The organism is Idiomarina sp. X4 (genome assembly GCF_002808045.1).
Lineage (GTDB): Bacteria > Pseudomonadota > Gammaproteobacteria > Enterobacterales > Alteromonadaceae > Idiomarina.
Window position 1 is genome coordinate 171,894 of sequence record NZ_CP025000.1, and the last position, 57,671, is coordinate 229,564.

Sequence of the window (57,671 nt, forward strand, 5' to 3'; positions counted from 1 at the left end):
CCATTTGCTACGAAATTGCGTTTCCGCAGCAAGTTCGGGACAACACCTTTGAAGATACTGACTTTCTGGTGACCATAAGCAACGATACTTGGTTTGGCGACTCTCACGGGCCTTGGCAGCACATGCAAATTTCCCGAATGCGGGCTCTCGAATTACAGCGTCCTCTTTTACGGGCAACGAATAACGGCGTCACAGCGATAGTGGATGAGTTCGGACAATTTATTGATAAGGCTCCGCAGTTTAAGGCGACCACCGTCTCCGCAGAGCTGTATCCGGTAAACGGCAATACCTGGTTTAAACAGTTCGGTCTTTGGGGCGCGTTGATACTTGCACTTCTCGGTGTAGTGCCTGCCAGCTTAACGAAAGCCCGCAATAAGCGAACTCAGGCGTAGTCATAACGCGTTAAAATCAGTACACTATTAAGCTATATATTCAGTGTGTCAGCAGAGCTTTTATCTGCCGTTATTATTTATACTTTCTACAGGAATATCATTATGGAAAATATCTTCGATGCTATTTTGTTTGCCGTTCTGGTTGCCGCTGGCGGTTTAGGTCTAAGCAGCTGGTTGATGCTATTAGGTATCGATAAATCAGCCCCTGCAGAAGTGAAGCAGCGTTCTGTGTTTGAGTATGGCTTTTTTGGCTTAGCTGGCATCGTTGTCATGCTGGTCATGTGGTACGCCATTAGTTAATTCACTTTATTGCACCAACGGAAGTAAGCAGGACTATGCAAGAACAATATAACCCCAGCAAAATTGAAGCTGCCATGCAAAAACGCTGGCAGGAACAAGACGTTTTTACCGCTAAAGAAGAGCCTGGCAAAGACAAATTCTATTGCCTATCAATGTTCCCTTACCCTAGCGGTAAGTTACATATGGGGCACGTTCGCAACTATACGTTAGGCGATGTTATCAGTCGTCATCAACGCATGTTGGGTAAAAATGTTTTACAGCCAATGGGCTGGGATGCGTTCGGTTTGCCTGCTGAAAACGCCGCAATACAGAATAAGACTGCGCCGGCGAAATGGACCTATCAAAATATCGACTACATGCGCGACCAGTTAAAAAGTTTAGGTTTTGGTTACGACTGGAATCGCGAGGTTGCGACCTGCTCTCCTGACTATTACCGCTGGGAACAATGGTTTTTCACTAAGCTTTATGAAAAGGGTCTGGTTTATAAAAAGAACGCAACAGTTAACTGGGACCCGGTCGACCAAACCGTTTTAGCCAACGAACAAGTAATAGACGGTAAAGGATGGCGCTCGGGTGCAACCGTAGAACAAAAGGAAATTCCGCAGTGGTTTATAAAAATCACTGACTATGCAGAAGAGCTTCTGGACGACCTTGACCAACTTGACGGCTGGCCGGAACAGGTTAAAGCTATGCAGCGTAACTGGATTGGCCGTTCTGAAGGGGTTGAAGTCGACTTTTCGGTCAATGGCTATGATCAGCCCCTAAAAGTCTACACCACGCGCCCTGACACTATTTATGGCGTGACTTATATGGGCGTTGCGGCTGGTCATCCTCTGGCTAAAGAGGCGGCAAAAAATAATACTGCTCTAGCCGAATTCATCGAAGACTGCAAAAACAACAAGGTTGCAGAAGCCGATATCGCCACCATGGAAAAGCTGGGTATGGATACCGGCTTCAAGGCCGTTCACCCAATGACCGGTGAAGAAATTCCAGTATGGGTCGCCAACTTTGTGCTAATGGACTACGGCTCAGGCGCAGTTATGGCCGTACCGGCGCACGACCAGCGCGACTGGGAGTTTGCCACCAAATACAAACTTCCTATTCAACCCGTTATTGAGCCACTTTCAGGCGACAGTGACATTACTCAGGCGGCTATTACGGAAAAAGGAACCGTTATCAATTCAGACCGTTTCAACGGTTTAAGCTCTGCAGACGCGTTTGATGCTATCGCCAAAGAATTAAGCGAAAAAGGCATCGGTGAGAAGAAAGTCAACTACCGTTTACGTGACTGGGGCGTCTCACGTCAGCGTTATTGGGGCACACCCATTCCGATGCTGAACCTCGAAAATGGCGAGTCCGTGCCGGTTCCAGAGGAACAACTGCCCGTTAAATTGCCGGAAGACGTCGTCATGGATGGCGTTAACTCACCGATCAAGTCCGATCCTCAATGGCGTAAAACGGAATACAATGGCATGGCGGCTGAGCACGAAACAGATACATTTGACACCTTTATGGAATCGTCATGGTATTACGCTCGCTACTGCAGTGCTCAAACCCACGACGCAATGTTAGATCCTGAGAAAGCGAATTACTGGCTTCCTGTCGACCAGTACATCGGTGGCATTGAGCACGCGATACTGCACTTGCTGTATGCACGTTTCTTTAACAAACTGCTTCGTGATACGGGCTTAGTAGAGTCTGACGAACCATTCAAGCGATTACTATGCCAAGGCATGGTGTTAGCAGACAGCTATTACCGCGACACCGAAAAAGGCGGCAAAGAATGGTTCTCGCCATTAGATGTCGATATTCAACGTGACGATAAAGGCGCCATCTCCGGCGCTACTTTAAAAGCCGACGGCAAACCGGTAGAAGTTGGCGGCATGAGTAAAATGTCAAAGTCGAAAAATAACGGTATTGACCCGCAAACCATGGTCGAACGTTACGGTGCCGACACCGTTCGCCTGTTTATGATGTTTGCTGCGCCACCAGAAATGACGCTTGAGTGGTCTGACTCCGGAGTAGAAGGTGCTCAGCGTTTTCTGCGTCGTTTATGGAAACTGACTTTCGACTTCATTAATGCCGGAGGCTACGCATCTGGTGAAACACTGAATTCGCAGCAAAAGACTCTGCGCCGTGAGTTGCACAAAGCGATAGCTAAAGTCACTGACGACATGGGCAGACGTCAGCACTTTAATACGGCTATTGCCGCAATAATGGAGTTACTCAACCACCTCCAGAAAGCGCCAATGGAGACGAACGCTGATCGCCAGGTGTTGGGTGAAGCGATTGATGCAATGGTTCGAATGTTAGCGCCAATTACCCCTCATGTGTGTGAGCAGTTATGGATGGAGCTTGGCCACAAAGAACCATTGTCATTCGCGAAGTGGCCAAACGTTGACGAAAGCGCTCTAGTAGAAGACGAGAAGCTGATTGTTGTTCAAATCAACGGTAAAGTTCGGGCTAAGTTGACCGTGTCTGCTGATGCGTCAGCTGAGCAAGTTGAACAGCAGGCCTTTGACGACGAATCGGTACAAAAACACGTTGAAGGAAAAGAGATTCGTAAGAAAATCTACGTTCCCGGAAAAATCCTCAACATTGTTGTTGGGTAATATCGATGAGAACAGTCACACAAATACTCTTTAGTTTTTCGTTGATAGCCATACTCTCCGGGTGTGGCTTTCAACTTCGTGGCGACTATCAGTTACCCGAAAGTCTGGAATCAATTCGATTACAGTCAAATGTGTCAAAAGAGCTGGCTTCTCAAATGGAGCAACGACTGGTTCACTCAGGTATTAACGTTTCAAAAAACAGCAGTTACCAATTAGCGCTACTTTCTGACAAGCTAGAGAGACGCACCCTGTCACTTTTTGAGAGTGGTCAGGTTGCCGAATACGAGCTGTTGTATCAGGTCAGCTACCAATTGTTGAAAGACAATCAAGTCATCGTTGAGAGAACAGCAGAAGTAGCCAGAGACTATCAGGATGATCCAAACTTTGCACTGGCAAAAACGCGTGAGCGAGAAATGCTGGTGAATGAAATGCGCGCTGAAGCATCACGAATTATCCTTCAGCAGATAGTTTCTGAACTCTCTCAATAACGGAGCGTTAAGTGCAGACATTGTTCCCAGAACAATTAAGTCAATACATTGAGCGTTCAGGCGTTCCCCCTGTGTTATTGCTGTTTGGCGATGACCTGTTATTGCGTATGGATGCCATAGACGTTATACGGCAACATTTCGGCCACGACGCAGAAAAATATCATTGGATACAGTCAAAGGACTTTGAATGGAAGCAACTGAGTGAACTCGAACAATCAATGAGCTTATTCGGGAGCGACACACTTATTGAACTCGAGCTTCCGGAAAACAAACCCGGAAAAGAAGGTTCAAACGCTTTACACAGTTACGCAAATCAACTGCCTGAAAACCATACACTGGTTATCATTGGAAGCTACTTAAAAAAGGAGCATCAGAATAGCCGTTGGTTTAAGTCGCTAGTTGAACATGGTCCTCTTATTCGAACCCAAAGTCCCGATAAGGCTCGTTTGCCAGTGTTTATTCACAAGCGGGCCCAAAAGTACCAACTGACGCTAGCCGAAGGCGTACCTGAATTACTGTCTGACTGGTTTGAAGGCAACTTGTTAGCGCTTGATCAAGAGCTGCGTAAATGGCAATTACTCAGTGATTCCGGCGTTATTACGAACGAGTTCCTAACCGATGCGAGCAGTGACTCAAGCCGCTTTAATGTTTTCGCTCTTCAAGAAAGTATTCAGGCTGGTAACTATAAAGACGCTCTGCACAAACTGACTCGTTTACTCGATGAGGAAAACGATTATCATCGCTTTGTCTGGATCTTACAACGGGAAGTTCAATTGCTGACAACGCTGAAAAGTCATGCTGGCAACACAGACGTTTCAGCTCTTTTCCGTCGTAATATGATTTGGTCAAATCAACAGCAAGGTTATATTAAACGAGCTGAGTCTTTATCGGTAGAAGCACTGCACCAATTGCACTACCTCATTGAGCGTTTAGAAATGGCATTAAAACAGGACAGTGGTGAGTCGCCATTAGTACTTACTGTTCACTTGCTTGGACTGCTGTGTCAGAAGGAAAGCAGCTTAACGGCTGCTCATAGTTTGCAGCCGTTCTCTCACCCGTTCCAGCTTGAAAATACTTTTATCTCATTATGATCAGAGCAGTCTTTGGCGGTACTTTTGACCCGATCCATCATGGTCATTTAGAGACATCCAACGCACTAATGAAAGAGCTCGGAATTGACCGCCTTGCGTTCATGCCAAGCGCCACTCCTCCACATCGTGCACAACCGGAAGCTTCAGCTAAACAGCGTCTTGACATGGTCAGGCTTGCCTGCAAGGACTATCCGGGATTTGAAGCTGAAGACTGGGAGCTAAAGCAAACGCGCCTTTCTTACACAGCATCTACACTCGCTGAGCTTTCTGAGCATTATCTAGGCGACACACTCATTTTTGTGATGGGTATGGACTCGCTAATGAGCTTAAATCAGTGGTATCAGTGGCAAGACATTATAAAACATGCGCATATCGTCGTTATGCCAAGAAGTGGTGTTCCTTTTGAGCCGCAGGACAGTGAACTGAAACGTTTCATCGAACAACACCGAGTTTATCAGCCTGGTACCCTCACAGAGGCTCCTGACGGTAAGCTTTATATAGCACAAACGCCACTTATTGATATTTCAGCAACAGAGCTTCGAAGTCAACTACACGAGCGGCCCGCTTCACCTCCCATCCCAACCGCGGTTTACGAGTATATTAAAGCAAACAAACTGTATTTGTAGCTGAACAGCCCTGCGATATTCTGTTAAACTTATTGGTTGAAGCAAAACCTTTTAAAATCGAATGGAGACCCTCCTTTGCAGGCAGAAGAATTACGCGATTTTGTCATCGACAAAATTGAAGATATAAAAGCCCGTGACATTCAAGTTTTAGATGTTCACGATAAAACAGACGTTGCTGACTTTATGGTCATTTGTTCGGGCAGTTCAAAAACGCATGTTAAAAGTATTGCCGAGTACTTGGCAACTGAAGCGAAACACGCAGGCTTTCCACCTATCGGTATTGAAGGCGGCGAGCAGTCAGAGTGGGTTTTAGTCGACCTCGGTGATGTGGTTTTGCATGTTATGCAAGAAGCTATCCGCGACTTTTATCAGCTAGAAAAGCTCTGGGGTCAGTAAGTGCAAATCCAGTTACTTGCGGTTGGCACTAAGATGCCAACCTGGGTAAAAGAAGGCTTTGAGCAATACCAAAAGCGTTTCCCTAACGACTGCAAATTTGTATTGACCGAGATTGCGGCCCACAAGCGTACAAAGAAAGCCGATGTGAACCGAATCATGCAGGAAGAAGGCAAGGCGCTTATTCAAGCTATCCCCAAAGGTAACAAAGTCATTACACTGGAAGTGAACGGTAAAGCCTGGGATACGCCGAAGCTGGCTCAACAACTTGCAGCCTGGCAAATGGACGGGCGCGATGTTACGTTGCTGGTTGGTGGCCCTGAGGGGTTATCGAATGACTGTCTCGCGCTTGCGGAGCAACGTTGGTCGTTATCAAAGCTGACGCTGCCGCACCCAATGGTTCGATTAATTGTTGCAGAAAGCCTTTACCGAGCATGGAGTTTGAATAATAATCACCCTTATCACAGAGAATAATAACGATAATAATGCGTCAGCGCACAACCATACGTGATCACGAAGCCGAATCAGCTATTTTTGCCCGCCGTGCGATGGTCGCTATCGTTATTGTTGTGGCAGTATTCGTACTGCTGGCGTCCAATATGTTCCACTTACAAGTGAGTGAACATAACGAACTGCAAACCCGTTCGAACGACAACCGAATTAAGCTTGTTCCTTTAGCCCCTAACCGAGGACTGATTTACGATCGTAACGGCGTTTTGTTAGCTGAAAACAAGCCTATTTACAGTATTGATGTTACCCCGGAAGAAGTGCCTGACTTAGACGCCACCCTGACATCCCTCCAAAATTTGCTAGGGTTCCCCGATGAGACTCTTGAGCAATTTGAACAAAACTTAAAAAGCCAACGACGCTTTAACAATGTGCCATTACTCGACAATGTGAATGAAAAAGAACTTGCTACATTCGCAGCGCATCAACATAAATTCCCCGGGGTAAGCCTGGAAGCCCGCCTTATCCGCAGTTATCCCTATGCGGATTTACTAACCCACGCTGTCGGCTACGTTGCCAAAATTAACCAACAGGACGTCAATCGCCTTAAAGAACAAGGCGAACTTGCTAATTACGCAGCCAGTCGCACCATCGGTAAACTAGGCATTGAAAAGTATTACGAAAAGCAGCTTCACGGCACTGTCGGTTATCAAAGTGTTGAAGTAAATAACAGGGGGCGTGCCGTTCGCACGCTAAGCATTGAAGCGCCTGAACCTGGAGTAGACGTGATTCTCGAGCTTGATATTGAACTCCAGAAAAAGGCCGTTGAGCTGCTTGGGGAAAGCCGGGGATCAATTATTCTTATGAATAACGATACCGGTGCTATTCTTGCTATGGCAAGTACCCCAAGCTATAACCCGAACTGGTTTGTGAACGGTATCTCAGTCAAGCAGTATCGTTCATTATTGAACTCTAAAGACAGCCCACTGCTCAACCGGGCAACTCAAGGCGCTTACCCGCCCGCTTCAACCGTTAAGCCGCAGATTGCACTCCTCGGTCTTGAAGACGGCACCATTACTAAAGACACCCGCATATGGGACCCTGGCTGGTTCGAAATTAAAGGCGTAGACAGACGTTACCGAGATTGGCTTGCCTGGGGTCATGGCTGGGTCGATGTAACCAGCGCAATTACTGAAAGCTGTGACACGTTTTACTACGACATGTCGCTTAAACTAGGTATCGATAAAATATCTGACTTTATGACAAAGTTTGGGTTTGGTGAAATCACAGGCATTGATATCCATGAAGAAGTACCTGCACTCATGCCATCCCGCGGCTGGAAAAGGGCTAGATTTGGTCAGCCCTGGTACGCCGGTGAAACGTTATCGGTAGGTATCGGACAAAGTTACTGGACAGCGACGCCGATTCAACTGACCGTCGCAACTTCTATTGTCGCAAACGAGGGAAAACATGTTATCCCTCGGCTACTTCGCGGCACTTTAGATGGGGGGCAAGTGTCAGAAGCATTAATTACTCACAACCGTCCCGTAGAAGTTAAAAAACCGGCACACTGGGACGTTATTAAAGACGCACTGAAGAAAGTGAACATGAGTGACACCGGCACGGCACGTTCAGCATTTAGAGACGCCGAATACAGTTCAGCCGGTAAAACAGGTACGGCGCAAGTTCGGAGCCTGGGCGAGGACGAAGAGTACAACGCTGAAGAAATTGCAGAGCGCTACCGCGACAACGCTATGTACGTAGGCTACGCACCGGCAACTGACCCTAAAGTCACTATCGTCGTTGCTATTGAGAATTCACTCGGTGGTGGTGGCAGCGTGGCGGCACCTGTTGCTCGTAAAATGCTTGATGCATGGCATTCGCGTTACATGATAAAGGACAACCAGCAGGTGAAAGATAATGCTGACAACTGAAGAACGACAGCGGAACCCTCTACTTAAAAAAATTCATATTGACGGACCTTTAGTTTTGGCTCTTGTTACGCTTTCGGTTGTCAGTTTGTTCGTGATTTTTAGCGCCTCAGGCCAAGATATAGCGATGATGCAGCGTCAGTCAGTCCGGATTTTGGCATCCTTCGTAGTACTGTTCGTTCTCGCGCAAGTTCCACCGCGGGCATTAAGTCGACTTGCCGTTCCGTTATTTCTGTTGGCAGTGCTGCTGCTAGTGGCCGTTCTTGCTTTTGGCGAAATGGGCAAAGGCGCACAACGTTGGCTCGATATTGGTCCCATAACGATACAGCCATCTGAAATAATGAAGCTTGCTATGCCGCTCATGTTGGCTTGGTACATGGACAGACGACAAATTCCTCCCACATTAACTCATCTTTTTGGTGGCCTGCTTCTTGTATTGATACCCACGTTACTAATAGCTAAGCAGCCCGATTTAGGAACCTCATTAATTGTTGCCAGTGCCGGGTTGTTCGTTATTTTTCTGGCTGGTCTCAGTTGGCGACTGGTTATGACTGCCGCTGTAGCGGCCGCCGCCTTTGCGCCCGTACTTTGGTTTTATCTCATGCACGACTATCAACGAGAACGTGTACTGACCTTTTTAAACCCAGAGAGAGATCCGCTTGGCAGCGGCTACCACATTATTCAGTCACAGATAGCCATAGGTTCGGGTGGTATTGATGGCAAAGGCTGGTTGCAGGGAACTCAGTCACAACTTGAATTTCTGCCTGAACGACACACCGATTTTATCTTCTCGGTATTTAGCGAGGAGTTTGGTCTTACCGGTGTTGTGCTGCTTCTGGCTCTATACGGTTTTGTGATTTTGCGCGGTCTTATCCTTGCAATGCGAGCTCAGGACATTTTCAGCAAGTTGCTCGCCGGCTCTATAACGCTGACCTTCTTTGTGTATGTTTTTGTAAATATTGGTATGGTTTCAGGACTCTTACCTGTTGTTGGGGTACCATTACCCTTAATAAGTTACGGTGGCACCTCAATGGTGACGCTTATGGCGGGTTTTGGCATATTAATGTCGATAGCGACTCACCACAGGCTCATTATAAACAATTAAAACAAGAGGCTGGTTATGCGTTTATTAGCAGGCATTACACTATCTATTTTCAGTTTTGGTCTGGCGGCACAGGATAATGTACCAAGTGTTGATGAGTTTATTGAGCAGCAAGTTCAACAACATAACCTTGACAGAGAACAACTGAATAAGTGGTTAAGCAAGGCCAAGGTTAACAACGAAGTACTTGAAGCGATACAGCGTCCTTGGGAAGCCAAGCCCTGGTATCAGTACTACCCAATCTTTTTAACGGAGAAACGCCTAAAAGCCGGTTTAGAGTTTTGGGAAGAGCACAAAGCCACACTCAAAAAAGCCGAGCAAGAGTACGGTGTTCCCGCCCAGATCATTGTCGCGATTATTGGAGTAGAAACCTTTTATGGTAACTATATGGGAAAATATTCCATATTGGATTCACTTTATACTTTAGGTTTCCATTACCCTCCCCGCGCCAAATTTTTTCGTTCTGAGCTTTCAGAGTTCTTTCAGTTAGCTTCTGAAGAAGGCTGGGATATTAACTCAGCGAAAGGCTCTTATGCAGGCGCAATGGGGTACGGGCAGTTCATTTCATCCAGTTATCGTCATTATGCCGTCGATTTTGACGGTGACGGCGAGCGCAACCTGCTAACCAACCCTGTCGATGCTATTGGCAGTGTCGCCAATTACTTCGCAAAGCATAACTGGCAAGCAGGACAGCCTATAGCACAACCGCTAAACCATAGTGAGAACTGGTCAAAAGTGCTTAGCGACGGCATGAAACCCAATACCACGCGCAAGGCACTGAAAAAACAAGGATTTGATTTACCCAATAACGAAACCGTGACACCGGACACCAAGGTTCGGGTCTTTGAATTTGAAACTGAAAATGCCGCAGAATACTGGTTGGGCTACAATAACTTTTACGTGATTACGCGCTATAACCATAGTCCACTCTACGCCATGGCGGTTTACCAATTCAGTGAGCAATTGAAAAATGCGCGCCGCTAATCTGCTTTATTGCTCGTTAATCACTGTTCTGGTTGTTGGTTGCAGTTCTCAGCCCTCCGGGAGGTACAGCCAACATCACGACAGCGCGCCGACTCGCTTGCCCACTCAGGCAGAGTTACGAAATGCGGTTCCGGTTCCCGAGCCGCATAGTCCTCAGGGCAACCGCGACTATGAAGTTTTTGGCAAGCAATATCAGGTTATGGAGCAAGCCAAAGGCTATGTCGAAGAGGGTTATGCCTCATGGTACGGCAATAAATTTCATGGCCATCTTACCTCGAATGGCGAGTACTATGACATGTACAGTATGACCGCCGCTCATACTCGCCTGCCCTTACCCACTTATGTAAAAGTCACGAACCTAAGCAATGAGCGAAGCGTTATCGTAAGAGTCAATGACCGTGGACCGTTTCATCCCGAACGCATCATTGATCTTTCTTTTGCGGCTGCTTATAAGCTTGATATGCTGGATTCTGGAACCGCTCATGTTCGAGTCGAAGCTATAAACCTGAAAACGCCGTTAGCCAGTGCCGGTGAGCAACCGGCAACGAGTTCTTACCATATTCAATTAGTGGCATCGTCCGATAAGCAACGTTTGTCGCAAATAAAAGACCAATTACCGACAACACTTAAAGAAATTGCAACTACCGAGCAAAATGGTGGTCTATACAAACTAGTATTAGGGCCTGTTCCGGAACACGAAAGTCACAGCCTACTCGAACAAGTAAGAGCCAGTGGTTATCCTAAAGCCTTTCGTGTAAAAGCAACGCAAAACACTACGGCTGCGCCTGACGGGACAGCGCAGAACTGATATAATCCGGCGCTAAATTAAAACTCGCGTTTTACATGTTGTTTCACCTGACTAAAAAGATAATTCCAATGAAAAAAATCTGTCGTTTTTTTGCCATCGTTGCCATTACCTTTAGTACTGCAAGCGTAGCAGCTGCTCAATCTCTGGTGCCTAGTGCACCATCAGTTAATGCAAAAGCTTATATCTTGATAGACCACACAACCGGTAAAGTGCTGGCTCAAGAAAATGCAGACGAAAGCTTACCACCTGCAAGTCTGACTAAAATGATGACAAGTTACATTATTGGAAAAGAAATTCTTGCCGGCCGAATTTCACCGACTGATCAAGTCACTATTAGTGAAAATGCCTGGGCTAAGAATTTCCCTGAGTCATCAAAGATGTTTATCGAAGTCGGCAAGCAAGTGTCTGTCGAAAAGCTGAACAAAGGTATTATCATCTCATCAGGTAACGACGCTTGTGTTGCCATGGCTGAACATATTGCCGGTAGTGAAGACGCCTTCGCTGACCTTATGAACAACTACGCTGAGCAACTTGGCATGTCAAACAGCCATTTTGCAAACAGCCATGGGCTGCCAGATCCAGACCAGTACGTATCGGCACGTGATATGGCAACTTTGGCCAGTGCATTGATTAATGAAACGCCAGAAGAGTACGAGCTATATGCGCAAAAATCGTTTACTTATAACAACATTAAGCAGTACAACCGCAACTCATTGCTTTGGGACAGAAGCTTAAATGTAGACGGCATTAAAACTGGGCATACAAATGAAGCCGGTTACAGCCTGGTTTCTTCTGCTGTAGAAGACGGCACTCGTCTCATTGCGGTCGTTATGGGAACGAACAGCGAACAAGCGCGAAAAGTAGAAAGTAAAAAGCTACTTAACTACGGTTTCCGTTACTACGAAACAGTAAAAGCCTATGAAGCCGGTGAAAGTTTTGTGGCGCACCGCATTTGGGGTGGCGACATCGACGAAGTAGCGTTAGGTATCAGCGAGGATGTTGTTGTCACTTTGCCTCGCGGTCAAAAGGACGATTTAAACGCAAATTTCGAATTAGACCAAAAGCTACAAGCACCACTAAGTAAGGGTCAAAAAGTAGGCACCGTATATTTACAGCTTAATGGCGAAGATGTTGCATCATTCCCGTTAGTTACCTTACAAGCTGTTGAGGAAGGCGGCTTTTTCAAGAAAATTATGGACTATATTAAGCAACAGTTTAGTGAAGAATAAAGGTTCAACTCATGCAAAAAACGCGCTTTGATAAATTGGTGGACTTCCCGACGCGCTTCACGTTTAAAGTGATGGGCGTCGCGACTGAGAGTTTACCTGATCAAGTAGTAGCCGTACTCCAGGAGCATGCTCCTGGGGATTATACACCGTCCGTTAAGCCCAGTAGCAAAGGAAACTATCATTCAGTGTCTGTATCCGTTCGAGTGGAAAGTCAGGAGCACATAGAAATATTGTACCGCTCGCTTTCCAATATTGATGACGTTCGTTACGTACTTTGATGTAACGACTAGCCGTAGAGCTTTACAAACGTTATAATTGCGGCATGAATGACACTCTTATCATACGCACACTTGGCAGGCAGCCATACGAACCTGTATGGCACGCCATGCAGGCGTTTACGGACCAACGTGACGAAACCACCGCTGATGAACTCTGGGTGGTTGAACACGATCCTGTCTTTACCCAAGGGCAAGCCGGTAAAGAAGAGCACCTCCTTGCCCCGGGAGACATTCCCGTAATACAAGTCGATCGCGGTGGTCAGGTCACGTACCACGGCCCTGGTCAGGTCGTTATATACTTTCTACTGGATATTCGACGTTTAAAATATGGCGTCAGACAACTGGTCAACCGCATCGAGCAAACCATTGTCGATATGCTTGCTGACTATAACATAGAGGCAGCAGCGAGACGCGATGCACCTGGCGTTTATGTCAGCGGTGACAAGGTGTGTTCATTAGGACTACGCATTCGTAAAGGCTGTTCATTCCATGGTCTCGCACTCAACGTTAATATGGATATGGAACCTTTTGCCCGCATAAACCCGTGTGGCTTAACCGGTATACAAATGGTCCAAACGAAAGATATGAATGGACCACAAAGTTTTGATGAAGCCGCAAATGCGGTTATCAAGCATTTCACAGATGCGCTGTCATACAGCAACATTCTTCAACAAACAGGACTCGCTCAAGATTATGTCAAAGCCAGTTAGAGTTGAACCTGGCGTCAAAATGCGCGACGCCGACAAAATGGCCCTCATACCCGTGCAGGTTATTCCAACCGAGCGCGACGAAATGCTGCGTAAACCATCATGGTTGAAAGTGAAGCTTCCCTCTTCAACCGAGCGAATTGACGAAATTAAGCAGGCAATGCGCAGTCACGGATTACATTCTGTTTGTGAGGAAGCGTCGTGCCCTAATCTCCCGGAATGCTTTAATCACGGCACGGCCAGCTTCATGATCCTAGGCGACATATGCACACGTCGATGCCCTTTCTGTGATGTTGCGCACGGCCGTCCATTACCTCCAGATTCCGAAGAGCCAGAAAAATTAGGTAAAACCATTCGCGACATGAAAGTGAAATACGTCGTTATCACTTCAGTTGACCGTGATGACTTACGCGATGGTGGAGCTCAACACTTCGCTGACTGCATTCGCGAAATTCGCCACCACTGTAATGGCCACATTCAGGTGGAAGTGTTGGTACCTGACTTTCGCGGTCGTATGCAGGTTGCCTTAGACATTTTAAAAGACGAAGCACCTGATGTGTTCAACCATAATCTAGAAACTGTGCCTCGCTTATATAAAGCAGCACGCCCGGGTGCGAATTACCAGTGGTCACTTGATTTACTGAAAAAGTATAAAGAAGCACGCCCTGACATTCGAACCAAATCAGGGCTCATGGTTGGTCTTGGAGAAACCAAAGAAGAAATTCTTGAAGTGATGCGAGACTTACGAGCGCACGATGTTGATATGCTGACGATTGGACAGTATCTTCAACCAAGCCGGCATCATCTTCCGGTAGCGCGTTACGTGCACCCTGACGAGTTTGAAGAACTGCGCATAGCTGGCGAAGAAATGGGCTTTTCACACATCGCCAGTGGCCCGTTGGTCCGCTCGTCTTACCATGCCGATCTGCAAGCGGCTGGTGAAACCGTTCGTTAAAACATTAAAAACAACAGGAGCGCTTTGTGAGCTTACTTATATGGTGTTTACTCATTGCCGGGCTGCTACCTATTTTAGCCAAGGCGCCTGTTATTTACTTCCAAAACCGCGACAATGGTTACGACAATAAGCATCCAAGAGCTCAGCAACAACGACTTATCGGTCGCGGTGCACGTGCTGTTGCTGGTCATTATAATGCGTATGAAGCTTTCCCTTTATACGCAGTTGCGTTGTTAGCGGCCATAGCAACAAACACTGTAACAGAGCGCATTGAGTTTCTGGCTATCGCCTTTATCGTATTACGAGTGCTCTACCACGTTGCTTATTTAGCGAACTATGACAAACTGCGTTCTTTACTGTGGTTTATGGCGACTTTCTGTCCGGTGATCATACTAGCTCAATTAGCCGTTTTGCTTTGAGCTTCTATTAGCTTCAGATACACCTTTGGCCAATATTCGGTTGCATGCTGTTCCATAGCGGTAGTTTCTTTAACTGGCTTCCAGGCTTGAAAGCCCTCTTCAGTATTACATGTATCCGCTTTAAATAGCCCCACTTTATGCTTGTTTGCATCAGAGCCCAACACCCAGTATTGACCCGTATGCTGAGCAATGTCTTTCCAGGAACTTAGGCTATTTTGCCAGGGAAGACGTTCATATAGGGCTTTGATATCGCTTTCCGAAACACCTTGTGCGTTCGCACCGGTTACTACGACATTAAGGCTTTTATGTCGATACAGCCCCTGGCAAAAGCTTTTCGCCAAAGTGTCTGACATGGGATACTCGTCAGCTAATCCTAACCAATGAGCAACCTCATGCTGAATGACAGCTGGCGAGCTATGCTCCGTTAATACTATTTGACGGCTGGAAGCACTGGCAATCCCGGAGTCAGCAAGAATTATCTGATAATCGGCTTGCTCACCCGATTTACAATCTGCACGGTCCCTTTCCCCCTTAAGCGTACATTCAAGCGCCACGTCGACCACCCAACGAGAACACCAATTAAGCTCAAATTCACTGCTGTTCAATGCGCTCAAAACTCTGAGGTACTCTGATTTTTGTGCGTGACTGTGACCAATGACAGCCAAAGTGGCATCACACTGTCGGCGACTTTCAAAAGCGTTCAGCAGGCTCCGTTGCTTATCAAGCCAAGTCGTTTGCTTCTGTTCCCAACGAGTCAACCAGCTCCTCAAAGAGAACCTTGCACTGTTAAGCTCGCGCTTTGCGACTGCATTTATCGCTGATGGTATTTCTGCTTTTGCGGCTAACGACAGCCATTCATCCGTCTGTTGAGGAAAGTGTGCCATTAACTGGTTAATGGATTTTACACTCCCCTTCTGAGCGGCCTTTCCCCACCAGTAATAAGCGTTTGTTTTTTTACCTTGCTGCCAATATGCATTGGCTAGTATATGTTGTGCGTGAGCGTTACCGCTGACCGCATTTCTATAGCGCTCTTGACTCTCACTAAGATACTGGTGATTGATATAACCAAACACCAAAAGCACAATAACGGCGAGCGAATTTTTTATCATCGACTGATAAGTGACTGTCGAATCCGATCTAACTCTACTGATGCGTACCGGTGCTCGACGAACTCATACACATTAGTTGAAAGTGCCAGCTTAAAGTAATTCATCGCATCAAGCGGCTTATTTTCAAGTTGCATGTACTTACCAAGGTAGAAATAAGCCTCGCACAGGCGCTCCGTCAGTTGCTCATCTTCACCAAGCTGTTGGGTCATCTTTTCGAGGAACTCATCAACATGCAGGTTACCGAGGAATAGCTGCGCTATCTGGTAACCCCAGTCAGATTTATTCAGCTTATTAATATTCTGGCGAAGCATACTTTTTGCGTCTTCGGCATTAATATCCACGCTAGTCAAATATAGCCAAATGACTCGGTATGGATCAGAAGGCTCTCGCTCCAGATGATACTCCAGATCCTCTTTCGATAACTCATAGCGCGAGTCATAATATTCCGCTATACCGCGATTTAAGTAAGCATAGTTATGTTTAGGCTCTAACTCTATCGCTGAGTCAAAGGCTTCATATGCGTAGTCAAACTCTTGTAACTGAGTGTACTGAATACCAAGAAAATTATAAGCATCGGCAAGCCGTGGGTTATATTCAAGAGCACGCGTAAAGTCCATTCTGGCCAGCGTACTAAGACCAACCGCATCATATAAAGCACCACGACGGTAATACAGTTCAGCACGTTGCTCGGGGGTTAAATCTTCCGTTAAAACTTGATCAAGTCGCGCCAATTCTATTTCATAACGAAACTCGGCTCGTTCTGGCTCAGCTAGAACGAGTTGACTTATCGCCGACGGCTGTTGCCCCACCAGCGAGGCGCAACCGGATAGAAACATCGAAACAATAGCTAAGCCAACAACGGCATGGACACGGACCAACTGCATAATAATACCTTTCATTTATCAATAGCCCACATTACAGCACATTCAGCGCCTTTCAGGCAAAAAAAAGCCCCGCTAAAATAGCGGGGCTTCTTAATCAGTTGAGAGTTACTCTTCTGTTGAGTTCTCTTCTGAAGTATTGCTCTCAGCACTTGCTGTGTTGTTAGCGTCTTCTTTTTTCTCAACCGCTTCTTTCATGCTCAGACGAACACGACCCTGACGGTCAATTTCCAGTACTTTAACCGGAACAACATCACCAACTTTCAGGTATTCGTTTACGTCGTTCACACGTTCTTCTGCAATTTGAGAAATATGCACAAGACCATCTTTACCCGGCAGCACAGTAACGAAGGCACCGAAGTCTACGATACGTGCGACTTTACCTTGATAAATTTTGCCAACTTCAACATTCGCCGTCAGCTGCTTGATTTTCTCAATAGCCGCATCGGCATCAGCTTGGTCACTCGCTGCTACTTTAATCGTGCCATCATCACCAATTTCGATGTTGGTATTAGTCGACTCAGTTAGCTCGCGAATAACAGCACCGCCTTTACCAATCACGTCTTTGATCTTGTCCTGATCAATCTTGATTGTGGTAAAGCGTGGGGCGTAAGCGGACAGCTCCTGACGATGTCCGCCAATCGCTTCGTCCATCACTTTCAGAATGTGTAAACGAGCTGATTTCGCCTGTGCCAGTGCACTTTCCATAATATCGCGAGTGATACCGTCGATTTTAATGTCCATTTGCAGCGCAGTAATACCGTCGTTGTTACCCGCTACTTTAAAGTCCATATCGCCCAAGTGATCTTCGTCACCCAGAATATCTGAAAGAACGACATGCTTGTCGCCTTCTTTTACCAGACCCATCGCGATACCTGCGACAGACGACTTGATGGGAACACCTGCGTCCATTAATGCTAGTGACGAGCCACACACTGATGCCATAGAGCTTGAACCATTTGATTCCGTAATTTCCGAAACCACACGAATGGTGTATGGGAATTCATCATGGCTCGGCATTACTGCCTGAATACCACGCTTCGCTAAACGACCATGACCAATTTCACGACGCTTAGGAGAGCCCATCATGCCAGTTTCACCCACACAGTATGGAGGGAAGTTGTAATGCAGCATGAAGCGGCTGGTATTTGTGCCTGTTAGCTCGTCAATCATTTGAGCGTCACGGTCTGTACCTAATGTTGCGGTAACCAAAGCCTGAGTTTCACCACGAGTAAACAATGAAGAGCCGTGAGTGCGAGGTAAAACACCGGTCGCTGCGCTAATAGCACGAACCATATCCGGGTCACGACCATCGATACGCTTTTCACCAGCAATGATACGGCTGCGAACAATTTCGCTTTCAAGATCGTGGAAAATCTCGCCAGCTTCTTCTAAGTCAACATTCTCGTCTTCAGCTGTCAGCTTATCAGTCATCTGCTGTTTAACTTCGTCAAGCTTACCTTTACGCTCGGCTTTGTCAGTAATGCGGTAAGCTTCTCCAATACCTTGCTCTGCTAACTCACGAACTTTTTGTTGCAGAGTTTCGTTTTTCTCTGGCGCTTTCCAGTCCCACTTTTCTTTACCTGCTTCTGCGGTAAATTCTTCAATGGCTTTGATAACGTCCTGCATGGCTTCATGGCCGTACATGACAGCGCCCAGCATTTGGTCTTCTGACAGCAGTTCAGCTTCAGACTCAACCATTAATACCGCATTTTCTGTACCTGCAACCACGAGATCCAGCTTAGACTGTTCCAGCTCATCCATGGTTGGGTTCAATACATATTCGTCGTTTACCACACCGACACGCGCAGCACCGATTGGGCCTGCGAATGGTACACCTGAAATTGACAGCGCCGCTGACGCACCTATTAGTGCAACGATATCAGGGTTAATTTGTGGATTAACTGAAACAACCGTAGCAACCACCTGAACTTCGTTCATGAAGCCTTCAGGGAATAAAGGACGGATTGGACGGTCAATAAGACGCGATGTCAGCGTCTCGTTTTCACTTGGACGGCCTTCACGTTTGAAGAAGCCTCCCGGAATTTTACCTGCTGCGTATGTTTTTTCTTGATAGTTAACTGTCAGCGGGAAAAAGTTTTGCCCTTCACGGACGTCTTTTTTTGCAACAACAGTTACCAGAACTGTTGTGTCATCCATACTGACCAATACGGAGCCAGTGGCCTGACGTGCAATAACGCCAGTTTCTAGAGTGACTGTATGCTGACCGTATTGAAATTGTTTCGTAATTGGATTCACGTTGTCTTTCCTTTACCTAATAAATATAGAACATCCGGATTGATGTTCGTCTTCTCTCTTTATTTGTCTCGCCGCATAGTATAAGGGAATTGTGACAAAATTAAGACCCATAAGACTAAAAAGAAGACAAAAAAAGGGCTGAATTTTACAATTCAGCCCTTTCTTACAGAATTTTTTCTTTGTTCAGTGTCTTAGCGACGGATGCCTAGACGCTCAACAACTGATAAATAACGCTTTTCGTCTTTACGCTTAAGGTAGTCAAGCAATTTACGGCGACGGCTAACCATGCGTAACAGTCCACGACGTGAGTGGTGGTCTTTTTTGTGCGCTTTAAAGTGGTCTTGAAGCTCAGCCAGGTTTTTAGTCAACAAAGCGATTTGTACTTCTGGAGAACCTGTGTCGTTCTCGCCTTGACCAAACTCTTTTACGATTTCAGCTTTCTGTTCAACAGTTAGTGACATAATAACTCCTAATTGTGTGAAATATCCGCCTCCGATCACTAATTCAGGGGCGGGAGAAGCGCGTATTATATAGAGCCAACGCCCAAAATCAATGATTATTTCAAATCATCGAGAGAGAACTCACAGAATTCAAGCGCCAAGACTCTTTTGGGCCAAAAACGATTATCATCCCTCAGAGCTCCGACACCAATAAACTCCTTTCCACCATCATGGCGCTCACACCACATACGACATTGATCGCCAACAGCAACCTCACGGTCTAAGCAATTATCTACCGGCTGCCCATGAAGTAAATCTCGTGCTTCAGAACGAGTGACTTTTTGCTCGGGTAAGGCATGTAGCAGACAGTCAACCGAATGCAGCTGCGCGTCCAGATCGCCCGCTTCAGCTAATTGCTCCAGCTGTTCTATAGTCAACATATTATCCGCGTTTAAGTCCGCCACACCATTTCTATGAAGTAACGAAACATGCGCTCCACACCCTAATGCCTGACCCAGGTCATCGATTAATGTGCGTATATAAGTCCCTTTGCTGCAGCTGACCTGTAACTCAAGAACCTCACCAACTAACTGAATAAACTCAATGGAGTGGATGGTTATCTCACGCACTTTTTGTGGGACGTCAATACCGCGGCGAGCGTAATAATACAATGGTCGACCTTCGTGCTTAAGCGCGGAATAGATAGACGGAGTTTGTTGTTGCGGCCCAATAAACCGCGGCAGTTTTCTCCGAATATCGTCTTCGGTAATATTGACTGCCTTACGCTCTACTTCCTCGCCCTCTGCGTCACTCGTCGTTGTACGCACACCCAAAGTGGCTTCAACCCGATAACTTTTATCCGCATCAAGCAGGTATTGAGAAAATTTAGTGGCCTCCCCTAAACACACGGGCAATAAGCCGGTTGCTAAAGGATCCAGAGCGCCGGTATGACCGGCTTTTTGAGCGTTGTATAGGCGTTTAACACGTTGAAGGGCATGATTGGAACTCATGCCCTTCGGTTTATCCAGAAAGACTACGCCACAGACAGGACGCCCTTTGCGGGGACGAGCTTTGCCCATTGCTTAGTCCTCTGAATCAGTCTTATTTTTGTTGTCACGTGCGCGTGCTTCTGCCACCAGCTTACTCATACGAATACCTTCATTTAACGAGGTGTCGTGATGAAATTTCAGCTCAGGCACAATGCGCGCTTTAATCCGCTTACCTAAAAGTGAACGAATGAAACCAGCCGCTTGATTTAAAATTCTAAGTGCTGTTTTCGTCTCTGCTTCGTCATCATTAAAAAAGGTAACGAATACTTTGGCGTACGCTAAATCTCTTGATACTTCTACATCGGAAACCGTCACCATGCTAACGCGAGGGTCTTTCACCTCGCGCTGTATGATAAGTGCGATTTCACGTTGTAACTGATGCCGCACCCTTTCGGTGCGGCTAAAGTCTTGTGGCATACCTTTCCTTAAAGCTTACGTTCAACTTGAACCGTTTCGAAGACTTCGATTTGGTCGCCTTCTTTAACGTCATTGTAGTTCTTAACACCGATACCACATTCCATACCGTTACGAACTTCCTGAACGTCATCTTTAAAGCGACGCAGTGATTCAAGCTCACCTTCGTAAATAACTACGTTGTCACGCAAGACTCGAATTGGCGCTGAACGCTTTACAATACCTTCAGTGACCATACAGCCGGCGATAGCACCAAGCTTAGGCGACTTAAAGACATCACGAACTTCAGCAAGACCAATGATTTCCTGCTTGAACTCAGGCTGGAGCATACCGCTCATCGCCGCTTTTACTTCGTCAATCAAGTCATAAATAACACTGTAATAACGGAGATCGACGTTTTCCTGTTCTACCAGTTTTCTAGCCGCTGCTTCCGCACGAACGTTGAAACCAACGACGATAGCGTTAGAAGCGCTTGCCAGAGAAATATCAGTTTCGGTGATACCACCGACACCGCTACCAATAATATTCACTTTCACTTCATCGGTAGACAGTTTGGTCAATGCATCAGAAATTGCTTCAAGTGAACCTTGAACGTCTGACTTAAGAACAATATTCAACTCGGAAACATCGCCTTCTTCCATGTTCGCAAACATATTTTCCAGCTTCGCTTTCTGCTGCTTAGCCAGCTTCACTTCACGGTATTTACCTTGACGGTAATTTGCCACTTCACGGGCCTTACGCTCGTCTTTTACAACGGTCGCTTCATCACCTGCTTGTGGGACACCGGATAGACCCAATATTTCCACTGGAATTGATGGGCCGGCTTCTTTAATTTCTTGACCATTTTCGTCACGCATCGCGCGAATTTTTCCGTACTCAAGACCACAAAGAACCACATCACCTTGTTTCAGCAAACCACGCTGAACAAGAATTGTTGCTACTGGTCCACGACCACGGTCAAGACGTGATTCAACCACGATACCTGACGCCATTCCGGTTTTTTCCGCTTTAAGGTCAAGGACTTCAGACTGCAGCAGCACGCCTTCTAGCAGTTCATCAATTCCCAATCCACTGTGTGCGGACACTGGAATAAACATGGTATCACCGCCCCAGTCCTCAGGAATAACATCCAACTGAGACAGCTCGTTTTTCACACGGTCTGGGTCAGCTTCTTCTTTATCCATTTTGTTGATAGCAACAATTAATGGAACGCCAGCTGCTTTCGCGTGTTGAACGGCTTCTTTAGTTTGCGGCATAACGCCGTCATCAGCCGCCACTACGAGAATAACCACGTCCGTCGCACCTGCACCTCGAGCACGCATTGACGTAAACGCAGCGTGTCCCGGAGTATCCAGGAAAGTGACCATGCCTTGATCGGTTTCTACGTGATACGCACCAATGTGCTGTGTAATGCCGCCAGCTTCGCCGGAAGCCACTTTCGCTTTACGAATGTAATCCAGCAGTGACGTTTTACCGTGGTCAACGTGACCCATAACGGTGACAACAGGTGCGCGCGGCGCTTCTTCACCACCTTCATGGCGATCAGATAGCACTTCTTCTTCCAGCGCATTATCTTTAACCAATGCGGGTTTATGACCAAGCTCTTCAACAACCAGAGCGGCTGTATCCTGATCCAGAATTTGGTTGATAGTGACCATTTCGCCCATTTTCATCATGGTTTTAATCAGGTCACCTGCTTTAACCGCCATGCGGTTTGCCAGTTCACCCACCGTAATGGTTTCACCGATTTTTACTTCTCGCTCAACAGGTTGAGCGGGTTTATTAAAGCCTTGTTGCAAAGAAGCTCCTCTACGAGCGCCCTTACGACGCTTCTCGCGACGCGGTGCGTCTTCATTTTCTTCATCTTTACGACGACGTTTTTTATTACGACGGCGACTTTTGCGTTCTTCATCGAAGTCCTGAGCGTCTTCTGCTTCCTGAGCTGTAGAAGACGTTGTAAAGTGCACATCTTCCTGCTCTTGCTGCTTACGTTTTTGCTCTTCTTCTTCCCAGCGTTTTGCGTTTTCTTCTGCCAGTTTACGAGCTTCTTCCGCTTGCGCTTCCGCTTCTTTTTCCGCCTTTTTACGGGCTTCTTCTTCTTGCTGACGTTTCAGTTTTTCAGCTTCTTCTTTCGCTTTATCAGCAGCTTCACGTTCTTCTGGCGTCATCGCAGCGCGCTTTTCAGCTTCTGCTTTTTGGCGTGCTTTTTCTTTCTCTTTTCGAGCCTTTTCTTTCTCAGCCTTTTCCTTCTCGGCTTTCTCGCGCTCCGCTTTGGCTTTTGCCTCTGCTTCTTTGCGCTGCTCTTCTTCACGCTTTTGCTCTTCTTCGCGGCGTTTCGCTTCCGCCGCCTCTTGCTCTTTCGCTACACGTTCTTGTTCTTCACGCTCTGCTTCTTCTGCAGCTGAGCGTTTAACGTAAGTCCGCTTTTTACGAACTTCAACTTGTACCGATTTAGAATCACGACCACCGCCAACACTCAGCGTGCTCTTGGTTTTTCGTTTCAGTGTCATTTTGCTGGGTTCAGAGCTGCCACCACCGCCATGTTGGCGATTTAGGTGAGCCAGCAACTTTTGTTTCTCTTCTTCATTAACTGAGTCGCCAGCTTTTTTGTTCATGCCCGCTTCAGCGAACTGCTGAACCAGACGATCAACTGTTGTACCGACATCTTTGGCCAGCTTTTCGAGCGTTACTTCTTCCATAGTCTGTTGTACCTCCGCTGATCGTTTTACTGTTCTTCACTGAACCAGCAAATATTGCGGGCTTTCATTATTAAATCGCCAGCCTGCTGTTCATCAAGTTCTTCAATATCGGCTAAGTCATCAATGCCCTGCTCTGCTAATTCTTCCAGAGTGGTCACGCCTTTACTTGCTAATACGTAAGCAAGGTGGCGATCCATTCCTTCTAAGTTTAACAAGGTTTCATCAGGTTCAGCCGATTCTAAAGACTCTTCGTTAGCCAATGCTTTCGTCGTTAAGTAAGCGCGAGCACGACCACGAAGCTCTTCTACAATATCTTCATCCATTCCTTCAATTTCAAGGAACTCTGCAACTGGCACATAAGCGACTTCTTCAAGCGATGAGAAGCCTTCTTCTACCAATACAGTTGCGAAATCTTCGTCAATATCCAAGCTTGAAATAAACAAGTTTAACAAGCGTTGCGTTTCCGCTTCGTTTTTCTCATTAAACTCATCTTCTGTCATGACGTTTAACGTCCAGCCTGTTAACTGGCTTGCCAAGCGAACATTCTGACCACCTTTACCAATAGCCTGTGCCAGATTATCTTCTGCTACGGCAATATCCATGGTATGGGCATCTTCATCAACAACAATAGACGCCACTTCTGCCGGTGCCATTGCATTGATAACAAATTGTGCCGGGTTGTCGTCCCAAAGGACAATATCGACTCGTTCGCCGCCCAGCTCGCCCGATACGGCTTGAACACGGGCGCCCCGCATACCAACACACGCGCCAACAGGGTCTATTCGCTTATCATTGCTCTTAACAGCAATTTTAGCACGTGAGCCTGGGTCGCGTGCAGCACCGCGAAGCTCTATCATTTCTTCGCCAATCTCTGGGACTTCAATGCGGAATAGCTCTAACAGAAACTCAGGATGCGTTCGGCTAACAAACAGTTGAGCACCGCGCGCTTCTGGCTTCACGTCATAAAGCAAACCACGGATACGGTCGCCAGGACGAACCGATTCACGCGGCAGCATTTCGTCACGATAAATAATAGCTTCGGCATTGTTACCTAAATCTAAAATCACGTGCTCTCGGTTAGCGCGCTTTACAATACCACTAACCATTTCACCGACTTGGTCACGATATTCATCAACCACTTGTGCACGTTCAGCTTCACGAACCTTTTGCACAATAACTTGCTTTGCCGTTTGCGTGGTGATGCGGTCAAACTGAATGGAATCAATTTGCTCTTCAACATAGTCACCTAAATTCAGTGACGGATCTTCATACTGCGCTGCTGATAAACTTATTTCGCGGTACGGATGTTCCAAGCCTTCATCAGAATCTTCAACCACCAACCAACGGCGGTAGGTATCGAACTCACCGGTCTGACGATCAATATCAATACGTACATCAATATCGCCTTCGTACTTCTTTTTAGTCGCGTGCGCCAAAGCTGACTCTAACGCTTCAAAAATCTTTTCTCTTGGGACGGCTTTTTCGTTTGAAACCGCTTCTGCGACTAACAGTATTTCTTTACTCATGAGTGCTGCCTCGCCAACGCAATCTAATCAAATCTTGGAACCAGGTGAATGCTTTTTACATCGCGCATTTTCACCTGAAGCGTATCGTCATCGACAGTTAAAGTCAGTGTGTCGTCTTCAACTGCGTCCAGTAATGCCTGAAATTTTCTTTTGTTTTTCTGGGCGGCTACCAACTGCACTGCAACAGTTTCATTGATATAGGGCACCATTTGCTCGGTATTAAAAAATGGCCTTTCCATACCGGGAGAAGAAACTTCCAGGTTATATTCAGCATTTATCGGGTCTTCAACATCTAACAAAGAACTAACCTGATAACTAACATCTGCGCAATCATCTACACTGATACCATTTGGGTGATCAATATATACGCGCAATGTCGAAAATTTACCTGCGCGAACAAACTCAACGCCCCACAGCTCGTACTCCAGAGCTTCAACCGCGGGTCGAATAATGTCTGTTAGCCGTTCCTGCAAATTTGCCAATTACTGCCTCCTAAAAACAAAAAAAGGGCGCAAGCGCCCAGTGTTCTGGCTATCTTAAGATAGCTAAGGTCACATAGCAAAAAGCCCCGAGCTGCTGCGGGGCTTTTTAAACACTGGACCCTTTGTCAGTTATTCAACGAAGTCTATTACCATGTCCTACTTCATTGAATTTGGTTGCGGGGGCAGGATTTGAACCTACGACCTTCGGGTTATGAGCCCGACGAGCTACCAGACTGCTCCACCCCGCGTCCGAAACTTGTTGCACATTATACGTTTTTTTCTTTTATTTTCAAGCTCTGAAGCAACAATCAGAGAGAAATTAATTGGTGCAGAAGGCGGGACTTGAACCCGCACGCCCGTTAGAGCACTACCCCCTCAAGATAGCGTGTCTACCAATTCCACCACTTCTGCGAATGCTTTAGTTAACCGGCGGTACGTCCGACGATTCGTCTTCGTTACTTTCAGCTGGCGGCAACTGCTCTTCTTGTTCCGGAACCGATAAATCAGAGAAGTCGTCAGTCGATTCGCCAGTTGACGTTGATAAGTTACCTAACGCCAAACTCAAAACAAAAAACACAACGGCCAAAACCGCTGTCGTTCTGCTCAAGAAATTACCCGACCCTGACGATCCAAATACGGTATTTGAAGCACCAGCGCCAAACGATGCGCCCATGTCTGCACCTTTACCTTGTTGAATCATGATAAATCCAATCAAGATAATGGCCACGACCAAAAATGCGATCATTAAAAATTCATACATAATTAAATTACCCTTGTGCTGCCTGGCAGATGCTTAGGAAGTCGTTAGTTTTTAAACTTGCACCGCCTATCAGGCCACCATCAATGTCTTTTTGTGAAAACAATTCTTTTGCGTTATCTGGCTTGACTGAACCACCGTATAACAATGGCAATTTATTGCCAATTTCACCGAACAAGTCGACAACCAGTGCTCTTAAATTTTCATGCACTTCCTGAGCTTGTTCAGGTGTTGCTGTGTCACCTGTTCCTATTGCCCAAACAGGTTCATAAGCAACAATAATTTTTCCTGCGTTGTCAGTGGCGACGTCCTGCAATGCATTTTTCACTTGCTGCGATACCACATTCCAGGTTTCGCCTGCGTCTCTTTGTGACTTGTTTTCGCCAACACAAAGAACCACTTGTAAATCCGCGCTCAATGCTGATTTAATTTTCCGGTTAATTTGCTCATCATTTTCAGCAAACAACTGACGTCGCTCTGAATGACCGATTAACACATAACCAACACCGGCTTCTTTTAACTGGGACGTTGATACTTCACCAGTGTAAGCACCACTTTCATGCTCAGATACGTTTTGCGCACCAACGGCTATATCGTCGTAGTAACATTCACGCGTTAAATCAGAAATAAGCGTAAAAGGAGGACAAACGACAACGTCAACAGCATTAAATTGCTCTTTGTTATCTCTTAAAAACGCCGTCATTTCTTTGACCAACGCTTTATTTCCATTCATTTTCCAGTTTGCAATCACTAACGATGCATTTGGCATAATTTGTCCTCTACTTCAGAGCGCGGGAATAGTAGCGAAACCCGCTCAAAGATACAAGCAACATTTTTAGCAAAGCCGCTAAGTGTTTAATTTGTAGCCGCTTCAACTTCGCTGGCGATTTGTTGAGCATAAGCGCGCACATTCCCCTCATCCTCTCCTTCTACCATGACTCGGATAAGCGGCTCAGTACCTGACTTACGTAACAGCACCCGGCCTTTGTCACCGAGAGCTGACTCAACTTCTTTAACGACACTTTTCACTGCCGACGACTCAAGTGGCTGTTGACCCTTTTCAAAACGAACATTGACCAGTACTTGAGGCATTTTCTTAAAGTCACAACTCAACTGCTCTAATGACTTTCCTTCCTGATACATAGCCGCTAACACTTGCAGACCAGCAATAATACCATCGCCTGTCGTGTGGTGCTGGCGGTTGATTAAGTGCCCGGAGTTCTCACCGCCTAAATACCAGTCGCGCTTAACCAGTTCTTCTATAACATAGCGGTCGCCGACTTTTGCTCTCACAAAAGGTATATTGCGCTTGTTCAGTTCGCGTTCAAGAGCAAAATTAGTCATTAAGGTGCCGACAATGCCACCTTGCAGTTGCCCTTGCTGTTGCGCAGTGACTGCTAACATGTATAGAATTTCATCACCATCAATCGCACGTCCATTTTCGGTGACCATCATAATGCGATCGCCATCACCATCTAAAGCTATGCCTAAATCTGCTTTTTGTTTAATCACCGTTTTTTGCAGCGCATCGAGGTGTGTCGCACCGCATTCATGATTGATATTTAAACCGTTCGGCTCTGTACCAATTTCAGTCACTTTTGCGCCTAACTCACGAAATACATTAGGGGCGATGTGATAGGTTGCTCCGTTAGCACAGTCGACAACAATATGCATACCTTCGAGGGTCATCTCATTAGGGAACACGCTTTTACAAAACTCAATGTAACGACCTGCTGCATCATTAATTCTCCGAGCGCGACCAAGCTCTTCCGAAATAACACAGTCCATCGGCTCATCAATAAGACGTTCTATTTCAAGCTCCGTAGCATCAGGCAGTTTATGACCATTGTCGGCAAAGAATTTTATACCGTTGTCATAATAAGGATTATGTGAAGCACTAATCACAATACCAGCCGCCGCTCTAAAGGTTCGGGTCAAGTAAGCAATTCCGGGGGTCGGCATAGGCCCTAGAAAATCAACGCCAACACCCGCAGAAGCCAAGCCCGCTTCAAGCGCTGACTCCAGCATATAGCCTGACACGCGAGTATCTTTACCTACCAATACTCGACTTGCGCCTTTCGCTGCTAAGGCTCGACCTGCGGCCCAACCTAATTTCACCGCAAAGTCAGGGGTTATGGGGTAGTCTCCAACTCGACCACGGACACCGTCGGTGCCGAAATACTTACGCTCGCTCAAATGTGCTCTCCTTCTAATGTTGCCGCGACGACTTTCATCGCATCAACCGTTTCCTTTACATCGTGAACGCGAATTATACGTGCTCCTTTCATTGCTGCAATGGTTGCACCGGCTAAACTGCCTGCCAATCGTTCACTCACGTCTCGTCCGGTCACATGGCCAATCATACTTTTGCGTGACAAACCAATGAGCAATGGCAATTGCAATTCATGAAACGCCTGCAGCCGTTGTAGTAGTTGATAATTGTGTCGGGGGGTTTTGCCAAAACCGAACCCGGGGTCGAGCCAAATTTTTTCTCGTGCTATGCCCGCCGCCGTGCAAACATCTATTCGCTCTTGAAAAAAGCGTTTAACGTCGCAGACAACATCGTCGTAATGTGGTTGCTCTTGCATGGTGCGCGGTTCGCCCTGCATGTGCATCAGGCATACTTCTGCACCAGACCTAGCCGCCGCCTCAACTGCCCCAGCTTCTCTTAACGCGTTCACATCGTTTATCAAACTTGCACCGGCGTTAACACTTTCAGTCATAACTGCCGCTTTAGTTGTATCGATAGAAACCGGTATCTCAAAGCGCTGCTTTATTGCTTCTATAACAGGAATAACTCTCTCCAGCTCTTCAGCCTCACTAACCGCATCCGAACCGGGACGGGTCGACTCCCCACCAATATCAAGAATATCCGCACCATGCTCTATGAGTTCACTTGCTCGACTGATGGCTACGTCTAACTGATTGTAGCGACCGCCATCCGAAAACGAGTCTGGCGTCACATTCAAAATACCCATTACTTGCAAAGGCTTTGGATTCTTAGGCATAGCAGCTCCCAATTTGCTTCCCTATTACAAAAAAGCCACCTTGCGGTGGCTCTTTAAATTTACCTACTTCTTATGACGTCGCGTCACCGGGCTTATCAACATTGATAGGTCGGTTTGGGCGCTCTTCGGTATCGTCAGCCTTCGCTGTACCGCCGTTAGTGCCGTCGCCATCGTTGTTGTTATCCGTCCAGCCTTTTGGCTGTCTTACATCACGACGATTCATTAAATCATCAATTTGGTCCGCATCGATAGTTTCATATTTTACCAACGCGTCTTTCATCGCATGAAGAATATCGATGTTTTCTTCAAGAATTTGCTTCGCACGCTGGTAGTTCTTATCAATGACAGATTTCACTTCTTCATCAATAGCCCGTGCTGTGTCATCGGACATATGCTTATGCTGAGTCACTTGACGGCCAAGGAACACCTCGTTTTCGTCTTCAGCATAAAGCAATGGACCCATTTTTTCCGATAAGCCCCACTGAGTCACCATTTTACGAGCAATTTCTGTTGCTCTCTCAATGTCGTTAGAAGCGCCAGTCGTGACTTTTTCATCGCCATAAATAATGGCTTCGGCCAGACGACCACCAAACAAGCTGGAAATCATGCTTTCCAAGTGCTGCTTGCTGTGACTAACTCGGTCTTGCTCGGGCAGGTACATCGTCACACCCAACGCACGGCCACGTGGAATGATAGATACTTTATAGACAGGATCATGCTCTGGCACTAAACGACCAACAATCGCGTGACCCGCTTCGTGATACGCGGTCATCGCTTTCTCATCATCGGTCATGACCATCGAGCGGCGTTCTGCGCCCATCATTATCTTGTCTTTAGCCTTGTCGAACTCTTCCATTGCAACGACACGCTTATTACCGCGTGCAGCAAACAAGGCTGCTTCGTTCACTAAGTTCGCTAAGTCTGCACCAGAAAAGCCTGGTGTACCGCGAGCAATAAGTTCTGGTTTAACATCGTCGCCCAGCGGTACTTTGCGCATGTGAACTTTTAATATCTGTTCACGACCTCGAACATCTGGTAAACCAACCACAACCTGACGGTCAAAACGACCCGGTCTTAGTAAAGCTGGGTCAAGTACATCAGGACGGTTAGTAGCGGCAATAACGATAATACCCTCGTTGCCTTCAAAGCCGTCCATTTCAACCAGCATTTGGTTCAGCGTTTGTTCACGCTCGTCATGGCCTCCACCAAGACCGGCACCACGCTGACGACCTACCGCATCAATTTCATCGATGAAGATGATACAAGGCGCTGATTTTTTCGCCTGCTCAAACATATCACGAACACGCGAGGCGCCAACACCGACAAACATTTCAACGAAGTCAGAACCCGAAATACTAAAGAATGGTACTTTGGCTTCTCCTGAAATCGCCTTCGCCAGCAAAGTTTTACCGGTACCAGGAGGACCAACCATTAGCACGCCTTTCGGGATTTTGCCGCCCAGGCGTTGGAACTTCGATGGATCTTTTAAGTAGTCAACCAACTCGGTTACTTCTTCTTTGGCTTCGTCGCAACCAGCCACGTCTTTGAACGTTGTTTTTATTTGCTCGTCGCTCATTAAACGGGCTTTACTCTTACCGAACGACATGGCGCCTTTGCCACCACCGCCTTGCATTTGACGCATGAAAAATATCCATACACCAATAAGCAACAGCATTGGGAACCATGAAATGAAAATAGACGCAAGAATACTTTGTTCCTCAGGAGGAGTACCTTGTGTTTGAACGTCGTTCGCCAATAAATCGTCCAGAATTTTTGGATCGTACTGGGTTGGAACAACCGTTTTATAAGATTGTCCATTTCGAGTTACCCCTGAAATCGTGCGTCCATCATCACCGAATTCAGCCTTGCGAATGTTGCCATTGTTAACCTGACTTACAAACTCATTGTACGCCATGGTCGAAGACGACGACTCGCTAGGACTGAAGCTCTGAAAAACGCTCATCAGCACTACGGCTATTACCAGCCACAAGATGAGATTCTTTGCCATATCGCTCAAAGCCTATTACCTCTATTAAAATCACTACCCGACAGGGTACTACAGTTTATAATCTGTCGCTACCAAGTAGACTTCTCTGGAACGAGCTCGAGAAGAATCCGGTTTACGCGTTTTGACCGTTTTAAAAGCGGCCCTTGCATCCTTCAGGAACTCTTCAAACCCCTGCCCCTGAAATACTTTGACGACAAAATGGCCGCCAGGTTTCAATACTTGGTGACACATATCCAAGGCAAGCTCGACTAAGTACATAGAACGAGCTTGATCAACTGTGCCGTTGCCACTCATATTAGGCGCCATATCCGACAATATAACATCGACATTCCTTCCACCGATTCTATCGGTTAACGCCTCCAACACTGATTCTTCACGAAAATCACCCTGAAGGAAATCGACACCAGCGATTGGGTCCATCGGTAAAATATCACAGGCAATAATTTGACCGTCACCATTAAAGTAATCAGCAACGTATTGCGACCAACCACCAGGGGCAGCCCCTAGATCAACGACAGTGTGGCCTTTTTTGATCAACTTATCTTTCTGCTGTATTTCTTCCAGCTTAAAAACCGCCCGAGAACGCAGGCCTTTTTTTTGCGCTTTTTGCACAAAATGATCATCGAAATGCTCTTTCAGCCAACGCTGACTACTGACACTGCGCTTTTTTCCCATGATTTACCGAAGTTTCCTCAATTAACTGGCTAGAACACCTTATCTGGCGTTACAATAGCAAAAATTCAAGTCGTAAACCGGAATATTAGCAAATGTCATTAACAAATAAACAAAAGCAATTTTTGAAAGGACTGGCTCACCCACTAAAACCAGTTGTTTTATTAGGTGCAAATGGGTTAACTGAAGGCGTTATCGCTGAAATAGAGCAAGCGCTTGAGCACCATGAACTCATAAAAGTAAAAGTGCCTGAAGAAGATAAAGAGTTACGTCAGCAGGTGATGGCAACTATTGTTCAACACACCGGTGCAGAGCAAGTGCAAATTATTGGTAAAACTCAAATTCTGTATAAGCAAGCTGAAGAGCCTCAAATAAAACTACCGCGTCGTTAGTTTATTCGTTTTCTTCTGAAGGTATCGGCGGCTGCATTGCTAAAGCTCGTGCAATAAGCTCAACAGCTTGTTCTTTATTCAGAAAGTTGTCTTTTGACAATAAGTAACAGTCCAGCAGAAAGGCCTCCGCTTTTCTGCTGCCTTCTAGCCCATACTTTTTCATCAAAGGTACAACTCGCCGGTGGGCATTTAGAAAATTTAACCGCTGCCACTGCTCATGCTCTCTAACACTCGCTTTGGTGTAGTCACCGATACTGTAGGTGTATTGAGGTTTGCTCAACTGCTGGCCGGGAGCACAAAACCAATCTAATGAAATACCTTCTTTTAACAATGCCCGAATGATATCAGGCCACGGCAATTTGCCCGTCCGTCTCCAATTATTATACTCAGCTTGGGTTTTACCAAGCCATATTGCGATATCCTTGTAAGTTGTTTTATTCGTCACGAGCTTAAGTCGTTCAAAACATTCTTTGACGGTCAAATCATCAATTTGAGTATAAGAGAGAGGATCGAACTTAGGGGCTTCCGTGTCCATTGTTTAGTTTCTTTGTTTCTTTAATGTTAATAGCCTGTATTAGATGCGGAAATATACAACAATCTGTCGAAAAAACCACCTCCCATGACCCCAAAAACAAAAAAGGGCTGGTAAACCTAAGTTTCCAGCCCTTAAAAACTTTATAAAATTTAGTGTGTTACTTGTACTCTACCTTAACGACTTCGTACTCAACTTCACCATTTGGCGTAGTAACAGTAGCAACATCATCAATTTCTTTACCAATTAAGGCACGAGAAATCGGTGAGTTAACAGAAATAAGATTCGACTTTATGTCCGCTTCGTCATCACCGACAATTTTGTAAGTCACTTCTTCGTCCGTTTTAGTATTGTACACAGTGACTGTCGCACCAAAAATGACTTTGCCATTGTTCGGTACTTTCGTCACATCAATAATTTGAGCGTTAGAAAGCTTCGATTCAATTTCTTGAATTCGGCCTTCACAAAAACCTTGTTGTTCACGTGCTGCATGGTACTCCGCATTTTCTTTTAAATCGCCATGCTCCCGTGCGTCGGCAATCGCCTCAACAATGCGAGGTCGCTCTACCGTTTTTAAGCGCTTCAGCTCATCTCTTAACAGCTGAGCGCCCCGTTCCGTCATTGGAATCTGGTTCATACTAACGATACCCTTTTATGTAATTCTTGCACTGAGCTTACTCTAGCTCTGTCGTCCGCCGTGTTTGCTTTTACCGTCGCGAACGCTGCGTTTAATGTGGTGGTGTAAATCACTTTATTCAATAGAGCTTCACGGCGAATGTAAACAGAGTCTTCTATCGCCTGACGACCTTCTACTGTATTAATGATATAACTGTACTCGCCATTTTTTATGGCATCAACAATATTTGGCCGACCTTCCTGAAGCTTGTTGACGATAGAGCAATCAATGCCCTCTTCTGCCAGCATTTTAGCGGTACCGCGGGTGGCCTCTAAGCTGAAACCTAAAGCTAACAAGCCACGCGCAAGATCCATAAGGCGCTGTTTATCGCTGTCTTTCACAGAAATAAGCGCTTTACCTTTTTTCGCTAACGCTTCACCGGCACCAAGGTTCGCTTTTGCGTAGGCCTCTTCGAAGCTTTCGCCAACGCCCATAACCTCACCCGTTGAGCGCATTTCAGGACCTCGAATTGGATCGACCCCCTGGAACTTCGCAAACGGAATGACCACTTCTTTAACCGAGTAATACGGTGGAATAATTTCTTTTACGTAACCTTGTTCTTCCAGGCTACGTCCCACCATAACCCGCGCAGCTACTTTCGCCAACGGCACACCTGTCGCCTTTGAAACAAAAGGTACGGTACGAGCGGCGCGAGGGTTCACCTCAATTAGATAAATTTCATCGTCTTTTACAGCAAATTGCGCATTCATTAAGCCGTTTACGTTCAATTCAAACGCCAATTTACGCATCTGTTCGCGCAATTGCGCTTGAATGATGTCACTCAGAGAATACGGCGGTAACGAACATGCCGAGTCACCTGAGTGAACACCGGCTTCCTCAATGTGCTGCATGATGCCGCCAATCAACACATCTTTACCGTCGCAAATGGCGTCGACATCAACCTCAATTGCGTTATCCAGGAATTTATCCAACAGCACAGGCGCATCATTTGACACTTTTACAGCATCGGTCAAATAACGCTGCAAGTCGGTCTCGTCATACACTATTTCCATAGCGCGACCACCAAGAACATACGATGGGCGAACGACCAACGGATAGCCAATGCGCTTCGCTTCGGTCAGAGCCTCGTTAAAACCTGTGACTGTTGCGTTTTCAGGCTGCTTCAAGCCCAAACGACGAACCGCTGTTTGGAAACGTTCGCGGTCTTCTGAGCGGTCGATAGCATCTGGCGAGGTGCCAATAATAGGTACACCATTCGCTTCTAACTCACGCGCAAGTTTCAACGGAGTCTGGCCACCGTACTGAACAATAACGCCTTTCGGCTTCTCAATACGAACAATTTCCAGTACATCTTCTAAGGTAATCGGTTCGAAGTACAGACGGTCGGACGTATCATAATCGGTTGAAACAGTTTCCGGGTTACAGTTCACCATAATGGTTTCGTAACCGTCCTCTCGAAGCGCCAGCGCCGCGTGAACACAGCAATAATCGAACTCAATACCTTGTCCGATACGGTTAGGTCCGCCGCCAATAACCATGATTTTTTCTTTATCAGACGGTTCGGCTTCGCATTCTTCGTCATAACTTGAATACATGTATGCAGTGCTTGACGCGAACTCTGCTGCACAGGTATCTACGCGCTTATAAACCGGGTGTATTTTGAACTGTTGACGTTTCTTACGCACTTCGGCTTCGCTGACGTGAAGTACATCGGCTATTCTGGCATCCGCAAATCCACGACGTTTCAGAACGGTCATGACCTCTTTTGAAAGTCCAGCCAAGCCTAGCTCATCAACTTCTTTTTCAAGGTTGATAAGCTCTTCAATTTGAATCAGGTACCACTCGTCTATGCGTGTCAGCTCAAATACTTCGCGAACCGTCATACCTAGACGGAAAGCATCCGCAATGTACCAAATACGCTCGGCACCCGGTTCTTTCAATTCACGAATCACCTTTGAGCGAGCGTCTTCTGCCTGTATGTCAACAACCGGATCAAAACCAGCTGCGCCCAACTCCAAGCCACGCAGAGCTTTTTGCATGGACTCCTGGAAGTTACGACCAATGGCCATTACCTCACCGACTGACTTCATCTGAGTCGTCAAACGGTCGTTACAGTTCGCAAACTTCTCAAAGTTGAAACGAGGAATTTTAGTGACAACGTAGTCTAACGCAGGCTCGAACGACGCAGGTGTGACACCACCGGTAATTTCGTTTTCAAGTTCATCCAGCGTATAACCAACAGCTAATTTTGCCGCCACTTTTGCGATTGGGAAGCCCGTTGCTTTCGACGCCAACGCCGACGAACGAGAAACTCGTGGGTTCATCTCAATAATGACCATGCGTCCAGTATCAGGGTTAACGCCAAACTGAACGTTAGAGCCACCGGTTTCCACACCAATTTCACGCAGTACAGCCATCGCCGCATCACGCATTATTTGAAATTCTTTATCGGTCAGCGTTTGCGCTGGAGCAACCGTAATAGAGTCACCAGTGTGAATACCCATGGCATCGAAATTTTCGATGGTACATACGATAATGCAGTTATCGCTTTTATCGCGCACCACTTCCATTTCGTATTCTTTCCAGCCAAGCAATGACTCGTCAATGAGAAGCTCATTCGTTGGGGACAAGTCCAGTCCGCGACGACAAATTTCTTCAAACTCTTCGCGGTTATAAGCAATACCGCCACCGCTTCCGCCCATTGTAAACGACGGACGAATAATGCAAGGAAAGCCTAAGCGGTCAAGGACATCGAATGCTTCTTCCATGCTGTGCGCCATTTCTGCATTGGGCGTTTCCAGACCAATGGCCTTCATGGCTTTGTCAAAACGATCTCGGTTCTCCGCTTTATCAATCGCGTCGGCGTTGGCACCAATCATTTCTACTTTATAGCGCTCCAACACTCCATGACGATCCAAATCTAATGCACAGTTCAGTGCGGTTTGCCCGCCCATCGTCGGTAAAATAGCATCCGGACGCTCACGCTCAATGATTTTCTCAAGCACTTCCCAGTGAATTGGCTCAATGTAGGTCGCATCGGCCATTTCCGGATCTGTCATAATAGTTGCCGGGTTCGAGTTTACCAATATCACTCGGTACCCTTCTTCGCGTAGCGCTTTACAGGCCTGGGCTCCAGAGTAATCAAACTCGCACGCCTGACCGATAACAATCGGACCTGCGCCTAAAATCAAAATGCTTTTAATGTCGGTACGTTTTGGCATAAGTCGCTCTGTCTATCCTCTCGCTATACGTAATTGCTTATTGAACAACGAATTACGCATTAGCCTGCATTAATTCAATAAAATGGTCGAAAAGCTCACTGGCGTCATGCGGACCAGGACTTGCTTCCGGGTGTCCCTGGAAGCTAAAGGCCGGTTTATCGTTACGGTGAACGCCTTGTAAGGTTCCATCGAACAATGAGCGATGCGTGACATCGAGGCACGCCGGCAGATTTTCTTCATCAACCGCAAAGCCGTGGTTCTGACTGGTTATCATAACCTGCTTCGTTTTAAGATCTTGAACTGGGTGGTTCGCACCATGGTGACCAAACTTCATTTTGACGGACTGCGCACCACTGGCAATTGAGAGCAGCTGGTGACCTAAGCAGATACCAAAAATTGGGATGTCTTTTTCCAGAAAGGTTTTAATGGCTTTTATTGCATAATCACATGGCTCTGGGTCGCCCGGTCCATTCGATAAGAAGATGCCATCCGGGTTCATTGCCAGAACGTCTTCTGCAGTCGTTTGCGCGGGTACCACGGTTAGTTTACAGTTTCGGTCAGCCAATAGCCTTAGGATATTTTGTTTGCAGCCGTAGTCGTATGCAACAACATGATATTTAGACTGCTCTGGCTGGGTGAAGCCTTCGCCCAATTGCCAACTTCCACCCTTCCATTCATAAGGCTGATCACAGCAGACTTCTTTTGCTAGATCCATGCCTTTTAACCCTGGGAACTCTTGCGCTAACTTCAGCGCTTTCTGCTCGTCAAGCTCACCGACAATAATACAGCCATTCTGAGCGCCCTTTTCTCGTAGTATTCGAGTCAAACGACGCGTATCAATATCAGCAATACCCACCACATTATGACGCTGCAAATAGGCACTGAGTGTTTCTTCTTTTCGAAAGTTACTGGCTTTCATGGCCATATCACGAATAATAAGACCTTTCGCCCAGACATTATCAGATTCTTGATCTTCTGAGTTAGTGCCTGTATTGCCAATGTGGGGATAAGTGAGGGTAACAATTTGTTCGGTATAAGATGGGTCGGTAAGAATTTCCTGATAGCCTGTCATTGCCGTATTAAAGACAACTTCACCGACGGCGGAGCCTTCCGCTCCTATTGCGGTTCCGCGAAAAACGGACCCGTCGGCAAGCACCAGAATCGCTCGTTTAGCGGATTGACTCGCTAGAATACTCAAGGGCAACCTCCGTACATAAAAAAACGGGTGAATCAAATAATTTGACTTCGCCCGCCTTGCGTCCTGAACCGCGCATTTTGCCTGTTACATCCAAAAGCACGTTAACTGACTGAATTAACTGCCCGAATTGACTTAGGCAAATTGCACTTATTCTACGAAATTTTACCCAAATCGTCCAGTTATATTTATTGTGTGAGTAACTGACTAAACACCTTATTGAGCTCCAGTATGTCCTGCATACTATAGTAGCCGGGCTTCTGGTCTTGTAACCATAACGCCGCATTAACGGCACCTTGTGCAAAGGTATTTCGATTGCTGACTTTATGGCCCAGCTCTATCCGTTCGCCTTCTGTGGCAAGAGTCACCTGATGTTCACCAATAATATCGCCAGCTCGCATGACCGAGAAGCCGATACTGTCGTCTTGTCTGACACCATCACCACGTACTCCGCCATTCACGGTAGTCCATTCTTGCTGTCTGCCTACTGCGGCGGCTTCTCCAAGCGCAATAGCCGTGCCGGATGGCGCGTCCTTCTTGTGTTTATGATGAGCTTCAAATATCTCAATGTCAGCCGTTGATAAAGCTGCACTCGCCAAAGCAACTAACTGCTCTAATAACGCAATACCGACGCTGGTGTTGCGAGCGTATAGGACCGGAATATCTTCAGAGGCTTTCATTAACTGTTGCTGCTGATTATCGTCCAAACCTGTCGTGCAAACGACAATTGGAATACCGTTCTCGCAAGCAAACGAGAGATTGTCGTCCAGAGCTTCGGGTAACGAGAAGTCAATGAGTACGTCGATATTCTGAGCATTAGTGTCTTCCAGCGAAGTATACTGAAGCCCACTTTTAAGCTTTTTCCCATAGGAGCTGCTGGCTGCTCGTACAACTGCAGCGGTTAATTTCGCCCACTCACTTTGACTAAGTGCACTAACAACCGTTTGTCCCATACGCCCGGACGCACCCAAAACTCCAACTTTCAACATTATTATGACTCCACTTTAACTGTGCTGTCATCCTGCAACAGGTTTTCGCTGCGTGCAACTACTCGTGATACCATCATATCACCAGTGACATTTGTCAGCGTTCGCGCCATATCGATAATGCGGTCAATAGCAGCAATAAAAGCAATGCCTTCCAAAGGCAAACCAATAACATTCAATGTAACCGTCAGCATAACTAAGGCGGTGCCCGGTACGCCAGCTGTGCCAACCGACGCCAATGTCGCCGTCAACATTATCAGCCCATAATCCATCCACTCTAACGGAATGCCATAAAGCTGAGCGATAAAAATTGACGCAACGGCAGGGTAAATCCCCCCACAACCGTCCATGTTTATTGTGGCGCCCAGCGGTAATACAAAACTTGCATAATCCTTTGATACTTTCAGACGTTCCGTTACTGCTCTGTGGGCGGCCGGTAAAGAGCCGAATGAGCTGCACGTGGTAAACGCAACAACTTGTGCGTCAAACACGGCTTTGAAGAACTGCCAGGCGCTCATACCGCCCGCTGTGCGAACCAAACCACCATAAACAACCACAATATGAATAAGGCACGCCAAGTAAATAACACCAACAAACTTAGCCAGCGGCAGCAACGTTGAAAAACCATATTCACCTATAACCCAGGCCATCAGCCCAAACACACCAACGGGCGTTAACTGCAAAACCATGCGGGTAATTTCATACATAACTTCGGCGCCTGATTTGATCGTTTTGCGCAACGGTTCTGCTTTTTGACTTAACCGCTGGATCGCTATACCGACCAGCGCAGCAAACACGACAATTTGCAACACATTCCCCTCTGTCAGCGCAGCAAATGGATTGTCAGGCACAAAATTAAGGAAGACCTCCGACACACTCGGAATGGTCTTTTCGTTCTGCTCGGTTGGGGTCAAAACAGTTTCGGGGCTAATGTCGATAACAGTTGCCAGGGTTAAACCGATTGCGCTGGCAACAACCGCCGTAAACATGAATAGGCCAATGGTTTTTAACCCCAGCCGGCCTAGTTTTTTGCCGTCGTTAAGATCAGTGATGGCGCTAACAATGGCACAGAAAATTAACGGCGCCACCAGCATTTTTATGGCTTTTATAAAGAGGTCACCAAGTGGCTTAAGCGCTATACCAACGTCCGGCGCCAAGCCGCCAATCAGCATACCAGCAACAAATGCGCCTAAAACACGCTGCCAAAATGGAATTGCGAACCACACTTTTAACATACTACTGCCCGTTAGTCGGATAAATGGGCGATAGATTAGTGACTCACTGTTTAAAGGGAAAGAACCGGTTGATATACCTTATAACCGTTTAAACAAAAAAGCGCAGCTAAAACAAGCCGCGCTTTATATACTAAATAGAAGAGGAATTTACTTAGAGGCTTTGTCAAGCGATGTAGGTCGTTGACAGTTAGGTGTCTTTCCTGCAGCAACCGCCTGCTGATAACGATTTTGAAGCGACGGTATTTGTGCCTCTAGATCCTGAATGCGAGTATCCGGATTCGGGTGAGTAGACAATAATTCCGGTGGTGCAGAACCACCTGAAGCGGCCTTCATATTGCGCCATAATTCAGGGGCCTGGTCGAGCTGAAAACCCGCATCAGCCATATATTCAAGACCCAGCTCGTCAGACTCAGATTCATGCGTTCTCGAATACGGTAAAAGAACCCCCACTTGCGCGCCAATACCCAGTGCCGCCATGAGCAAACCCGCTTCTTTGCTATCAAGCTGGCTGTTTGCAATAACGCCGCCAATCTGCAGACCAAGGCCGACCAGCATATTACTGGAAATACGTTCATTACTGTGCTCAGCAATAACGTGACCGATTTCATGGCCAATCACTGCGGCTAACTGATGTTGATTTTCGGCCGTTTCCAAAAGGCCGTTGTATACACCGATATAACCGCCGGGCAAAGCGAAAGCATTAACCGTAGGCTCATCAAATACCGTCACTTCCCACTCTTTCTCAGAGTACTCGTTAGGTAAAGTATCAACCAACGCATCTGTTACACAACGTACATATGCGTTGATCTGCTCATCCTTATTGATCTTCCCTTCTTTTCGCATTTCTTCATAGGAGGCAGCGCCCATTTTGTTCAGCTCACTGCTCGAATATAACTGCAATTGTGAGCGGCCAGTTGGTGATTGCGCGCAACTGGCCAAAGTCACTGCTGCGGTAATGCCTAACAAAGCTGTTTTTAACTGCATTTGCTGCCTCCGTTCATTAACTAACACCTTATAGTGATAGCTAATTTATCCACGTAAGTCATCAAAAAATTGCTTTACGCCGTCAAAAAAACCTTTTTCCTTAGGTCTGAACTTTGCCGCTTCATCACCGGTTCCCATAGACTCTTCCAGCTCTTCGAGCATTTCACGCTGTTTCGAAGACAAGTTCACTGGTGTTTCAATCACCACCTTACAGATAAGGTCACCGACAGCCCCTGTTCGAACTGACTTAACGCCCTTGCCACGCATACGGAAATGTTTACCGGTTTGCGTTTCTTTAGGCACCTTCAGCTTCACTTTACCGTCCAGGGTCGGCACTTCTATTTCTCCGCCTAACGCAGCTTTGGTAAAGCTGACCGGTACTTCGCAGTAAAGGTTGTTACCGTCGCGAGAGAAAATTGGATGTTCGCGGACATGCACTTGAACATATAAATCCCCTGCCGGCGCGCCGTGCTCACCCGCTTCACCTTCATTGGCTAAGCGAATACGGTCGCCAGTATCCACACCTGCTGGAATTTTCACTGACAAGGTCTTAGTTTCTTCTTTGCGACCCTGTCCATGACAAGTACGGCATGGGTCACTAATAATTTTACCTGTGCCCCGACATTGCGGGCAGGTTTGTTGAACCGCAAAAAAGCCCTGGCGCATTTGGATCTGACCAGCACCATGACAGTGACCACAGGTTTGAGGCTTGCTGCCTTTCTTGGCACCGCTACCGTCACAGTCTTCGCATTCCACCAAGGTAGGAATTTTCAGCTCTACGGTTTTACCTCGCACCGCTTCTTCCAACGACATATCCAGGTTGTAGCGTAAATCCGCACCACGTTGTGCACGTGCTTGTTGGCGTCTACCACCACCAAAAATATCACCGAATACATCACCAAAAATATCAGCAAAATCGGCACCACCGCCAAATCCGCCGGCGCCCGGGCCGCCACCGCCCTGACGTGCCTGTTCGAAGGCTTCGTGCCCATATTGGTCATACATCTGGCGCTTCTGCGGGTCAGATAAGACCTCGTAGGCTTGTTTTATCTCTTTAAATTTTAATTCAAGGTCTTTATCGCCTTTCGTGCGATCCGGGTGATACTTCATCGCCATACGTTTGTATGCCTTCTTAATATCACGGTCGCTGGCGTCTTTTGAGACCCCAAGAATTTGATAGAAATCTTGTGTCGCCATAATGTTACGTCTTCTGTCCTACTCTGATACGAATACACGGGTATTACCTTGCGGCAACACCCGTGTTGATTAGCGAAGTTGCCTTACTGCTTACTTCTTGTCGTCGTCTTTGACTTCTTCAAATTCAGCATCAACAACGTCATCATCCGCTTTTGACGAAGACTGTTCGCCGCCAGCTGCACCTTCAGCGCCTTGCTGAGCTTGCTGTTGTTGAGCAGCTTCCATCAGTTTTTGAGACGCTTCCATCAACGCTTGAGACTTCGCATCAATGGCTTCTTTATCGCCATCTTTAGCTGCCTGCTCAAGCTCTTCACACGCTTTCTCGATAGCATCCTTGTCTTCCTGAGACAGGGCGTCACCCACTTCTTTCAGCTGGTTACGAGTTGCATGAACTAAGCCGTCAGCTTGGTTACGCGCCTGCACCATCTCTTCAAACTTCTTGTCTTCTTCAGCGTGAGCTTCTGCGTCTTTCACCATTTTTTCGACTTCAGACTCATCCAGACCAGAAGACGCTTTAATGGTGATCTTCTGCTCTTTACCAGTGTCTTTGTCTTTCGCCGATACGTGCAGGATACCATCCGCATCAATGTCAAACGTCACTTCGATTTGCGGTACACCACGCGCTGCCGGGCGGATACCTTCCAAGTTAAACTGACCCAATGACTTGTTATCGGCTGAGCGCTTACGTTCACCCTGAATAACATGGATAGTTACCGCAGACTGATTGTCTTCCGCCGTTGAGAAGGTTTGCGATTCTTTCGTCGGAATCGTGGTGTTCTTCTCAATCAGCTTAGTCATTACGCCGCCCATGGTTTCAATCCCAAGTGACAGCGGACATACGTCCAGTAACAGTACGTCTTTCACATCACCAGAAAGAACGCCGCCTTGAACTGCAGCACCCATCGCTACCGCTTCATCTGGGTTCACGTCACGACGTGGCTCTTTACCAAAGAAGTCAGTCACTGCCGCACTCACTTTAGGCATACGCGTTTGGCCACCGACCATAATAATGTCGTTGATATCGCTTACTGACAGGTCAGCATCAGCCAGTGCCTGCTTAACCGGCTCAAGCGACTTCTTAATTAAGTCTTCAACCAGCGACTCAAGTTTCGCACGAGTCACTTTAATAGCCATATGTTTAGGACCAGTGTTATCTGCCGTGATGTAAGGCAGGTTCACTTCAGTCTGCTGCGCAGATGACAGTTCGATTTTCGCTTTCTCTGCCGCTTCTTTTAAGCGCTGCATCGCTAAAGGATCTTTACGCAGGTCGATGCCTTGGTCTTTTTCAAACTGCTCAACCAAGTAGTTGATTAAGCGATTATCAAAGTCCTCACCACCTAAGTGCGTATCACCATTAGTCGCTAATACTTCGAACGTGTGCTCGCCTTCAACTTCATCAATTTCAATGATAGAGATATCGAAGGTACCACCACCTAAGTCATAGACAGCAATAACATTGTCGCCAGACTTCTTATCCATACCGTAAGCTAAGGCAGCAGCGGTTGGTTCGTTAATGATACGTTTAACTTCCAAGCCGGCGATTTTACCCGCGTCTTTAGTTGCCTGACGCTGAGCATCGTTAAAGTATGCAGGAACAGTAATAACTGCGTCTGTTACTTTCTCGCCCAGGAACTCTTCTGCAGTTTTCTTCATTTTCTTCAGAACTTCTGCAGAAATTTGTGGTGGTGCCTTTTTATCGCCATCCACTTCTACCCAAGCGTCGCCATTGTCAGCTTTTACAATTTTGTAAGGCATAATGCCAATGTCACGCTGTACTTCATCGTCTTGGAAACGACGACCAATCAAACGTTTAATTGCGAACAAGGTTTTGTTCGGGTTAGTGACAGCCTGACGTTTCGCCGGTGAACCCACCAAAATTTCGCCATCGTCAGTGAATGCAACCACTGACGGGGTTGTGCGGTCGCCTTCGCCGTTTTCAATAACGCGTGCTTTACCGCCATCCAGTACAGCAACACAAGAGTTTGTTGTACCTAAGTCAATACCAATTGTTTTGCCCATGATTCGTCTCCAACTCCAGATTCATGAAATTTGTTTCGTTACCCCTTATTTGGGGGCTCTCTATTTCGATTTCAACACCCTGTAACAGGATATTTGATTAATCTTTATGCTTTCGTATCAACACCTGAGTCTGAATTACGCGCAACCATAACCATTGCCGGGCGTAGCAGGCGGCCATTTAATTCATAGCCTTTCTGCATCACTGCCATAATGGTGTTGTTTGAGTGCTCGCTTGACTCTTGCATTGACATTGCCTGGTGTAAATCAGGGTTAAAGGCTTCGCCTTCTTCACCCACTGCTTTTACGCCGAACTTTTCTAATGTTGAGGTAAGGCTCTTATAAGTCAGCTCAATCCCTTCAATAAAGTTGCGACTAGATTCGTCCTGCTGATCAGCCAGTTGCAGCGCTCTCTCTAAGTTGTCCACCGAAGTGAGCAACTCATTCGCGAATTTTTCCAAAGCAAACTTATGAGCTTTTTCAACGTCCTGACTGGCACGGCGTCTTACATTTTCCATTTCCGCCTGTGTACGAAGCACTGAGTCGCGCTGCTCTTTTACCTGAGCTTCAGCTTTACTCAGAGCGAGCTCAAGCTCTGCAATTTTGTCAGTTTGATCGGCTGATGTGCCTGCTGTTTCAGCTTCAGCTGCAGCAGCATCCTGTTGCAACGCGTCTTCTGCCGCTTGCGCAGCCTGCTGCTGTGCTTTCTGTTGCTCAACCGTCTGGTCAACATTCTGTTCAGTCTGTTGGTCTTTCTTATCCGCCATATTTGACTCTCTTCAGTCGGGTTTAAATTGAGGTTGCCAAGTTAATGGGGGCAAGTTTTTTACTTTCAAGGGGCTTTCTATGACTTGATAAATTTTCCACCTGATATTAGCGTTAACAGCCTAAACCACAGGAACTGTCATTATGAGCGCATTTCAAAGAATTGGCTTACTAGGTAAGGTCAATGACCGCGGCACACAACTCACTTTAGAAACGGTGACGACGGCATTAAACGAACGTGGCTATGACATAGCACTTGAATCCCGCACCGCTGAACAGTTACCTCAGAAGCTGCTCGAGTCCGGTAAAATAAAAACCATGGGCCTTTCTGAATTAGGTGAATGGGCGGATATTGCGGTTGTCGTCGGCGGCGACGGTAATATGTTAGGAGCAGCCAGAGCCCTGTGCGAATACGACATAGGAGTTATTGGTGTGAACCGGGGCAATTTAGGCTTTCTGACTGACCTAGACCCTGACGAAGTAATGACCCACTTACTTAACGTTTTAGAAGGCGAATACCATGTTGAGAAACGTTTTCTACTTTCCGCTGAAGTGATTAGCAACGGGTCTCCGGCTGGTGCGGGGCGAGCCATTAACGAAATTGTTCTGCACTCTGACAAAGTCGCACACATGATAGAGTTTGAGCTGTATATTGACGACCACTTTGTCTTTAGTCAGCGTTCCGACGGGTTAATTTGCGCCACCCCTACAGGTTCCACGGCCTACTCACTGTCCGGTGGCGGCCCTATTCTGCACCCGAACCTCAACGCAATGACGTTGGTGCCTATGTTTCCGCATACATTGAGTAGCCGCCCTATTGTTGTCGACGGAGAGAGTCATATACGGCTGCGTGCGGCCTACGACAATGATTTATTGCAAATTAGCTGCGATGGCCACGTACGGATGGCTGTGCATCCAGGCGATGATATTGTTCTTAAAAAACATGATCATGCGTTAAAAATGATTCACCCCGTCGACCATAACTATTACCACGTACTGCGTAACAAACTCGGCTGGGGCAGCCGACTATTTTAGTCGTGATAAGCAAACTGAGCTTGCAATAAAAAAATAGTACTGTATAAATACTGTATAAACTGTACAAATCAACAGTACTCTGAACGTACACGTCTATAAGGTGCATTTATGTTAGCTCAGTTACACATCCGCAATTTTGCTGTCGTAAAGTCTTTAGATATCGATTTCGCAAAAGGCATGACTGCCATCACGGGCGAAACCGGGGCTGGTAAATCCATTGCCTTAGATGCTTTAAGCTTATGTTTAGGTGCCAGAGCTGACGCTAACTGGGTCCGGCCAGGTCAGGACAAAGCAGAAATTAGCGCAGTTTTTACGGTTGATTCAAACAGTCCTGCCGCCCAGTGGCTTAATCAAAATGACTTCGATTCGGAAGAAGAGTGTATTTTACGACGTGTCATTCAGCGCGATGGTCGCTCAAAAGCCTGGATAAACGGTACCCCGGTTGCGCTAAACCAACAAAAACTGCTGGCTCCCCTATTAGTGAATATCCACGGGCAGCATGAACACCAATTATTATTAAAAGAAGACCATCAATTAGAGCTGCTCGATAACTACGCAAGACACACTGATTTGCTGTCAGCGGTTGCAGCGCAGTACCGCCAATGGTTCGAGCTTGAAAAGGAGTACAAGCATTATATTCAGCAACAAGATGAACTGGAGGCGCAACGACAATTACTTGAATATCAGGTGGAAGAACTGAATGACTTTGCGATTACTGAAGGCGAATTTGAAGAACTGGAACTACGCCATAAAAAGTTAAGTCACAGTAAATACTTAATGGAAGCCAGTGCCTTTTCACTCAGTGCGCTTTACGAGGGCGAGCATAACAATGCAACAGGGCTGGTTTCTTCAGCGAATCAACGATTGGAAGAAGCAGCGGATATCGATGAGCACCTAAAGCCGGTTTGCCAGTTATTGGAACAGGCCAAAGTACATATTGAGGAAGCCGCACTCGAACTGAGACATTATCAGGATGAACTAGAGCTCGATCCTGCTGAGCTGGACATTGTTGAAGAGCGTCTCAGTAAAGCCATTAGCTTAGCCAAGAAGCATCAGGTTGCCGCTGCTGATTTGTGGCAACATCACCAAAAACTAAATGCCGAACTCGATAACATTGTTAATGCTGATAAAAACCTTGAACAGCTTGATGCCGATCGCCAGCAAGCTGAAACTAATTACCGTGCATTGGCGCAGAAACTTTCTTCCAGTCGTCAAAAAGCAGCTGATGAGTTGAGCCAGAAAATTACACAGTCAATGCATGAGCTCAACATGCCTCACGGTCGATTCATTATTGATGTCGAGCATGACTCGGCTAAAAAGGCATCCCGTCTGGGTACTGATGATATTCAATTTGAAGTGACAACCAACCCAGGCCAGCCACTGCAGTCTCTCAGTAAAGTTGCATCGGGCGGTGAACTTTCGCGTATTAGTCTTGCCATACAGGTCATGACAGCAACCCAGAAGTCAGTGCCAACTATGATGTTCGATGAAGTTGATGTTGGTGTAAGCGGCCCAACTGCGGCTATTGTTGGCAAGATGCTACGCGAGCTTGGAAAAACCGCTCAAGTTATTTGCGTCACTCACTTACCACAGGTTGCTGCAAAAGCTGATAATCAGTTCCAGGTCAGTAAATACAGTGACAATGATGAAACAGAAACGACGGTAACTGCTCTCAGTCATAACGAGCGGGTGACAGAGCTTGCTCGCTTATTAGGCGGAGATAGCGTTACCGATATGGCAAAAGCAAACGCAAAAGAACTTTTAGCAAGTTAGTCGCTGACTGTGCTGGTGTTCAGGGGCTGCTTTGTTTATCATCGTCAAAAGTCGAATACAGTGACAATAAAGAACAATAGGTACTTCATGACCAAATTTGCAGTTTGTATCGCCGCACTGCTGAGCTTAGGCGGCTGCTCCATGCTTGATAGTATGGTTTACAGAATCGATATTCCTCAAGGCAATTACCTTGAGCAGGACGATGTTGATAAACTTCGTGTCGGCATGACTGAAGAGCAGGTTATTTATGTGTTGGGTAAGCCGGTTGCTGAAAACAGTTTTGACTCAGATCGTTGGGTTTACCTCTACAACATGAATCCGAACGAAGGCAAAATATACCGTAAAGAACTCATATTAACTTTTAATAACGAGCGGCTAAGTGATTTAAGCGGTGATTTTGCAAAGTCAGAACAGTTTGATCAGCCTCTTGATCAGTAATAAGCCCTAACATGAACTAAGGAGCATTATGGCGAACTCCTCAACGCCTGATGAGCTCGTCCGTGTTGTCCGAAGTCCCAGTGACAAACGTGACTATCAGCACTTGGTTTTAGAAAACCAACTTAAAGTGCTGCTAGTCCATTGTCCTGACAGTTCCAAGGCTGCTGCATCAATGGCCGTAAACGCAGGCCACTTTGATGATCCACCTCATACTCAAGGCCTCGCTCATTTTTTAGAACACATGTTTTTTATGGGCAGCCAGTCTTACCCAGAACCGAGTTCATTCAATGACTTTCTTAGTGCACATGGCGGCCAGCATAACGCCTGGACAGGTACAGAGTTCACGAATTTTCATTTTGACTGCAACGCCAACGCTCTGGAAACCGCTTTAGAACGCTTCGCATCAATATTAAAAGAGCCTTTATTTTCTAATGAGTGGGTGCAAAAAGAAAAACAATCAATCGAGTCAGAGTTTCGGTTAAAGCAAAAAGATGAACTACGTCGGCTTTACCAGGTTCATAAAGTCACGGCGAATCAAGACCATCCTTTTTCCCAATTCTCTGTCGGAAACCTGAACACATTAAAAGATGATAAACACGGCACCTTACAACAAAAGTTAATTCAGTTTTATCAAGACCACTATAGTGCCAATCAAATGCAGTTGGTGGTTGCCGGACCGCAACCATTAAACGAGCTAGCTGACATTATTCAACAGCTTTTTGCTGACATACAAAACCACAAAAAGCCCAAGCTATCGATTAAAGCTCCGCTTTATACCGCCAAGCAAAAAGGACTCTTTTTGCAGGTTAGACCGTTAAAAAAAGCCTACCGCCTAATTTTAACTTTTCCATTGCCAGGCATAGATCGAGATTATCGAAATAAGACCACCAGCTTTATTGCCCATATTGTTGGTTACGAGGGCCCAGGCAGTTTATTTAACTGCTTGCGTGACAAGGGCTGGATAAACTCTTTGTCTGCCGGCGGCGGTATTAGCGGCAGTAACTTTAAAGACTTTAATGTCAATATTCAGCTAACGGAGTCGGGTCGCAAAAATATTACGACGATACTCCAGTGGGTTTTCGCCTACTTAGACAAAATCAATACTGACGGAATTGAAGACTGGCGTTACCAGGAGAGGAAAATCACATCAGAACTGAGCTTTTTGTATCAGGAGCCAACTCCTGTTGGTGAGTTAGTTAGTCAGTTAAGCATTAACGCCTTTCACTACAGCAAAGCCGATATCATTTACGGTGATTACAGAATGGATGGGCTCGATCATGATTACGCGGCAAAGCTTTTAGCCCTCATGACGCCAGCGCATAGCCGCATTACTTTAATCGCACCAGATGTTGAAACGAACCAAAAGGCGCCGATTTACGATACCGAATACAGCGTAATAAAGCTCACCGACTCTCAGTTAGATCTATTCAGTCAGCCCCCTCGTGACTTCTATGCTGTGTTGCCTAAACGCAATCGCTTTATAAACGACCGGCTACACCCTCAACCCCTGGAATCAGAAAAAGCATTACCGACGTGCCTCTCAAGTTCAGACTTAATGGAGCTTTGGCACTTACAAGATAACGAATTCAGGGTGCCAAAAGGTCATATTTATTTGGCTCTCAAGCTACCAGCTGTCACCAGCTCAGCCTATTATTTTGCTATAGCAAGGCTTTGGTCAGAAATTATCATTGATGCGTTAAACGATGACCTCTATGACGCTGAAGTTGCCGGGTTGCATTTTAATATCTACCCCACTCAACAGGGGATTGTTATTCATACTACCGGGCTATCCGAAGGGCAACTGCCTTTAATGTCACATTTAATGAAACGAGCATTGCTATTAAAGTTCGCTCATCGTCGCTTCCGGGATATCAAACACACATTGGTCGCCAATTGGCAGTCGGCTCATCAAAATCAACCTCTAAACAAACTCTTTGCAGAGCTAAACCAACAATTACAGCCCGGACTATTTAGACTACCTGAGCTGGCAAATCAGCTACTGTCTCTGTCATTTCGTGAGTTTACTCAGGCATTAGAAAAAATGTTTGAACCTGTCTATATACAGGCCTTTATGCACGGAGACTGGCAGAGCCAACAGGCCGATAAACTCGCAACACTCATTCGTGAAAACCTACCCACACAGCGTGCGGCTGCAAAAGACAGAGAGACAGTAAAAAGGGTCGGCGATTTTTCTAATAAAACGCTGGAAGTGCCCTGCTCTCACTCAGATAACGCCGTGTTGTTTTACCAACAAGGTAATAATGACAGTGAACAAGAGCAGGTATGCTACATGCTGCTGCAACAACTGGTGCATCAACCCTTCTTTCACGATATTCGCACCAGGAAGCAGCTTGGCTATGCAGCAGGAAGTCAATATTTTCCGATACAACGATTACCAGGCATTCTCTTCTTTATTCAGTCAAACACAGCTTCAACTGACAGACTGAATAGTGAAATTTTAAACAGTCTGGAGCAACTCTTTGTCCTACTGGACTCAACAACCCTGAAAGCCTGGCATCACAGTAAGTCCGTGCTGGAGCAACAAATTCGCACTCGAGACAGAAGTTTACGGGTTAAAAGTCAGCGTTTATGGGGCGCAATACAGCTCCGCGATACCTCATTTAATCGGCAGTTAAGACTCCTTGACGCATTGAACAAATATCAACTGGCTGACTGGCTGTCTGACATAAAACAAAAATTGTCACAAAATTCAGGGTGGCTAAGACTTCAAACTACCTCGCAAGGCAAGTAAAATAGGCTTTGACAATAAAATGCCGAACCATTAAATTAACATTTAACTAACAAAAAGAGTCGTTTAAACGACCACCGGATCTCCTGTGATAATGACTTTGCCAACAAAGGTGTGGAAGTGCACCTACGCATGCTTTTTACTTTTGTTTACCGGCTTAGCCTATTCCGAGACCGATGTTCCACCACTCCTTCAGGTACAGAATGGGCATTTCATTACGACGGCTGACGGCTTACCTAGTAACTATGTGGACGATGTAGCGAACGGTCCTCAAGGCTTTCTTTGGGCATCAACAGCGAAAGATCTTGTTCGATACGATGGCGAGCAGTTTACTTCAGTTAACGATATTAATTTCATAGAAAAGCCTTCCTCAGCTCGGTTGTTGGGCACTAAAGATCGACTATGGGCTGCAGACAAGGATCGCTTGTGGATACTATCATCCAATCACTCATGGGCGTCATTTGCCTTGCCCAACCACAACCAGAGAACGGTACAGCTGAACCATATTAGTTCCGCGAAGAACAACCGACTGCTTTTAGCAACAACGGAAAACCTGATTATTTTCGACGCACAAACTCACTCCTTCAAAGAGCAGCCTCTCAGATACAGCGGTCAACCCATTACAGGTATCCGTTTTATCAGTTTTCATAACGATTGGTTCTGGTTAAGCACGGTGGCAGGCGGGATCTACGTTTGGGATGGCTCGTCCGAAAATGTATTTTCAATTACAAAGAGCAACCCGATTACAGACAAACTAGACGCAAAGAATCTATACGCCTTGACGTCTTTTAACGATAATCTTTGGCTTGCCACAGATAATGGCATCAAAGTACTCAATGATGAATTACGAAAAGCGCCTACGCCTGAAGCGATAGAAAAACTCAACGAAGTTATTGTTGATATAAAGGTTCACGATAAGCAGTTATTTGTTGCAACCGAAAAAGCCATTTACACGTTGAATTACGGAGCATTAAAGCAACTAACTACTGACGGCATTACGGGCAAGTTAACATTCAATGTTAACGGCGATTTATACATTGCAACCGCGTCTAACGGACTTTATGAAATTCCGACAAACTATGCGCCGGCCATCCTGAAAAGTTTTACGAGGCCCAATAAACTGAGCGGAAATACTCAATCTTACTTACCCGGCTCGCTCAAACAAGCAAGCACTTTCAGTCGAGTGAACAATCACAATTATTGGGTCGAATCCGACTTAGGCATTGTCCACTATGATTTCGCCAAAGAAGAAATCATCGAAATCGTAAATCCCCCAAACCAAGAACAAATAAAAGACATAGAAGCCTACTCAGACAATGTTTATTTACTCACATTAAGTCATCAACTGTATCGGTATAACACTGTCACCCAGACCTGGCTGCCAATGCCCCTAAATTATTCTCCAACGGATAATTTTTGGCTTACACGTCTAGGCGATACACTTTGGCTTCATTCTGACAAAGCAGCGTTCCCAATAAATGACTTTTCAGAAATTGGCTCAAAACAAACAATAAATAATGCACCATCATTGTTTTATTCATCGCTCGCTATTGATACAAAACAAATGAATAAGGCGCTCAACACCTGGTTTTCCATTCCATTCTTTAGTCCAGTGGAAGAACTCATTTATCGCTACAGACTCGACAGTGACTCCGACAAATGGGCTTATCTGACTCATTCTGAGCTACCGCTGCGTCTTGAACAATCAATACCCGGCACCTATCAGTTAACCGTTCAGGCCTCTATTGATGGCGAAAATTGGTCTGCTGAAAGCCAAACAAGTTATCGCATTTCTCATTCATTCTGGAGTACGCCGTACGCTTATATTAGTTACCTAGCCATTAGTTTTTTGCTACTGGTCATAGTGATAGCCTTGTACCGCCATAAATTGAAACGTATCAATACCGTCATTGCCTCTCTCGACGGACAGGCAAAAGCGTTACGGTTTAGCCGCAGTCAATATTGGCAATGGGATTTATCGACAGGTGAACTTTTAAGGCAGCATATCTGGCCACAGTGCCCAGCTTTTCCTGTCGACGGCCGCCGCTTGAAGTCCCCACAAAGTACCTCGTCAAACATCCATCCCAGCGATGTTCTTCGCATGCAGTCCGCACTGGACAAGCATTTGAACGGCGACTCTGAGTATTATGAGTGTTCTTACCGTATCAACAACAATGGCAACTGGCTTTGGGTGCTTGATCAAGGCTGTCTCGAGCGTACCAATGGCTCTGCAGTGATGCACGGTACATTGAGTGACGTAAGTAGTCTCGTTAGCTCACAAGACCGAATTGATATGCTGGCAGCGTCCATCACCAATATTTCTGACGGTATTTGTATTTTCGATCGCTTCTTCAAGAAAGTAGAGGTCAACAAAGCCTTTGAGCGCATACTGGGGTACCCGCGGGAACAGGTTTTGAGTAAAAGTTTTCACCTCGACTTATACTCTGAAGAATTTACCAACCAGATTAAGCGTACAGTCATCAAAGAAGGTACCTGGCGTGGTGAGTTAAGCGACCTAAAAGCTGACGGCAGTGAGTTTTTAATGGAGTTAACCTTAGACGCGGTCCATGATGATGAAGGCGACTTATCTTTCATCGTTGCCAGCTTCTCTGATGTTACTGAGCGCCAGCGCACGGAAAGCGAGCTTCGCCGCTTATCAAATACTGACACCTTAACCGGTTTGCCTAACCGCTCATACTTTCAGGTAAGTCACTCGAACTTAGTGCGTAAAAAAGTCTCTCACACCCTGCTGTTGTTTGACTTAGATGACTTTAAAAAGATAAACGACTCGCTGGGGCATGAAGTTGGTGATGATTTGCTCTGCCTGGTTGCTGAGCGGCTTATGGATATTAGTCGACGGCAGGATACACTTTACCGACTGGGTGGTGATGAGTTCGGGTTATTGATCGAAGACAGTACTGACTTGCATCTTATCGGTGACTTAGCGCACAAAATTAACCGCACCATTGCAGAGCCCTATTCTGTTAACAATCACGATATTGTTATTGGCAGTTCCATTGGTATTGTCCTGTTTCCACATGACGGCATTACCTCACAAGAACTTCTTCAAAAAGCCGATATGGCGATGTATCACGCCAAACAGCGCGGCGGAAATTGCTATCAGTTTTTCAGCCAGTCGATGAATGAGAACGCCGTGCAGCGACTGAAGCTGGAAAACCAACTGCGCGTCGCTTTGAAAAATAATGGCGTTGAAGTTTACTATCAACCAAAGATTGAGGTTCATACTGGACACATATCCGGTATAGAAGCGCTGGCAAGAATAAAAAGTGAGGACGGCTCTCAGATAAGCCCGGCTGACTTCATTCCTTTGGCGGAGGAAACGGGCTTGATTATTGAGCTTGGGGAACAAGTTTTACGTCAATCATGCCAAGCGATGAAAACCTTCATGCAGTATGCTGGGTCGCCAAAAACCATTGCAATTAACCTGTCGGCTCGCCAGTTTATGCAATCTGGTCTGGCATTGCAGATAGAGAGTATATTGCGTGAAGAGTCCCTACAGCCGCGCCATGTTGAGTTTGAAATAACCGAAGGCATGGTCATGAGCGACCCTGAACGCGCGATTATTATGATGGAGAACCTGTCTGATATGGGAGTTAAGCTGGCCCTTGATGATTTTGGAACGGGCTATTCGTCACTTGCTTACCTTAAGCGGTTCCCGATGGACAGCTTAAAGATAGACAAAGCCTTTATTGATGACATAACCACCAGCCCGAAAGACCGCAGCATGGTAGCCTCAATTATTGGTATGGCTCATAATCTCGGTCTGAAAGTGATTGCCGAAGGAGTTGAATCTGAAGCTCAGCTGGAGCAATTAAAAAGCCTTGAATGCGAATACATCCAAGGCTTTTATTATGCGAAACCAATGCCTGCTGACGACTTTATTGAGTTTATCAAACAGCACACAGCAGACGTGATTGACGTTTAACTGTTCACTTAAGAGTAGAAACGCTCGCCGTTTTTCGCCATTTCTTTTAACAGTGGCGCCGGCGTGTAACGTTCACCGCGCTCGCCAGCTAACGCTTCCAGCTTATCAACGATGCTACCAATCCCCTGACTGTCCATATAACGGAACGGTCCACCTAAGAACGGCGGGAAGCCAATACCGAAAATGGCGCCTATGTCGCCGTCACGCGGACTACGAATAATGCCTTCCTGCAAGCAATAAACGGCTTCATTCAGCATCGGTAGCAAACAAATATCAACGATATCTTCGGCTGATTTGCTTTCGTTCGGATCAACGCTCAGTAACGAATAAACTGACGTGTCCACCGGCTTACCTTTCACGCCTTTACCGTATTTATAAAAGCCTTTCTGGTTCTTTTTACCTTTACGGTCGTCATCAATCAGTTTTTCAAACGCCTGTGGCGCCTCGAACCTATCACCCAATTCGTTGACCAAAATAGGCGCCACTTTCGCCGCGACATCAATACCCACTTCGTCCAGTAAAGTCATAGGGCCAACCGGAAAGCCAAACTTAACTAACGTCTTATCCAGCTTCTCAATAGGTTCACCGGCAAGCATCAAGCGTGCGGCTTCGTTCATGTAAGGCGCCAGGATACGGTTTACGTAAAAGCCCGCACCATCCTTAACCACGATAGGTGTCTTACCCTGCTTTTTAGCTAATGCCACAGTGGTCGCAATGGTTTTATCTGAGGTACCTTCATGCGTAATGATTTCCGCCAGCGGCATTTTGTCGACCGGAGAGAAGTAATGCAAACCAATAACCTGTTCCGGGCGCTTCGCCTTAGCGGCAATCTGTGTAATAGGCAGTGAACTGGTGTTGGTAGCAAAAACTGTCGACTCACTGGCATGCGCTTCAATATCCGCAACCATTTTCTGTTTTAGCTCAAGATCTTCAAAAACCGCTTCAATGACCACATCTGTGCGCTCAAAGCCGCTGTAATCAAGCGTCCCGCTTAACATCAGCATGGTCTTTTCATACTCTGCACGGCGCATGTGCTTGCGCTTCACTTTCTTAATTAAACGCTCGTAGCTGTAATGCAGGGCATGGCGCACACCGTCTTCAGAAATGTCTTTAATGCGTGCAGGAATATTTGCTTTAGCCGCGGTTACATAGGCAATACCACCGCCCATCAAGCCACCGCCTAGAACGCCAACGCGTTTTATCGGATCAGGCTCGACGCCATCAGCGCCGGTTTCTTTCTTCATTTCGGTGGTTGCGAAGAAAATCTGACGCAGTTGATACGACTCAGGGGTCATGGCTAACTCGCCAAAACTGCGCGCTTCTTTATCAAGTCCTGCTTCCTGACCTCTCTCAATACCCTCACGTACTGTCTGTATGATCTTATCAATGGCCGGGTAGTTACCTTGTGCTTTCTTCTGCGCCTGTTCACCCGCCTTTTTGAAAATAATATCGCGACCGAATTTAGTGGCTTCCAGCAATTTACTAAAGCCTTTTAATGGCGGCTTACTTGCTTTGGGTTTGCGTTTCAGTGCATGCTCAACCGCCACATCCAGTAAAATACTTTGCGGCACAACTTCTGTTGCTAAGCCCGCTTTCTTCGCTTGTTTAGCGCGCAATTGCTTGCCGGTTAGCATCATCGTTAAGCCCTGCTGAATACCCACCAGACGCGGCAGACGCTGCGTGCCACCACTGCCTGGCAGAAGGCCTAACTGCACTTCCGGTAAACCAAGCACAGTCTTTGAGTTATCCGTACAAACACGGACATGACATGCCATAGCAAGCTCAAGTCCACCACCAAGGCATGCACCATTAATAGCGGCCACGACTGGCACATCCAACTGTTCAATACGGTCAAACATGGCTTGCCCCTTACGAGCCAGGCTTTCTGTATCCGCAGCGGTTTCGCAGTCGTTGATCATATTAATATCAGCGCCGGCAATGAACGAGCCGGGTTTACCACTGATAAAAACAACGCCCTTAATTGAACTGTCGCTTTCCAGTTTGTTCAACAGCGAACCGACTTCATCCGCAAATGAGTCTTTTAAGGTATTCATCGACTCACCCGGAACATCAATTGTGACAACAGCTACGCCGTCGTCGCGTATATCCATCGTGAATGCTTTATCCTGACTCATTATTCTGTCTCCACAATCATTGCAGCACCTAATCCACCCGCGGCACAGGCTGTTGTCAAACCGACACCACCGCCGCGTCGACGTAATTCATTCAACGTTTGCGTAATCATACGCGTACCGGTTGCTGCAAACGGGTGTCCATAGGCAATTGAGCCGCCCAGTACGTTAAATTTATCCATATCAATGTCGCCAATGGCTTTGTCACGTCCTAGCTTTTCCTTCGCAAACTTGTCACTAGCGAACATTTTCATATTGGCTAGTGTTTGTGCTGCAAAAGCTTCATGCATATCAATTAAATCAAGATCGTTTAGCGTCATGCCCGCTCTGTCGAGCGCAACTGGCGTAGAATAAGACGGCCCCATCAGCATA

General features: G+C 46.4%; 50 protein-coding genes and 2 tRNA genes (2 of these 52 cut by a window edge). 23 read left to right on the top strand and 29 right to left on the bottom strand.

The genetic code is table 11. The features are described 5' to 3' along the window. The 17 genes from lnt to CWC33_RS01040 form a co-directional block, all read left to right on the top strand. Positions 1 to 392, top strand: the final stretch of a protein-coding gene (gene lnt / locus CWC33_RS00960) for an apolipoprotein N-acyltransferase (RefSeq protein ID WP_100690424.1). Its footprint begins 1,120 nt before the window's first position; the window shows 392 of its 1,512 coding nt (coding positions 1,121–1,512); its start codon lies off the left edge, out of view; its stop codon occupies positions 390 to 392. Positions 393 to 494: 102 nt separating this feature from the next. Then, on the top strand, positions 495 to 692 hold the full coding sequence (locus tag CWC33_RS00965; protein ID WP_088768493.1) for a hypothetical protein: 198 nt from the start codon (positions 495 to 497) through the stop codon (positions 690 to 692). A gap of 35 nt (positions 693 to 727) precedes the next feature. After that, positions 728 to 3,304 carry a leucine--tRNA ligase gene (gene leuS / locus CWC33_RS00970; RefSeq protein WP_100690425.1) on the top strand — a complete coding sequence of 859 codons (2,577 nt, stop codon included), beginning with the start codon at positions 728 to 730 and terminating at the stop codon, positions 3,302 to 3,304. Positions 3,305 to 3,309: 5 nt separating this feature from the next. Further along, the gene (locus CWC33_RS00975; protein ID WP_100690426.1) at positions 3,310 to 3,792 is read left to right on the top strand and encodes an LPS-assembly lipoprotein LptE; all 483 of its coding nucleotides are present in this window, start codon (positions 3,310 to 3,312) and stop codon (positions 3,790 to 3,792) included. 11 nt (positions 3,793 to 3,803) lie between these two features. Next, positions 3,804 to 4,883, top strand: a complete 1,080-nt coding sequence (gene holA / locus CWC33_RS00980) for a DNA polymerase III subunit delta (protein WP_100690427.1) — start codon at positions 3,804 to 3,806, stop codon at positions 4,881 to 4,883. Continuing rightward, complete coding sequence (nadD, locus tag CWC33_RS00985) at positions 4,880 to 5,509, top strand: nicotinate-nucleotide adenylyltransferase (RefSeq protein WP_100690428.1); 630 nt, start codon at positions 4,880 to 4,882, stop codon at positions 5,507 to 5,509. The genes holA and nadD overlap by 4 nt, the downstream gene beginning before the upstream one ends. Before the next feature lie 75 nt (positions 5,510 to 5,584). Next, the gene (gene rsfS, locus CWC33_RS00990) at positions 5,585 to 5,905 is read left to right on the top strand and encodes a ribosome silencing factor (protein WP_088768498.1); all 321 of its coding nucleotides are present in this window, start codon (positions 5,585 to 5,587) and stop codon (positions 5,903 to 5,905) included. Continuing rightward, complete coding sequence (gene rlmH / locus CWC33_RS00995) at positions 5,906 to 6,376, top strand: 23S rRNA (pseudouridine(1915)-N(3))-methyltransferase RlmH (RefSeq protein WP_100690429.1); 471 nt, start codon at positions 5,906 to 5,908, stop codon at positions 6,374 to 6,376. Positions 6,377 to 6,387: 11 nt separating this feature from the next. After that, complete coding sequence (gene mrdA, locus CWC33_RS01000; RefSeq protein ID WP_100690430.1) at positions 6,388 to 8,283, top strand: penicillin-binding protein 2; 1,896 nt, start codon at positions 6,388 to 6,390, stop codon at positions 8,281 to 8,283. Beyond that, a complete protein-coding gene (gene rodA / locus CWC33_RS01005) occupies positions 8,270 to 9,385 on the top strand; it encodes a rod shape-determining protein RodA (RefSeq protein ID WP_100690431.1) in 1,116 nt (371 codons plus the stop codon). Before mrdA ends, rodA begins: the two co-directional genes overlap by 14 nt. Before the next feature lie 15 nt (positions 9,386 to 9,400). Then, complete coding sequence (mltB, locus tag CWC33_RS01010) at positions 9,401 to 10,366, top strand: lytic murein transglycosylase B (RefSeq protein WP_100690432.1); 966 nt, start codon at positions 9,401 to 9,403, stop codon at positions 10,364 to 10,366. Further along, a complete protein-coding gene (locus CWC33_RS01015; protein ID WP_100690433.1) occupies positions 10,353 to 11,174 on the top strand; it encodes a septal ring lytic transglycosylase RlpA family protein in 822 nt (273 codons plus the stop codon). The genes mltB and CWC33_RS01015 overlap by 14 nt, the downstream gene beginning before the upstream one ends. 68 nt (positions 11,175 to 11,242) lie before the next feature. Next, positions 11,243 to 12,403, top strand: coding sequence for a D-alanyl-D-alanine carboxypeptidase family protein (locus tag CWC33_RS01020; RefSeq protein WP_100690434.1), 1,161 nt, complete (start codon positions 11,243 to 11,245; stop codon positions 12,401 to 12,403). Positions 12,404 to 12,414: 11 nt separating this feature from the next. Beyond that, positions 12,415 to 12,681 carry a DUF493 family protein YbeD gene (gene ybeD, locus CWC33_RS01025; RefSeq protein WP_100690435.1) on the top strand — a complete coding sequence of 89 codons (267 nt, stop codon included), beginning with the start codon at positions 12,415 to 12,417 and terminating at the stop codon, positions 12,679 to 12,681. Positions 12,682 to 12,725: 44 nt separating this feature from the next. Further along, positions 12,726 to 13,391, top strand: coding sequence for a lipoyl(octanoyl) transferase LipB (gene lipB, locus CWC33_RS01030; protein ID WP_100690436.1), 666 nt, complete (start codon positions 12,726 to 12,728; stop codon positions 13,389 to 13,391). Then, entirely contained in the window at positions 13,375 to 14,343 is a 969-nt protein-coding gene (lipA, locus tag CWC33_RS01035; protein ID WP_100690437.1) for a lipoyl synthase, read from the top strand. The genes lipB and lipA overlap by 17 nt, the downstream gene beginning before the upstream one ends. Positions 14,344 to 14,369: 26 nt before the next feature. Next, positions 14,370 to 14,762, top strand: coding sequence for an MAPEG family protein (locus CWC33_RS01040; protein ID WP_100690438.1), 393 nt, complete (start codon positions 14,370 to 14,372; stop codon positions 14,760 to 14,762). Here the strand turns inward: CWC33_RS01040 and CWC33_RS01045 are convergent. From CWC33_RS01045 to rlmE, 17 genes are all read right to left on the bottom strand, one after another. Next, a complete protein-coding gene (locus CWC33_RS01045; RefSeq protein WP_100690439.1) occupies positions 14,741 to 15,871 on the bottom strand; it encodes a peptidase in 1,131 nt (376 codons plus the stop codon). The two genes, CWC33_RS01040 and CWC33_RS01045, sit on opposite strands and share 22 nt — an antisense overlap. Beyond that, on the bottom strand, positions 15,868 to 16,755 hold the full coding sequence (gene nlpI, locus CWC33_RS01050; protein WP_100692240.1) for a lipoprotein NlpI: 888 nt from the start codon (positions 16,753 to 16,755) through the stop codon (positions 15,868 to 15,870). The genes CWC33_RS01045 and nlpI overlap by 4 nt, the downstream gene beginning before the upstream one ends. 105 nt (positions 16,756 to 16,860) lie before the next feature. Beyond that, on the bottom strand, positions 16,861 to 19,011 hold the full coding sequence (pnp, locus tag CWC33_RS01055) for a polyribonucleotide nucleotidyltransferase (RefSeq protein ID WP_100690440.1): 2,151 nt from the start codon (positions 19,009 to 19,011) through the stop codon (positions 16,861 to 16,863). 191 nt (positions 19,012 to 19,202) lie between these two features. Next, positions 19,203 to 19,472: a 30S ribosomal protein S15 gene (rpsO, locus tag CWC33_RS01060; protein WP_100690441.1), complete on the bottom strand. Its 270-nt coding sequence runs from the start codon at positions 19,470 to 19,472 to the stop codon at positions 19,203 to 19,205. A 95-nt stretch (positions 19,473 to 19,567) separates the two neighbouring features. After that, complete coding sequence (truB, locus tag CWC33_RS01065) at positions 19,568 to 20,530, bottom strand: tRNA pseudouridine(55) synthase TruB (RefSeq protein ID WP_100690442.1); 963 nt, start codon at positions 20,528 to 20,530, stop codon at positions 19,568 to 19,570. Positions 20,531 to 20,533: 3 nt separating this feature from the next. Further along, the gene (gene rbfA / locus CWC33_RS01070) at positions 20,534 to 20,917 is read right to left on the bottom strand and encodes a 30S ribosome-binding factor RbfA (protein ID WP_100690443.1); all 384 of its coding nucleotides are present in this window, start codon (positions 20,915 to 20,917) and stop codon (positions 20,534 to 20,536) included. 8 nt (positions 20,918 to 20,925) lie between these two features. Continuing rightward, positions 20,926 to 23,613, bottom strand: a complete 2,688-nt coding sequence (gene infB / locus CWC33_RS01075) for a translation initiation factor IF-2 (RefSeq protein ID WP_088768512.1) — start codon at positions 23,611 to 23,613, stop codon at positions 20,926 to 20,928. 26 nt (positions 23,614 to 23,639) lie between these two features. Next, positions 23,640 to 25,139: a transcription termination factor NusA gene (gene nusA, locus CWC33_RS01080; RefSeq protein WP_100690444.1), complete on the bottom strand. Its 1,500-nt coding sequence runs from the start codon at positions 25,137 to 25,139 to the stop codon at positions 23,640 to 23,642. 23 nt (positions 25,140 to 25,162) lie between these two features. After that, a complete protein-coding gene (rimP, locus tag CWC33_RS01085; protein ID WP_100690445.1) occupies positions 25,163 to 25,621 on the bottom strand; it encodes a ribosome maturation factor RimP in 459 nt (152 codons plus the stop codon). A gap of 171 nt (positions 25,622 to 25,792) precedes the next feature. Next, positions 25,793 to 25,869 (bottom strand) — tRNA-Met (locus CWC33_RS01090). A 76-nt stretch (positions 25,870 to 25,945) separates the two neighbouring features. After that, positions 25,946 to 26,032 (bottom strand) — tRNA-Leu (locus tag CWC33_RS01095). A 7-nt stretch (positions 26,033 to 26,039) separates the two neighbouring features. Beyond that, positions 26,040 to 26,381 carry a preprotein translocase subunit SecG gene (secG, locus tag CWC33_RS01100; protein ID WP_100690446.1) on the bottom strand — a complete coding sequence of 114 codons (342 nt, stop codon included), beginning with the start codon at positions 26,379 to 26,381 and terminating at the stop codon, positions 26,040 to 26,042. A 7-nt stretch (positions 26,382 to 26,388) separates the two neighbouring features. Then, positions 26,389 to 27,147: a triose-phosphate isomerase gene (tpiA, locus tag CWC33_RS01105; RefSeq protein WP_100690447.1), complete on the bottom strand. Its 759-nt coding sequence runs from the start codon at positions 27,145 to 27,147 to the stop codon at positions 26,389 to 26,391. An 86-nt stretch (positions 27,148 to 27,233) separates the two neighbouring features. Further along, on the bottom strand, positions 27,234 to 28,574 hold the full coding sequence (glmM, locus tag CWC33_RS01110) for a phosphoglucosamine mutase (RefSeq protein WP_100690448.1): 1,341 nt from the start codon (positions 28,572 to 28,574) through the stop codon (positions 27,234 to 27,236). Then, complete coding sequence (folP, locus tag CWC33_RS01115) at positions 28,571 to 29,386, bottom strand: dihydropteroate synthase (protein ID WP_088768518.1); 816 nt, start codon at positions 29,384 to 29,386, stop codon at positions 28,571 to 28,573. Before folP ends, glmM begins: the two co-directional genes overlap by 4 nt. Before the next feature lie 70 nt (positions 29,387 to 29,456). Beyond that, a complete protein-coding gene (gene ftsH, locus CWC33_RS01120) occupies positions 29,457 to 31,403 on the bottom strand; it encodes an ATP-dependent zinc metalloprotease FtsH (RefSeq protein WP_100690449.1) in 1,947 nt (648 codons plus the stop codon). A 39-nt stretch (positions 31,404 to 31,442) separates the two neighbouring features. Continuing rightward, complete coding sequence (rlmE, locus tag CWC33_RS01125) at positions 31,443 to 32,069, bottom strand: 23S rRNA (uridine(2552)-2'-O)-methyltransferase RlmE (RefSeq protein WP_100690450.1); 627 nt, start codon at positions 32,067 to 32,069, stop codon at positions 31,443 to 31,445. A 92-nt stretch (positions 32,070 to 32,161) separates the two neighbouring features. Between rlmE and yhbY the strand changes: the two genes are divergently transcribed. Then, positions 32,162 to 32,458, top strand: coding sequence for a ribosome assembly RNA-binding protein YhbY (gene yhbY, locus CWC33_RS01130; RefSeq protein WP_100690451.1), 297 nt, complete (start codon positions 32,162 to 32,164; stop codon positions 32,456 to 32,458). 1 nt (position 32,459) lies between these two features. Here the strand turns inward: yhbY and CWC33_RS01135 are convergent, their stop codons facing one another. The 10 genes from CWC33_RS01135 to grpE form a co-directional block, all read right to left on the bottom strand. Beyond that, entirely contained in the window at positions 32,460 to 32,993 is a 534-nt protein-coding gene (locus CWC33_RS01135) for a hypothetical protein (RefSeq protein ID WP_100690452.1), read from the bottom strand. Positions 32,994 to 33,150: 157 nt separating this feature from the next. Next, positions 33,151 to 33,627, bottom strand: a complete 477-nt coding sequence (gene greA, locus CWC33_RS01140) for a transcription elongation factor GreA (protein WP_088768523.1) — start codon at positions 33,625 to 33,627, stop codon at positions 33,151 to 33,153. Further along, positions 33,624 to 36,848: a carbamoyl-phosphate synthase large subunit gene (gene carB, locus CWC33_RS01145; protein ID WP_100690453.1), complete on the bottom strand. Its 3,225-nt coding sequence runs from the start codon at positions 36,846 to 36,848 to the stop codon at positions 33,624 to 33,626. The genes greA and carB overlap by 4 nt, the downstream gene beginning before the upstream one ends. Positions 36,849 to 36,900: 52 nt before the next feature. Next, on the bottom strand, positions 36,901 to 38,046 hold the full coding sequence (gene carA, locus CWC33_RS01150) for a glutamine-hydrolyzing carbamoyl-phosphate synthase small subunit (protein WP_100690454.1): 1,146 nt from the start codon (positions 38,044 to 38,046) through the stop codon (positions 36,901 to 36,903). Positions 38,047 to 38,231: 185 nt separating this feature from the next. Next, a complete protein-coding gene (gene dapB, locus CWC33_RS01155; protein ID WP_100690455.1) occupies positions 38,232 to 39,032 on the bottom strand; it encodes a 4-hydroxy-tetrahydrodipicolinate reductase in 801 nt (266 codons plus the stop codon). Positions 39,033 to 39,034: 2 nt separating this feature from the next. Further along, positions 39,035 to 40,264 (bottom strand): dicarboxylate/amino acid:cation symporter, encoded by a 1,230-nt coding sequence (locus CWC33_RS01160; protein WP_100690456.1) that lies wholly within the window; start codon positions 40,262 to 40,264, stop codon positions 39,035 to 39,037. A gap of 147 nt (positions 40,265 to 40,411) precedes the next feature. Further along, positions 40,412 to 41,248 carry a M48 family metallopeptidase gene (locus tag CWC33_RS01165; protein ID WP_100690457.1) on the bottom strand — a complete coding sequence of 279 codons (837 nt, stop codon included), beginning with the start codon at positions 41,246 to 41,248 and terminating at the stop codon, positions 40,412 to 40,414. A gap of 45 nt (positions 41,249 to 41,293) precedes the next feature. Continuing rightward, positions 41,294 to 42,445, bottom strand: a complete 1,152-nt coding sequence (gene dnaJ, locus CWC33_RS01170; protein WP_088768529.1) for a molecular chaperone DnaJ — start codon at positions 42,443 to 42,445, stop codon at positions 41,294 to 41,296. 90 nt (positions 42,446 to 42,535) lie between these two features. Next, positions 42,536 to 44,464, bottom strand: coding sequence for a molecular chaperone DnaK (gene dnaK, locus CWC33_RS01175; protein WP_088768530.1), 1,929 nt, complete (start codon positions 44,462 to 44,464; stop codon positions 42,536 to 42,538). Between the two features lie 104 nt (positions 44,465 to 44,568). Continuing rightward, a complete protein-coding gene (gene grpE, locus CWC33_RS01180) occupies positions 44,569 to 45,228 on the bottom strand; it encodes a nucleotide exchange factor GrpE (protein ID WP_100690458.1) in 660 nt (219 codons plus the stop codon). Between the two features lie 142 nt (positions 45,229 to 45,370). Here grpE and nadK point away from each other — a divergent pair, with 142 nt between their 5' ends. The 5 genes from nadK (at position 45,371) to CWC33_RS01205 (ending at position 55,167) form a co-directional block, all read left to right on the top strand. Then, positions 45,371 to 46,261 (top strand): NAD(+) kinase, encoded by an 891-nt coding sequence (nadK, locus tag CWC33_RS01185; RefSeq protein WP_100690459.1) that lies wholly within the window; start codon positions 45,371 to 45,373, stop codon positions 46,259 to 46,261. 108 nt (positions 46,262 to 46,369) lie between these two features. After that, the gene (gene recN / locus CWC33_RS01190; protein WP_100690460.1) at positions 46,370 to 48,034 is read left to right on the top strand and encodes a DNA repair protein RecN; all 1,665 of its coding nucleotides are present in this window, start codon (positions 46,370 to 46,372) and stop codon (positions 48,032 to 48,034) included. Positions 48,035 to 48,121: 87 nt separating this feature from the next. Next, complete coding sequence (locus CWC33_RS01195) at positions 48,122 to 48,472, top strand: outer membrane protein assembly factor BamE (RefSeq protein WP_100690461.1); 351 nt, start codon at positions 48,122 to 48,124, stop codon at positions 48,470 to 48,472. 28 nt (positions 48,473 to 48,500) lie between these two features. Beyond that, on the top strand, positions 48,501 to 51,224 hold the full coding sequence (locus tag CWC33_RS01200) for an insulinase family protein (RefSeq protein WP_100690462.1): 2,724 nt from the start codon (positions 48,501 to 48,503) through the stop codon (positions 51,222 to 51,224). A gap of 91 nt (positions 51,225 to 51,315) precedes the next feature. Beyond that, positions 51,316 to 55,167 carry an EAL domain-containing protein gene (locus CWC33_RS01205; protein ID WP_100690463.1) on the top strand — a complete coding sequence of 1,284 codons (3,852 nt, stop codon included), beginning with the start codon at positions 51,316 to 51,318 and terminating at the stop codon, positions 55,165 to 55,167. Between the two features lie 8 nt (positions 55,168 to 55,175). Here the strand turns inward: CWC33_RS01205 and fadJ are convergent, their stop codons facing one another. Together fadJ and fadI are read right to left on the bottom strand one after the other, a co-directional pair. Further along, positions 55,176 to 57,302, bottom strand: a complete 2,127-nt coding sequence (gene fadJ / locus CWC33_RS01210; RefSeq protein WP_100690464.1) for a fatty acid oxidation complex subunit alpha FadJ — start codon at positions 57,300 to 57,302, stop codon at positions 55,176 to 55,178. Then, positions 57,302 to 57,671: the final stretch of an acetyl-CoA C-acyltransferase FadI gene (gene fadI, locus CWC33_RS01215; protein ID WP_100690465.1), read on the bottom strand. It continues 941 nt past the right edge of the window; the window shows 370 of its 1,311 coding nt (coding positions 942–1,311); its start codon lies beyond the right edge, outside the window; its stop codon occupies positions 57,302 to 57,304. Before fadI ends, fadJ begins: the two co-directional genes overlap by 1 nt.

Bases quoted from the DNA above. Each gene is read 5' to 3' on its own strand.
- CWC33_RS00965 (WP_088768493.1), top strand. From the start codon at position 495: ATGGAAAATATCTTCGATGCTATTTTGTTTGCCGTTCTGGTTGCCGCT.
- leuS (WP_100690425.1), top strand. From the start codon at position 728: ATGCAAGAACAATATAACCCCAGCAAAATTGAAGCTGCCATGCAAAAA.
- CWC33_RS00975 (WP_100690426.1), top strand. From the start codon at position 3,310: ATGAGAACAGTCACACAAATACTCTTTAGTTTTTCGTTGATAGCCATA.
- nadD (WP_100690428.1), top strand. From the start codon at position 4,880: ATGATCAGAGCAGTCTTTGGCGGTACTTTTGACCCGATCCATCATGGT.
- mrdA (WP_100690430.1), top strand. From the start codon at position 6,388: ATGCGTCAGCGCACAACCATACGTGATCACGAAGCCGAATCAGCTATT.
- rodA (WP_100690431.1), top strand. From the start codon at position 8,270: ATGCTGACAACTGAAGAACGACAGCGGAACCCTCTACTTAAAAAAATT.
- mltB (WP_100690432.1), top strand. From the start codon at position 9,401: ATGCGTTTATTAGCAGGCATTACACTATCTATTTTCAGTTTTGGTCTG.
- CWC33_RS01015 (WP_100690433.1), top strand. From the start codon at position 10,353: ATGCGCGCCGCTAATCTGCTTTATTGCTCGTTAATCACTGTTCTGGTT.
- CWC33_RS01020 (WP_100690434.1), top strand. From the start codon at position 11,243: ATGAAAAAAATCTGTCGTTTTTTTGCCATCGTTGCCATTACCTTTAGT.
- ybeD (WP_100690435.1), top strand. From the start codon at position 12,415: ATGCAAAAAACGCGCTTTGATAAATTGGTGGACTTCCCGACGCGCTTC.
- lipB (WP_100690436.1), top strand. From the start codon at position 12,726: ATGAATGACACTCTTATCATACGCACACTTGGCAGGCAGCCATACGAA.
- lipA (WP_100690437.1), top strand. From the start codon at position 13,375: ATGTCAAAGCCAGTTAGAGTTGAACCTGGCGTCAAAATGCGCGACGCC.
- CWC33_RS01045 (WP_100690439.1), bottom strand. From the start codon at position 15,871: ATGATAAAAAATTCGCTCGCCGTTATTGTGCTTTTGGTGTTTGGTTAT.
- nlpI (WP_100692240.1), bottom strand. From the start codon at position 16,755: ATGCAGTTGGTCCGTGTCCATGCCGTTGTTGGCTTAGCTATTGTTTCG.
- rpsO (WP_100690441.1), bottom strand. From the start codon at position 19,472: ATGTCACTAACTGTTGAACAGAAAGCTGAAATCGTAAAAGAGTTTGGT.
- truB (WP_100690442.1), bottom strand. From the start codon at position 20,530: ATGGGCAAAGCTCGTCCCCGCAAAGGGCGTCCTGTCTGTGGCGTAGTC.
- rbfA (WP_100690443.1), bottom strand. From the start codon at position 20,917: ATGCCACAAGACTTTAGCCGCACCGAAAGGGTGCGGCATCAGTTACAA.
- infB (WP_088768512.1), bottom strand. From the start codon at position 23,613: ATGGAAGAAGTAACGCTCGAAAAGCTGGCCAAAGATGTCGGTACAACA.
- nusA (WP_100690444.1), bottom strand. From the start codon at position 25,139: ATGAGTAAAGAAATACTGTTAGTCGCAGAAGCGGTTTCAAACGAAAAA.
- secG (WP_100690446.1), bottom strand. From the start codon at position 26,381: ATGTATGAATTTTTAATGATCGCATTTTTGGTCGTGGCCATTATCTTG.
- tpiA (WP_100690447.1), bottom strand. From the start codon at position 27,147: ATGCCAAATGCATCGTTAGTGATTGCAAACTGGAAAATGAATGGAAAT.
- folP (WP_088768518.1), bottom strand. From the start codon at position 29,386: ATGCCTAAGAATCCAAAGCCTTTGCAAGTAATGGGTATTTTGAATGTG.
- rlmE (WP_100690450.1), bottom strand. From the start codon at position 32,069: ATGGGAAAAAAGCGCAGTGTCAGTAGTCAGCGTTGGCTGAAAGAGCAT.
- yhbY (WP_100690451.1), top strand. From the start codon at position 32,162: ATGTCATTAACAAATAAACAAAAGCAATTTTTGAAAGGACTGGCTCAC.
- CWC33_RS01135 (WP_100690452.1), bottom strand. From the start codon at position 32,993: ATGGACACGGAAGCCCCTAAGTTCGATCCTCTCTCTTATACTCAAATT.
- greA (WP_088768523.1), bottom strand. From the start codon at position 33,627: ATGAACCAGATTCCAATGACGGAACGGGGCGCTCAGCTGTTAAGAGAT.
- carB (WP_100690453.1), bottom strand. From the start codon at position 36,848: ATGCCAAAACGTACCGACATTAAAAGCATTTTGATTTTAGGCGCAGGT.
- dapB (WP_100690455.1), bottom strand. From the start codon at position 39,032: ATGTTGAAAGTTGGAGTTTTGGGTGCGTCCGGGCGTATGGGACAAACG.
- CWC33_RS01160 (WP_100690456.1), bottom strand. From the start codon at position 40,264: ATGTTAAAAGTGTGGTTCGCAATTCCATTTTGGCAGCGTGTTTTAGGC.
- CWC33_RS01165 (WP_100690457.1), bottom strand. From the start codon at position 41,248: ATGCAGTTAAAAACAGCTTTGTTAGGCATTACCGCAGCAGTGACTTTG.
- dnaJ (WP_088768529.1), bottom strand. From the start codon at position 42,445: ATGGCGACACAAGATTTCTATCAAATTCTTGGGGTCTCAAAAGACGCC.
- dnaK (WP_088768530.1), bottom strand. From the start codon at position 44,464: ATGGGCAAAACAATTGGTATTGACTTAGGTACAACAAACTCTTGTGTT.
- grpE (WP_100690458.1), bottom strand. From the start codon at position 45,228: ATGGCGGATAAGAAAGACCAACAGACTGAACAGAATGTTGACCAGACG.
- nadK (WP_100690459.1), top strand. From the start codon at position 45,371: ATGAGCGCATTTCAAAGAATTGGCTTACTAGGTAAGGTCAATGACCGC.
- recN (WP_100690460.1), top strand. From the start codon at position 46,370: ATGTTAGCTCAGTTACACATCCGCAATTTTGCTGTCGTAAAGTCTTTA.
- CWC33_RS01195 (WP_100690461.1), top strand. From the start codon at position 48,122: ATGACCAAATTTGCAGTTTGTATCGCCGCACTGCTGAGCTTAGGCGGC.
- CWC33_RS01200 (WP_100690462.1), top strand. From the start codon at position 48,501: ATGGCGAACTCCTCAACGCCTGATGAGCTCGTCCGTGTTGTCCGAAGT.
- CWC33_RS01205 (WP_100690463.1), top strand. From the start codon at position 51,316: ATGACTTTGCCAACAAAGGTGTGGAAGTGCACCTACGCATGCTTTTTA.
- fadJ (WP_100690464.1), bottom strand. From the start codon at position 57,302: ATGAGTCAGGATAAAGCATTCACGATGGATATACGCGACGACGGCGTA.